The sequence below is a fragment of the Candidatus Leptofilum sp. genome, assembly GCF_965223525.1.
Classification (GTDB): Bacteria; Chloroflexota; Anaerolineae; order Promineifilales; family Promineifilaceae; genus Leptofilum.
Genome location: NZ_CBDCWX010000004.1, coordinates 863,815 through 921,485, shown reverse-complemented (window position 1 = coordinate 921,485; position 57,671 = coordinate 863,815). Strand labels below are relative to the sequence as shown.

At 53.1% G+C, this 57,671-nt stretch carries 47 protein-coding genes (2 of these 47 only partly in view); 29 read left to right on the top strand and 18 right to left on the bottom strand.

Translation table 11 applies throughout. The annotated features are described in order from the left end of the window. A protein-coding gene (locus tag ACOQPM_RS04105) for an LLM class flavin-dependent oxidoreductase (protein ID WP_420627957.1) crosses the window boundary here: on the top strand, positions 1 to 398 show its 3' portion. It extends 661 nt beyond the left edge of the window; only the last 398 of its 1,059 coding nucleotides appear in the window; its start codon lies off the left edge, out of view; its stop codon occupies positions 396 to 398. Between the two features lie 93 nt (positions 399 to 491). On the opposite strand, the gene ACOQPM_RS04100 is transcribed toward ACOQPM_RS04105, so the two are convergent. The 4 genes from ACOQPM_RS04100 to ACOQPM_RS04085 form a co-directional block, all read right to left on the bottom strand. Then, positions 492 to 1,367, bottom strand: a complete 876-nt coding sequence (locus ACOQPM_RS04100) for an ABC transporter permease (RefSeq protein WP_420627956.1) — start codon at positions 1,365 to 1,367, stop codon at positions 492 to 494. Further along, positions 1,339 to 2,481 carry an ABC transporter permease gene (locus tag ACOQPM_RS04095; RefSeq protein ID WP_420627955.1) on the bottom strand — a complete coding sequence of 381 codons (1,143 nt, stop codon included), beginning with the start codon at positions 2,479 to 2,481 and terminating at the stop codon, positions 1,339 to 1,341. Before ACOQPM_RS04095 ends, ACOQPM_RS04100 begins: the two co-directional genes overlap by 29 nt. Further along, positions 2,478 to 4,025 carry an ABC transporter ATP-binding protein gene (locus ACOQPM_RS04090; protein ID WP_420627954.1) on the bottom strand — a complete coding sequence of 516 codons (1,548 nt, stop codon included), beginning with the start codon at positions 4,023 to 4,025 and terminating at the stop codon, positions 2,478 to 2,480. The genes ACOQPM_RS04095 and ACOQPM_RS04090 overlap by 4 nt, the downstream gene beginning before the upstream one ends. A 107-nt stretch (positions 4,026 to 4,132) precedes the next feature. Next, positions 4,133 to 5,482: a BMP family ABC transporter substrate-binding protein gene (locus ACOQPM_RS04085; RefSeq protein WP_420627953.1), complete on the bottom strand. Its 1,350-nt coding sequence runs from the start codon at positions 5,480 to 5,482 to the stop codon at positions 4,133 to 4,135. 234 nt (positions 5,483 to 5,716) lie between these two features. Here ACOQPM_RS04085 and ACOQPM_RS04080 point away from each other — a divergent pair, with 234 nt between their 5' ends. From ACOQPM_RS04080 to ACOQPM_RS04065, 4 genes are all read left to right on the top strand, one after another. After that, on the top strand, positions 5,717 to 7,594 hold the full coding sequence (locus tag ACOQPM_RS04080; protein WP_420627952.1) for a LysM peptidoglycan-binding domain-containing protein: 1,878 nt from the start codon (positions 5,717 to 5,719) through the stop codon (positions 7,592 to 7,594). Positions 7,595 to 7,623: 29 nt separating this feature from the next. After that, a complete protein-coding gene (locus tag ACOQPM_RS04075; protein WP_420627951.1) occupies positions 7,624 to 7,902 on the top strand; it encodes a hypothetical protein in 279 nt (92 codons plus the stop codon). Positions 7,903 to 8,083: 181 nt separating this feature from the next. Next, positions 8,084 to 8,539: a copper chaperone PCu(A)C gene (locus tag ACOQPM_RS04070; protein WP_420627950.1), complete on the top strand. Its 456-nt coding sequence runs from the start codon at positions 8,084 to 8,086 to the stop codon at positions 8,537 to 8,539. Positions 8,540 to 8,792: 253 nt separating this feature from the next. Further along, positions 8,793 to 9,638: a helix-turn-helix domain-containing protein gene (locus ACOQPM_RS04065; RefSeq protein ID WP_420627949.1), complete on the top strand. Its 846-nt coding sequence runs from the start codon at positions 8,793 to 8,795 to the stop codon at positions 9,636 to 9,638. Between the two features lie 130 nt (positions 9,639 to 9,768). Here ACOQPM_RS04065 and ACOQPM_RS04060 read toward each other — a convergent pair whose 3' ends face one another. Both ACOQPM_RS04060 and radA read right to left on the bottom strand, forming a co-directional pair. Beyond that, positions 9,769 to 10,308 carry a hypothetical protein gene (locus tag ACOQPM_RS04060; protein ID WP_420627948.1) on the bottom strand — a complete coding sequence of 180 codons (540 nt, stop codon included), beginning with the start codon at positions 10,306 to 10,308 and terminating at the stop codon, positions 9,769 to 9,771. A 152-nt stretch (positions 10,309 to 10,460) separates the two neighbouring features. Further along, complete coding sequence (gene radA, locus ACOQPM_RS04055; protein ID WP_420627947.1) at positions 10,461 to 11,843, bottom strand: DNA repair protein RadA; 1,383 nt, start codon at positions 11,841 to 11,843, stop codon at positions 10,461 to 10,463. A 123-nt stretch (positions 11,844 to 11,966) separates the two neighbouring features. On the opposite strand from radA, the gene ACOQPM_RS04050 reads away from it, so the two are divergent. The 20 genes from ACOQPM_RS04050 to ACOQPM_RS03955 all read left to right on the top strand — a co-directional run bounded on the left by ACOQPM_RS04050 (position 11,967) and on the right by ACOQPM_RS03955 (position 36,478). Beyond that, entirely contained in the window at positions 11,967 to 12,269 is a 303-nt protein-coding gene (locus tag ACOQPM_RS04050) for a hypothetical protein (protein ID WP_420627946.1), read from the top strand. Beyond that, positions 12,266 to 12,685 carry a hypothetical protein gene (locus tag ACOQPM_RS04045; protein WP_420627945.1) on the top strand — a complete coding sequence of 140 codons (420 nt, stop codon included), beginning with the start codon at positions 12,266 to 12,268 and terminating at the stop codon, positions 12,683 to 12,685. The genes ACOQPM_RS04050 and ACOQPM_RS04045 overlap by 4 nt, the downstream gene beginning before the upstream one ends. Positions 12,686 to 12,805: 120 nt before the next feature. Next, positions 12,806 to 13,822, top strand: coding sequence for a lysylphosphatidylglycerol synthase transmembrane domain-containing protein (locus ACOQPM_RS04040; RefSeq protein WP_420627944.1), 1,017 nt, complete (start codon positions 12,806 to 12,808; stop codon positions 13,820 to 13,822). An 83-nt stretch (positions 13,823 to 13,905) separates the two neighbouring features. Further along, positions 13,906 to 14,874: a glycosyltransferase gene (locus ACOQPM_RS04035; RefSeq protein WP_420627943.1), complete on the top strand. Its 969-nt coding sequence runs from the start codon at positions 13,906 to 13,908 to the stop codon at positions 14,872 to 14,874. 28 nt (positions 14,875 to 14,902) lie between these two features. After that, the gene (locus tag ACOQPM_RS04030) at positions 14,903 to 16,291 is read left to right on the top strand and encodes a DUF2723 domain-containing protein (protein WP_420627942.1); all 1,389 of its coding nucleotides are present in this window, start codon (positions 14,903 to 14,905) and stop codon (positions 16,289 to 16,291) included. Continuing rightward, entirely contained in the window at positions 16,288 to 18,318 is a 2,031-nt protein-coding gene (locus ACOQPM_RS04025; protein ID WP_420627941.1) for a DUF4012 domain-containing protein, read from the top strand. Before ACOQPM_RS04030 ends, ACOQPM_RS04025 begins: the two co-directional genes overlap by 4 nt. Positions 18,319 to 18,322: 4 nt before the next feature. Beyond that, on the top strand, positions 18,323 to 19,222 hold the full coding sequence (locus tag ACOQPM_RS04020; RefSeq protein ID WP_420627940.1) for an SH3 domain-containing protein: 900 nt from the start codon (positions 18,323 to 18,325) through the stop codon (positions 19,220 to 19,222). Positions 19,223 to 19,431: 209 nt separating this feature from the next. Then, positions 19,432 to 20,127, top strand: a complete 696-nt coding sequence (locus ACOQPM_RS04015; RefSeq protein ID WP_420627939.1) for a GntR family transcriptional regulator — start codon at positions 19,432 to 19,434, stop codon at positions 20,125 to 20,127. Between the two features lie 24 nt (positions 20,128 to 20,151). Then, positions 20,152 to 21,684: a trimethylamine methyltransferase family protein gene (locus ACOQPM_RS04010; RefSeq protein WP_420627938.1), complete on the top strand. Its 1,533-nt coding sequence runs from the start codon at positions 20,152 to 20,154 to the stop codon at positions 21,682 to 21,684. Between the two features lie 54 nt (positions 21,685 to 21,738). After that, positions 21,739 to 24,255 (top strand): GcvT family protein, encoded by a 2,517-nt coding sequence (locus ACOQPM_RS04005; RefSeq protein ID WP_420627937.1) that lies wholly within the window; start codon positions 21,739 to 21,741, stop codon positions 24,253 to 24,255. A gap of 81 nt (positions 24,256 to 24,336) precedes the next feature. Next, positions 24,337 to 25,095 (top strand): electron transfer flavoprotein subunit beta/FixA family protein, encoded by a 759-nt coding sequence (locus ACOQPM_RS04000; RefSeq protein ID WP_420627936.1) that lies wholly within the window; start codon positions 24,337 to 24,339, stop codon positions 25,093 to 25,095. Positions 25,096 to 25,172: 77 nt separating this feature from the next. Next, on the top strand, positions 25,173 to 26,132 hold the full coding sequence (locus ACOQPM_RS03995) for an electron transfer flavoprotein subunit alpha/FixB family protein (RefSeq protein ID WP_420627935.1): 960 nt from the start codon (positions 25,173 to 25,175) through the stop codon (positions 26,130 to 26,132). A 12-nt stretch (positions 26,133 to 26,144) separates the two neighbouring features. Beyond that, positions 26,145 to 26,987 (top strand): restriction endonuclease, encoded by an 843-nt coding sequence (locus ACOQPM_RS03990; RefSeq protein ID WP_420627934.1) that lies wholly within the window; start codon positions 26,145 to 26,147, stop codon positions 26,985 to 26,987. A 315-nt stretch (positions 26,988 to 27,302) separates the two neighbouring features. Next, positions 27,303 to 29,363, top strand: coding sequence for an ASKHA domain-containing protein (locus tag ACOQPM_RS03985; protein WP_420627933.1), 2,061 nt, complete (start codon positions 27,303 to 27,305; stop codon positions 29,361 to 29,363). A gap of 189 nt (positions 29,364 to 29,552) precedes the next feature. Further along, entirely contained in the window at positions 29,553 to 30,251 is a 699-nt protein-coding gene (locus ACOQPM_RS03980) for a corrinoid protein (protein WP_420627932.1), read from the top strand. 98 nt (positions 30,252 to 30,349) lie between these two features. After that, positions 30,350 to 30,850: a methylenetetrahydrofolate reductase C-terminal domain-containing protein gene (locus ACOQPM_RS03975; protein ID WP_420627931.1), complete on the top strand. Its 501-nt coding sequence runs from the start codon at positions 30,350 to 30,352 to the stop codon at positions 30,848 to 30,850. Between the two features lie 39 nt (positions 30,851 to 30,889). Then, the gene (locus ACOQPM_RS03970) at positions 30,890 to 31,879 is read left to right on the top strand and encodes a methylenetetrahydrofolate reductase (protein ID WP_420627930.1); all 990 of its coding nucleotides are present in this window, start codon (positions 30,890 to 30,892) and stop codon (positions 31,877 to 31,879) included. 84 nt (positions 31,880 to 31,963) lie between these two features. Beyond that, positions 31,964 to 32,872, top strand: a complete 909-nt coding sequence (locus ACOQPM_RS03965) for a dihydropteroate synthase (RefSeq protein WP_420627929.1) — start codon at positions 31,964 to 31,966, stop codon at positions 32,870 to 32,872. 131 nt (positions 32,873 to 33,003) lie between these two features. After that, on the top strand, positions 33,004 to 34,899 hold the full coding sequence (locus ACOQPM_RS03960) for a formate--tetrahydrofolate ligase (RefSeq protein WP_420627928.1): 1,896 nt from the start codon (positions 33,004 to 33,006) through the stop codon (positions 34,897 to 34,899). 193 nt (positions 34,900 to 35,092) lie between these two features. After that, the gene (locus ACOQPM_RS03955) at positions 35,093 to 36,478 is read left to right on the top strand and encodes a hypothetical protein (protein ID WP_420627927.1); all 1,386 of its coding nucleotides are present in this window, start codon (positions 35,093 to 35,095) and stop codon (positions 36,476 to 36,478) included. A gap of 64 nt (positions 36,479 to 36,542) precedes the next feature. Here the strand turns inward: ACOQPM_RS03955 and ACOQPM_RS03950 are convergent, their stop codons facing one another. Further along, positions 36,543 to 36,740, bottom strand: coding sequence for a hypothetical protein (locus ACOQPM_RS03950; protein WP_420627926.1), 198 nt, complete (start codon positions 36,738 to 36,740; stop codon positions 36,543 to 36,545). Positions 36,741 to 37,521: 781 nt separating this feature from the next. Here ACOQPM_RS03950 and ACOQPM_RS03945 point away from each other — a divergent pair. Continuing rightward, entirely contained in the window at positions 37,522 to 39,984 is a 2,463-nt protein-coding gene (locus ACOQPM_RS03945) for a valine--tRNA ligase (RefSeq protein WP_420627925.1), read from the top strand. A gap of 48 nt (positions 39,985 to 40,032) precedes the next feature. Here the strand turns inward: ACOQPM_RS03945 and ACOQPM_RS03940 are convergent, their stop codons facing one another. The 6 genes from ACOQPM_RS03940 to ACOQPM_RS03915 form a co-directional block, all read right to left on the bottom strand. Continuing rightward, positions 40,033 to 40,698, bottom strand: coding sequence for a cytochrome c biogenesis CcdA family protein (locus ACOQPM_RS03940; RefSeq protein WP_420627924.1), 666 nt, complete (start codon positions 40,696 to 40,698; stop codon positions 40,033 to 40,035). Positions 40,699 to 40,940: 242 nt separating this feature from the next. Then, the gene (locus ACOQPM_RS03935) at positions 40,941 to 41,693 is read right to left on the bottom strand and encodes a TlpA family protein disulfide reductase (protein ID WP_420627923.1); all 753 of its coding nucleotides are present in this window, start codon (positions 41,691 to 41,693) and stop codon (positions 40,941 to 40,943) included. Positions 41,694 to 41,861: 168 nt separating this feature from the next. Further along, the gene (locus ACOQPM_RS03930; protein WP_420627922.1) at positions 41,862 to 42,374 is read right to left on the bottom strand and encodes a dihydrofolate reductase; all 513 of its coding nucleotides are present in this window, start codon (positions 42,372 to 42,374) and stop codon (positions 41,862 to 41,864) included. A 49-nt stretch (positions 42,375 to 42,423) separates the two neighbouring features. Further along, positions 42,424 to 43,293, bottom strand: a complete 870-nt coding sequence (locus tag ACOQPM_RS03925) for an NUDIX hydrolase N-terminal domain-containing protein (RefSeq protein ID WP_420627921.1) — start codon at positions 43,291 to 43,293, stop codon at positions 42,424 to 42,426. Between the two features lie 7 nt (positions 43,294 to 43,300). After that, entirely contained in the window at positions 43,301 to 44,095 is a 795-nt protein-coding gene (locus tag ACOQPM_RS03920) for a thymidylate synthase (protein WP_420627920.1), read from the bottom strand. Positions 44,096 to 44,098: 3 nt separating this feature from the next. Then, positions 44,099 to 44,587 (bottom strand): DinB family protein, encoded by a 489-nt coding sequence (locus tag ACOQPM_RS03915; RefSeq protein ID WP_420627919.1) that lies wholly within the window; start codon positions 44,585 to 44,587, stop codon positions 44,099 to 44,101. A 122-nt stretch (positions 44,588 to 44,709) separates the two neighbouring features. Between ACOQPM_RS03915 and ACOQPM_RS03910 the strand changes: the two genes are divergently transcribed. After that, positions 44,710 to 47,856: a hypothetical protein gene (locus ACOQPM_RS03910; RefSeq protein WP_420627918.1), complete on the top strand. Its 3,147-nt coding sequence runs from the start codon at positions 44,710 to 44,712 to the stop codon at positions 47,854 to 47,856. A gap of 10 nt (positions 47,857 to 47,866) precedes the next feature. Then, a complete protein-coding gene (locus ACOQPM_RS03905; protein ID WP_420627917.1) occupies positions 47,867 to 48,295 on the top strand; it encodes a SufE family protein in 429 nt (142 codons plus the stop codon). A 47-nt stretch (positions 48,296 to 48,342) separates the two neighbouring features. On the opposite strand, the gene ACOQPM_RS03900 is transcribed toward ACOQPM_RS03905, so the two are convergent. Then, on the bottom strand, positions 48,343 to 49,386 hold the full coding sequence (locus tag ACOQPM_RS03900; RefSeq protein WP_420627916.1) for a LiaI-LiaF-like domain-containing protein: 1,044 nt from the start codon (positions 49,384 to 49,386) through the stop codon (positions 48,343 to 48,345). Between the two features lie 420 nt (positions 49,387 to 49,806). On the opposite strand from ACOQPM_RS03900, the gene fusA reads away from it, so the two are divergent. Then, a complete protein-coding gene (fusA, locus tag ACOQPM_RS03895) occupies positions 49,807 to 51,873 on the top strand; it encodes an elongation factor G (RefSeq protein WP_420627915.1) in 2,067 nt (688 codons plus the stop codon). A gap of 53 nt (positions 51,874 to 51,926) precedes the next feature. Here fusA and ACOQPM_RS03890 read toward each other — a convergent pair whose 3' ends face one another. The 4 genes from ACOQPM_RS03890 to guaA form a co-directional block, all read right to left on the bottom strand. After that, positions 51,927 to 54,077 (bottom strand): hydantoinase/oxoprolinase family protein, encoded by a 2,151-nt coding sequence (locus tag ACOQPM_RS03890; RefSeq protein ID WP_420627914.1) that lies wholly within the window; start codon positions 54,075 to 54,077, stop codon positions 51,927 to 51,929. A gap of 88 nt (positions 54,078 to 54,165) precedes the next feature. Further along, complete coding sequence (locus ACOQPM_RS03885) at positions 54,166 to 55,116, bottom strand: hypothetical protein (RefSeq protein ID WP_420627913.1); 951 nt, start codon at positions 55,114 to 55,116, stop codon at positions 54,166 to 54,168. A 98-nt stretch (positions 55,117 to 55,214) separates the two neighbouring features. Next, a complete protein-coding gene (locus ACOQPM_RS03880) occupies positions 55,215 to 56,192 on the bottom strand; it encodes a DUF7544 domain-containing protein (RefSeq protein WP_420627912.1) in 978 nt (325 codons plus the stop codon). Positions 56,193 to 56,303: 111 nt separating this feature from the next. Beyond that, positions 56,304 to 57,671 carry the 3' portion of a glutamine-hydrolyzing GMP synthase gene (gene guaA / locus ACOQPM_RS03875; RefSeq protein ID WP_420627911.1) on the bottom strand. Its footprint extends 222 nt past the window's final position, so 1,368 of the gene's 1,590 nt are visible here — the last part of the coding sequence; its start codon lies off the right edge, out of view — the gene reads right to left on this strand; its stop codon occupies positions 56,304 to 56,306.

The following is a 57,671-nucleotide window of genomic DNA, read 5'->3' as shown; positions in this document are numbered from 1 at the left end:
GTGCCGTGGCGCAGGCCGGGCATAGTCGCACAGAACTCAGTCTCAGCATCAACTCCCACGGTTTCATTGCCGACGATGCCCAGGAAGCCCACGATACTGCCTACCCGCCCTTTGCCCAAGTGATGAACAAAATCGGCCGTGAGCGCGGCTGGCCACCCATGAACCGCCAGCAATTCGATGCTTCTTGCACCTTACGCGGCGCAAATTTTGTGGGCAATCCAGATGAAATAATTGAGAAGATTTTGTTCCAGCACGAGATGTTCAATCACAACCGCTTTTTGCTGCAAATGAGCGTCGGCACCCTGCCCCACAACAAGATGATGCACGCCATTGAATTATTAGGCACCAAAGTTGCGCCCGTGGTTCGTAAAGAAATCGGCCGTCGCCGACCCACGTAGGGGCTAGGCAGGTGGCCTCAATCTAAGAAAAAATGGCGAGACATTCTCTCCACCTGCCTCGCCCATTGACTCCAAAAAATTTTCGGAGCGAAATCATTCCTTCAAATAAGGCTGCCCCAACGCCTCCGGCCTGGCTGCCCCCCACCGGGTTCTAAATCGCTTGGTAGACATGAAAAGCAGCACAATTACCGTAATGCCGAATGGAATCATCCGCCAAACGTAGCGCGACAAAACACCCGGCAGCACCAATTCTGGGCTGAGTGAAAGCTGCCACATCGTGCCAAATAGCAAAGAGCCAGCCAGCAAAAACAGCGAATTCCACATGGAGAAAAAAACAAGCGCCAGGGCGATGAAGCCCCATCCCAGCAAAAAGTTGTAGCTCCACACAGGATTATAATCGAGTGCGTAAACGGCCCCGGCAAAGCCCATCAGCATCCCTCCAACCGTGACGCACAGGTAGCGGGTTTTGCTGACGCTAATTCCCGAAACCTCCGCAACGGCCGGATTTTCACCCACCGAGCGAATTCTTAACCCCAAACTCGTTCGTGTCAAAACAAAATAGATGATGGCTGCCAAAATAATCCCAACGTAGAAAAAGGGAGACAATCCAAAAATGGTGGGAATCCGCTCCATGCCTAAAGGCCCAGTGAATGGAGAACCCAAATAGGTGGTGAGGCCAAAGCCAAGAATCCAGATGCCCATGCCGCTGACAACTTGGTCGCCACCTAGCGAAATTGAAAAGACGCCGTGCAGAAAACCCAGCAAGCCCCCAATGGCAATGCCCACCACAAAGCCCAGCATATAGCTACCCGTCATTTGCGCGGTAATGAAGCCCAGCGTGGCACCAAACAGCATCACACCCTCAACACCCACGTTAAGAATGCCGGAACGTTGACCAAAAAGCTCGCCCAAGCCAGCAATTAAGAAGATTGTTGACGCATCAAGACTTCGTACCCAAAACTCCCACATCGGCTTTCTCCATGTTTATATTAACCACCACAATTTTGTAGCGGTAGAAAAATTGGAAGGCGACCAGGGTGATCATCAGCACGCCCAGCAGCGCATAATCCACGCCAAAGCTCATACCTAATGCGCCTTGTACAAAACGGCCGCCTACCGACAACCCGCCAAACAAAAACGCCACCGGCACAGCACCTAGCGGGTTTCCTTGCGAAATGAGACCACAAATGATGCCGTAGAAGGCCATATCCCCAAAAAAGGCGTAGTTACGGGCAATTTTGTACACGCCAGGCACCGCGCCAAAGTAATGGTACCCGGCCAAGCCAGCCAAAATGCCGCCTAAAACAAACACCAAAATTGGCACCCGAAAGCGACTAATGCCGGCATAAGCGGCCGCATTTGGGTTTTGCCCATACGCTCTAATTTCAAAACCGAGCCGCATTCGTGAAAATAGGTAATGCAAAAAAATGCCTGCAATCAAAGCAAAAAAGATAGTAATGGGTACATCAAGCAGTAGGGGCATGTGCAGCGCATCTGGCAACTCAAAACTTTCCCCGCGCCCCCCAGCGTTCATAAAAATGCCGCCATCCTTGATCATAAAAGAGACAAACCAGAAGGCCATAAAATTGAGCATCATTGTGACGACAATTTCGTTAGTGTTGTATTTGCCTTTGAGGTAGCCAGCAATTGCCCCAACGAATGCACCGCCAACGGCCGCTCCCAGCACAGCTAGCGGCAACAAAATAATGGCAGGCGGATGCGGCGTGTTAAACTGATTAACGCCAAAAGCATAGAACACCCCATATGCCGCCAATGCACCAACATACAGTTGCCCCGTCATGCCAATGTTCCAAAGCCCTGCCCGGAAGGGGATAATGAAGGCGTAGGTGCAAAGCAGCAGAAAAACAAAGCGATTCAGCGTGAGCGGCAGGCCGAACTGATTAAAAAAAGCGTAAGAAAAAATCCGCTGATAAGCATCTATTGGGTTTAAACCGGCCAAAATGAAGATAAAGCCGAACAAAACCAGCGCTGCAACTATCGCCATCACCGCATTCAACATGGCCTGCCACGGCCGTAACACTCTGCGTTTTTTAAGCTCCAGCCGATAGTTTCCAACTTTCATGCCGCCCCTCCCGCCAGCTCAATACCAGCCATCATAGCACCAACATCTTCACGCTTTGCTTCTTCTGCCGGAATAATGCCCATAAAGCGACCCTCGTAAATGGGCGCAATCCAGTCGCTTAACGAGAAAATCTCATCCAAATCTTCTGAAATAAGCAGAACGGCCGCTTTCTTAAACTTAGCCTCATTCAACTTATTCCGTACAAACTCAATGGCACCAATATCCAGCCCCTGCGTTGGCAACTCAGCAATCACCAACCGAGGATTGCGCGAAAGCACCCGCGCCAAAATGAGCTTCTGCAAGTTCCCCCCAGATAAATTTTTTGCCTTCACGTCTGCATTTGGCGTTTTAACAGCATATTCAGCAATGATCTCTTCCGTAAGCTGCCGAATTCTATGGTAATCCAAACTTCCTCGATGCAGGAACGATTCATCAAAGTAATAATTCATCGTCGTATTTTCAACCAATGAAAAATCACCAATTGACCCCAAGTAGTTCCGATCTGCCGGAATGTACCCCATGCCTAGCTTCCACCTAGCATAGCTGGAAGCTGTGGTGATGTCATTGCCGTCCAGCACAATTTTCCCGGCTTCAACGGGGCGCATACCCGCCAGGCACTCCACTAGCTCTCGCTGACCATTGCCAGAAACCCCCGCAACCCCAAAGATCTCCCCTTCCCGAATGGAAAACGAAATATCATCTAAGGCGCGAACCCCTTTGTCGCTCATAGCAGAAAGATTTTTTGCTTCAAGGATAGTTGCGCCTCTTTCTGCCTTCTGTCGTTTAACGTTAAAAATAACTTCACGACCAACCAGTTCGGTTGCCAAACTTTTTTCTGTCGCCTTTTCCGTCTCAATGGAAGATACAACCTTCCCGCGGCGCAAAACGGTAATGCGGTGGCTAATGCGAAGCACAATGGGCAACTTATGCGTAATGAATGGAACAATGGCAACATTATCCCTCGCCATTGCTTCAATAGAAGTTAGCAATTTTTCGATTTCGATGGGGGTTAAAGCGGCTGTCGGCTCATCCATGATGAGCAACTCTGCCCCACGATAAAGTGCCTTCAAAATCTCGACGACCTGCTTCTCACCCTCAGAAAGCTGCCACACTTTAGCTTTTACATCAATCGAGAAGCCAAACTTGTCACACAAATCGTGAATCTCGCGCTCCGTTCGCCTGTAATTGAGAATCCGCCCAGCCTTTGGATGACCCAATACAATATTTTCCACAACGGTGTGCGCTGGAACCAATTTGCGGTGCTGGTGCACCATACCAATACCCCGCTCAATGGCATCTAGCGGTGAGCTAAAATTCACCTTCTCACCAGCCAGAAAAATCTCACCTTCATCTGGCTGGTACTGGCCAAACAAAACTTTCATCAGGGTGGATTTACCCGCCCCATTTTCGCCCAAAATAGCGTGAATCTCACCCGCTTTGATGGCAAAATCAACATTGTCGTTGGCAACAACGCCAGGGAACCGCTTCGTGATTCCTTTGGCTTCCAAAACAGTTTCACCCGGTTTGATTGTTTGCAGTAGCACAGCAACCCTTCTTGTGATTTGATAAGCAGATGAGGCTCCCAGAAGAACCGTTCGGGAGCCTCATCTTATTTTAGGAATTCATAACTCTGGAGCAGCAGAAGAAGCTGTTACTCTAGAATTGTGACCCCTTGTAAATCGAAGTTGAAGCTAGAGAGTAGCCATTCGGCCGTTGGTTCTTCACCAGCGGGTTTCACTTCTTCCCCTGCTGCGGGAACAGGCAGCCCTTCAAGCTCTAGACCCGTGCCATTGCTCACAAAAGCGTGCGCCGTGAAGGGATCCCACTCACCAGCAATCATCTCGTTGCGGCGTTGCTCAACCAAGTCCAAAATTTCCTGCGGAATAGAATCCAATGCTGCCGGGCTAATTGCCTCAATGCCTACCTTGCCATCGTTCATGATGTCCACAGTCGGAACTTCGGTGCCATCGGCCAGGGTAATTGAGCTATCCATGCCCAAATACAGAACTGTTTCTGGGTTTTCCTCATCGGACATGTAATCATTGATCATCTGATCGTACAAAACTTCCCAGCGGGTATCAAAGGACACAGCTACCGTGTCGGTGTCTGACCAACCGTAGAAGCCAACGATGTCCATATCCTTCCCCACAAACCAGATGTCTTGCTCCACAGCCACATCCAGGGGTGAACCGGAGTCAGTTTGATGGGTGAGTACATCTACATTGAATTCGCTCACGAGCGTTTCAGCAATGCCCCGTTCCTCCGGTGGCAAGAACCAGTCGCCAGCATATTTCACGTAAATATTTATATCCTTACCCAGCAGTTCGGCGGCATCCTGCACGCCCAAGACAAAGCCGTTGGTGCGGCGAATGACCTGCACCGAGGGGAATGCCGAAACGATGCCAATGTTTCCCGTCTCAGTAAGCGCACCAGCAATCAGCCCTTCCAGGTAAAGCGCCTGGTATTGGCGGGGGAAGAGGCGGATGAAGTTGCGCTCGGTAGCCAGGTCACTGGCAATGATAGAGCCAAAGTAAACGTCGGGGTACTCTTCGGTGATGTCTTGCAGAGGCAAACCCATAAACTCAGCATTGCCAATCACAATGTTTGCGCCGCTGGAAATCAATTCCTCGGCGTAGGGCACGGTGAGGTCGGGGCCTACTTCTTCGCGGAAAACGTACTCGACATTGTCATATTTTTCAGCCAGCCGCTCGCCAGCGCGGTTATGTGCGCCAGACCAGGTGGTGCCTTCGATGACGCTGAAGTGCTGGATTGCCAGCGTAATGGTGTCAGCAGTATCGCCACTATCAGCACTGTCGCCGCTATCGCCAGAATCGGCTTCATCGGCAGCGTCAGAACTACCTCCCGAATCTACAGCCTCATCGTCTTCGCCGCCGGAGCCGGTGCATTGTGTCATGGCTAATGCCAACACCAGCAGCAAAAGCAACAGCAGTACGCGGGGGATTCTGCGGTCTTCGTTCTTGGACAAAAGTTTGTTGAACATTTCCTTCCTCCTAAATATTTAGTTGAACAAAAAAAGATAATGGGTTGCTACTTACAAAATAAGATAAGCAAATTACGGCCGTCTTCTTCACAATTGGGCGTTTTTGAAGCGCAGAGATTGTAGGGAATATGAGAAATATCGTCAACTAATTGTGGATGGGTTTTTGATGAAAAAGCACGGCCGTAGTCCACCCCAAGCTGGCAGGGAACAGAAGCAAAGCTATAATCCTCGTCTATGATTTCTACCAAACAACCACGCACACGCCGCTCACAGTTAGGGCTACTTTTGCTGGTTATCCTGCTCGCCTTTGGGTTAACGGGCAAAAAACAACCGCTTGAAACGGTCGTTGCTCAAGGACAAACACGGCTGGTGCTCGCCTTTTACTACGCCTGGTATAGTCCCAGCAGCTTTGGCCCAGGGCTCACCCCCTTTAACCCCGTCACACCCTACTTTTCAACCGACACTGGCACCATCCAGCGCCAGGTCAACGAAGCCCAGTCCGCTGGCATTGATGGCTTTGTGCAAAGCTGGTACGGGCCAGAAACAGTCAACAACCAAACCGAAACCAACTTCCAAGCGTTGCTCAACATTGCTTCGGCGACGGGGTTTAAAGCGGCCGTAGATTTTGAAACCGCCAGCCCCTTCTTTGCCAGCAACGATGACCGCATCAATGCTCTGCGCGCCTTGTTAACCACCCACGCCCAGCACCCAGCCTACCTACGGGTGGACGGCAAGCCCGTCGTTTTTTTCTGGGCTAACTGGATTTTGCCCCCCGCCGACTGGGTGGTCATCCGCAATACGGTAGACCCAGACCGCAACAGCATCTGGATTGCGGAGGGGGGCGATACCACCTACCTGGACGCTTTCGACGGATTGCATTTGTACAACATTGCCTGGTCAGGAAATCCGGCAGGAACGGCCGCAACCTGGGCGGCTAACACCCGTGCCGCCGCCCAAACTTACGGTGGCTACAAATATTGGGTAGGAACCGCCATGCCCGGCTGGGATGCCAGCCTAATTGGCTCCAGCACCGCCCCGCGTGACCGCGCCAACGGCGATTTTTACCGCTCTACCTTTGGCGGCGCAGCCGCCAGTGCCCCCGACATGCTCATCATCACCTCTTTTAATGAGTGGGTGGAAGGCAGCCAGATCGAACCAAGCGTGGAGTACGGCAACTTTTATTTGCAGCTAACGGCCGAACTGAGCGCAGCCTACAAAAGCGGCAGCATCGCTGCCCCCCCACCGCCCACGCAGCCCCCGCCACCTCCGACAGTTGATCCCAATGCCACGCCGACAGCCACCCAGCCACCACCCCCAACCTTCACGCCAGGGCCATCCCCTACGCCATTACCGCCCACGCTCACGCCAACACCCTTGCCTAGCCCTACCCCGCTAGCCTCACCCACGGCGCAGCCAGACGGCCGTATCCTCTACACCGTCCAAGCTGGCGACACATTGATTACGTTAGCCGACCAATACGACGTCTCGCTGGATAATCTTTACGCCTGGAACAATTTGCTGCCCGCCAGCTTACTCTCGGTGGGGCAACAGCTTATCATTGGCTACACGGTGCTGCCCGATGGCTCGACCCCCCTAGCGGGCTTCCCCGATGCCCGCGTAAAGCCAGACGGCACCATTGTGCATGTGGTAGGCAGTGGCGATACGCTCCTGCTCATTGCTGCCACCTACGATCTAACGCTCGATGAACTATACGAAGTTAGCAGTTTGGAAGAAAATGCCCTGCTGCAATTGGGGCAAGAGGTGGTAGTGGGCCACCGCCCCCAACCCGCCACCATCGGCGGCTCGTCAGAAGACCCGGAACTGGGCCTGAGCGTGATTGAAGTGACGGTGATTGCTTCGCCCACAACCGAACCAGAACCGACGGTAACGCCCACACCCACCGTCACCAGTTCGCCGCAGGCAACGGCCGTACCCACTCAGGCAGTAGCGGCCGTTGAAGCAGAAAGCGTGTTGGAAACGGCCGTACCTTCCACCCCTGAACCAACCACGCCCGCACAGCAAACCAGCAACCTACTCTGGCTACTCATCGGGGCAGTGGCCGTTTTGCTAGTCGCCAGTGGGTTTTTGGTTCTGGTAGCCCGGCGTGGGTAGTATTATAATCCCCCGCGATGCGCGACGTGATGAAAACGATTGACACTTTTTGGGTAATTCTGCTGCTCATCGTCATGCTGGTGGGGTCGCCACTGTCTGGCTTTGGCTGCCAAACCATCGTCCCCGACCAGTTTGAATTGCCCTGCGAGACTGATTTCGGAGGAACGGCCGTACAGTCCAACTTTGTCCAGCCCGTCACTACAGCCATTGCCTTCTTCGCTACGTTTGCCATTGTTTGCTGGTTACGGCCTCGGCATCAAGCTCCACAAGAATTCTTCCTGCAAACACCCTATCCACCGCCTAAATAATCGACTTAGTCACTGATGTTACGCACTCACTCTAGAACAAGAATACAAAAGTCTTTTGAAGATGGCTGGAAATCTAGAGGTCGCGTAGACTTTTGTATTCTGCACCGCGTACAGGTTTTTAGAAACCAGTCAGGTCTTTCTTCTAAAATCGTATTTCTAAAACACAAACCTGGAGAAAAAAATGAAAAGAGCAACCTTTTTGCTCACACTTTTACTATTAACTGCTGTTGGCTTTACGGCCGTTGCCTGCAGCAATAATGAAGAAGAACCCATCACCGTCGCCGACCCCTGGGGGCGCACCTCGCCCAGCGCGGCCGCCAATGGCGCCTTTTACATGATGCTCACCAACAACAGCAACGCCGACGACACACTGCTTACCGTCAGCACCGATGCCTGCGGTGTTGTTGAGCTACACGAAATGTACGACAAAGGGGATGGTGTCATGGGGATGCGCCCAATTGAAGGTAGCGCAATCCCAGTTCCTGCTGGCGAAAGTGCCGAGCTAAAGCCCGGTGGTATGCACGTCATGTGCATGATGAAGCAAATACAGTTTGAGGAAGGCAGCGAAATCCCGATAACCCTAACATTTGAAAACGCAGGGGAGATGGAGATTACGGCCGTTATCCGCGATAATTAGCCTAAATCAAACGAGCCTAACCAGGAATGCGATTTCTCCAAGAAATCGCATTTCTTCTACCTCACCAACTATTGACTAGACGACCCCGCCATCTCGCACAAGGTGTGGGATGGGTACAGCGGCTTCAACAGCCTACTGGATGTTTAAGGCAAGATAAGAAAGCTGACCCCTAACTGCCACTCGCTTGACACCAATATACCCGTTTTATATCCTGTAATAAACCCTTCCACCCTATCGCTTGCGGGAATTGGCTATGGCACCAACTCAATCTATTTCTATCAATCAGGGCAGTGCCCAACTTCACACGCTAGAGGTTGGCGGCTTCCGCATAACAGATGCCATATTTCCGCCATCACTCACACTGCCTTCACACTATCATCAGTGGGCTTGTTTTGCCGTCGTCCTGGCTGGCTCCGTTGACAAAAAGTTCCCCAAAAAAGAGTATGCCTCGCCCCACTCCACAATTGTTACAATGCCGCCACTAGAAAGACACCTGGATCAGTTTGAGCAAGCAGGTGCCCATATGCTTGTGGTAGAACCTACCCAAACCGATGATGCGCTTTTAGCCCCTTGTTTGAATTTATTTAATCAGGTTAATCATTTCCGCGACGCGACCATGACTAATATTGCCCGGCGAATTTCGCAGGAATTGCAAACTCCTGATGTGGCCTCTGCGCTGGCAGTCAATGGATTAGTCTTGGAGCTTTTGTCTGAGGCGGTGCGGAAAGCCAGTCCAGCAAGCCAAACCGCAGCTTACAAACAGCCACCCATCTGGCTAAACCAGGCTAAAGAGTTGATACATGAACGGTTCCGTGATTCTTTGACAGTAGCCATGTTGGCAACGGCCGTGAATGTCCATCCCGTCCATTTAGCCCGCACTTTCCGCACCTGCTATGGGGTAACAATTGGCTCATACGTACGCCAGCTTCGCTTAAATTGGGCCATCACCCAAATCACCCATTCGCAAAAACCCTTAGCCATGATTGCTGCCCAGGCTGGCTTTTCAGATCAAAGCCACCTAACGCGCGTTTTCACCCAGCATAAAGGTATTACTCCCGGGCAATATCGGCAGCAAATACAAATCAAAAAACTCCTGTAGACCTACGGTAAAATCTGCTGATTTTCATCCATGGTAGTCGGTGAAGTCTCCTGAAAAACAAAAACTCTGAGGGTTTCATTCCAGAACACCCTCAGAGTTTGATCGACAGTTGTATCAATATGAATGAATATTAATGATCCAGGCTGTTAACGCGAATATTGCCTCGTTGAACATCAAAAATGAAATTCGGGTCTGGCCCCTCACAATAATCAATTGTCTCTTCTAACGTGCCAAAACCAACAAAGGTGCTGCGCGAGGCGCTGCTGTTATCTTGATTGTCCTTCACTTGCCACCAGGAATAAGTCCCCAAGCGGTCTGGGTTTGTACTTTCATCAACAGTAGCCCCAACCCAGGCGCGATCCCCTTCTACTTTCAAACAGACAACCTCACCGCTGTAGCTATTCGTTGTTCCAAGAAAGCTCACCTGGTAAAAGTAATGCCCGGAGAGTGAGCCGTCGCCGCGTCGGCGTATTGCATAACTTAATTCATCCATATCAGCATTGCCTTCTAGATCGAGACCAAATTCAGTTAGCGGGATTGACATACTTGTCACACCCACAACTGTTGCTGGCACTGCTGCCCGACCATTGGCCATTACGGTTGAAACCATTGTTAACGTAACCAACAACAAAACAACCAAAGCTACAATTCCCTTCTTTCTTTTTGCCATGTTCTCACCTCTTTCTAAGTCTGTAAGGCATTGATAAAGTTCTAGACATGATAGAGGGAAAACGGCCGTTTATTTTGTACCAGACCAACCATTATTGGAACCAAACAAACATAGTTGTGCAACGTTTAAAACCTGAAGAAGAAAATAAGCGATCAGGCCTGTATCAGGGCCACATCAATCGCCTCGGCCAAATTGCGGCAGCCCAGCAAATCCAAACCCTTCGGCGGCTCCGTGAGGCGACGCTGCGCCGTTTTGGGGATGACACAGCGCTTAAAGCCCAACTTCTTAGCCTCTTTCAGACGGGCTTCTAGCTGGCTCACCGCCCGCAGCTCCCCACTTAAGCCCACTTCCCCCACAAAGGCCATGTCGGCATGAACCGCCCGGTCTTTCACGCTGCTGCCAATGGCCACGGCAATGGCCAAGTCAGCCGCGGGTTCATCAATTTGCAAGCCGCCAATCACGTTGACAAACACGTCTTTATCATGCAGTTTAACGCGAACACGGCGGGTGAGAACGGCCGTAATCAACAACAGCCGATTGTAATCCACCCCGTTGGCCGTGCGGCGCGGATTGGAAAAGGTGGTGGAACTGGCTAACGCTTGCACCTCCACCAGCAACGGCCGTGTTCCCTCCATCGTCACTGCAATCGTAGAGCCGGGGGCATTCACCTGCCGCTCCGCCAAAAACGCCTCCGACGGATTTGGCACTTCCACCATGCCCTTCTCCACCATCTCAAACACACCCACCTCGCTGGTGGCGCCAAAGCGATTTTTTACGCTCCGCAGCAGCCGGTAGCGATGAAACGGATCACCTTCCAAATACAAAACGGTGTCCACAATATGCTCCAGCACGCGCGGCCCGGCAATCGTTCCCTCTTTGGTGACATGCCCTACCAAAAAAACGCTAACGCCCGACGTTTTGGCCAATTCCTGAAAGCGGCTGGCGCATTCCCGCACCTGGCTCACGCTGCCTGCCGCCGAGGTTAAATCTTCGGCAAAGGTGGTTTGGATGCTGTCTACAATCACCAACGTAGGCTGAAGCTGCTCCACATGGTTCAGGATGGCTTGCAGCTTCGTTTCCGTCACCAAGTACAAGTCGTTAGCGGTGATGCCCAAGCGGTCGGCGCGCATCTTGATTTGGCGGCTGCTCTCTTCGCCAGAAACGTACAAAGTAGTGCCGTGCGCGTTGGCCGTCAGTGCCGACACGTCTAGCAGCAGAGTGGATTTGCCAATGCCGGGATCGCCCCCCACCAGCACCAGCGAACCTGGCACAATGCCGCCGCCCAGCACGCGACCAAATTCTGGCAGCGGCAGGGGCAGCCGCTCAAAGCCGTCGGCGGTGACTTCGCCCAGGCGTTGTGGTTTGCTGTCGCTTTGCCCGGTGGCGCGGCGGTTACGCTTACTGGGCGGCGCCTCAGCAACCAGCACTTCTTCTTCCATCGTGTTGAATTCACCACATTTGGGGCAACGGCCTACGTAAGCGGCCGTTACGCGGTTACAGTTGCTGCACACATAGCGGGATCGGGTTTTGGCCATACAATTTCTCCGAAGTGGTTGGTAGTTAGTGGCTGGTTGCTGGTGCATGATTTGTCAACCAACCACTAACAAACTATCAACCAACAAACTAGCCACTCCTATTTTTTGTGGCGATTTTAACATATGCTATACTTTTTCGCCGTGATTGATTGGCACTCTGTCTGGACAAATGGGCTTTGGATTTTGGGAACGGCCGTCCTCATTGGCACGTTCAGCTATAGCTATTGGCTTACCCAAAGTGGCTCCCAATCAATTTCAGAAATTTACCAAAAATCACCTTATGCCCAGCTTTATTGGATTGGCTTTTTGCTAGTTTTGCTGGGACTCATTTTTACATCAACCCGCTGGTGGGAAACGGCCGTTTGGCTGCTGTTCACCGGTTGGGCAATCTTTAATCTAGCTACCTCACTGCGAAGTGCCAAATGAAACGTCTCTTGAAACCATCGCTACTTTTTTTGCCGCTGCTGTGGCTGGCAGGCTTGCTGCTTTTTTCTGCCAAACCAGCCATCGCCCAAACAGATGCCACCGCCACGCCAGGAGGTTATCCGCCACCCGCCACACCTGCCCAACCAGAAGAGGGTTATCCGGCGGGTCGCCCAGCCCATAACAGCTCAGAAGCCGAGGAAGGGTATATTCCGCCAACCGCGCCCCCGGCAACCAATCCCCCCACAATCATTGGCAACAACGACACGGAGGTAACGGCCGTTGTCACGCCACCCATCAGCCGAAGCACGCTAGCACGCAATCGCGTGGTGCTGTGGGCGGGCTTTTTGGTGACGCTGTTCATCTTTGGGCTGGCCGTGTACGGCGCCATGCTAATGTACACGCGCGCTCGGAGCTAATTTTGCCCAATCCCGTGTTTCCTCTGAAATTATTGCGTGTTGCGTTTGCGTATTGCGTAGAAGCTAACGGAATAAGTAATACGCAATACGAGTCTCATTCACAATGGTGCCACACATAACATGGACAAATCTGGGCGCAGCAGGTGGCTTTGGCTCAATTGGGGCATTACGGCCGTTCTGCTCATCGGTGGCGTTTATTATTTGGCGCAAACAGTTGAATTTGCCGACATTGGTGCTGCGTTGCGGGCGGCAGACGGCCGTTTCATCGCCCTCGGCTTGCTCATCTTTATTACCAACGGCAGCCTGAAGGCGTGGCGCTGGCGGGTGCTGCTCTCGCCAGATGAACCAGGGCAGATTCGGTATACGGCCGTCTTTTGGGCAATTTGGCTAGGGCAATTTGTAAACAGCGTGCTTCCCTTCATGCGCCTAGGTGAACTGGGACGCGCCTACGCTATCAACCAGCAAATCGACATCAGCAAAACGCAGGCCGTCAGCACCATGCTCATCGAAAAAAGTATAGAACTGATCATGCTGGGTCTGACGGTTTTGCTGCTAATTCCTTTTGCTGTGCTCCCCCCCCATACCGAACAGATTGGGCTGCTGCTGGCGATGGTTGCGGCCGTATTTCTGGTAGGGATGAGCTTCGTCACCAGCCAAACTGAGCGCGTCATTGCCTTGCTAAAAAAGATCACGGTGAGGCTGCCTGAAAAAATGCAGCAATGGATCAATCGCCGCCTCATTTTGGGGCTAGATGGCCTGGCTGCGCTGCGCCATCGTCGCAGTTTGCAGGCAATTGGGCTATCCTCTGTGCTTATCGTTTGCTTGGATATCGCGCTACCGTACACGCTCTTTCTTGCCTTTGCCCTGCCGCTCGGTTTGGGCACGGCGGTTTTAATCAACGTGGCGGTAGCATTAGTCACCACGCCACCGACCGCGCCAGGTGAACTGGGCATTTTTGAAGCGGCCGTGTTTTTTGTACTGGCGCAGGTGGGGCAAACAGAGGTTTTGGGAACGGCCGTTATCGTCAGTTACGCCCTCGTTTTTCATCTTTGCACGCTGCTGCCCAAATTTGTGCTAGGTGGGCTGGCGGCAGTGCAAACCAACTGGTCTTGGCGGCAGATTGGCGGCCAGGCATAATTTTTTTAGCCGCGGATTTCGCGGATTATTTGGATCAATATTTCCGCGAAAATCCGCGAAATCCGTGGCAAAATTGAAATATTATGCAGATCTCTATCATCATTCCCGCATTAAACGCCCGCAGCACCTTGCCAGCTTGCTTGGCAGCTTGCAAGGCGCAGACGCTGCCTGCAGGCGTCACCAGCGAAATCATCGTGGTGGATGATGGCTCCGACGACGGCACGCAGGCCGTTGCCGAAGCTGCTGGCGTGCAGCTCATCCAACACGCCGAGCGGCGGGGTGCAGGCGCGGCGCGGAATAGCGGGCTGGCCGTTGCCATGGGCGAAATCATCCTCTTCACCGATGCTGACTGTGTGCCAGAGCCAAATTGGGTGGCAGAAATGATACGGCCGTTTCAAGACTCCACCGTGCAAGGCTGCAAGGGCATCTACGCCACTCACCAGCCAGAATTGGTGGCCCGCTTCGTGCAAATTGAGTACGAAGACAAGTACGATTTGCTGCGTCCCCAGCCCGCAATTGATTTCATTGACACCTATTCGGCCGGGTACCGCACGGCCGTTTTGCAAGCAACAGGCGGCTTCGATGAAACCATTCATTACGTGGAAGACCAGGAGCTGTCGTTCCGGCTAGCAGCGGCGGGGCATAAGATGGTGTTTATGGAAACGGCCGTTGTGTGGCACCAACACAGCGATAGCCTGCGCCGCTACTTCCGCAAAAAAGTGATGATTGGCTATTGGAAAGCCCAAATCATGCGCCGCTATCCAGAGCGCATTGTTAAAGATTCGCACACGCCTCAGGTACTCAAATTGCAAATGGGTCTGGTAGCACTCTTTTTGGCAGTGCTGGTTGCGAGCGTTCTTTTTCCTTTTGCCCTTATTGCGGCTGTTTTTTTGCTGGGCATTTTCATGCTCACCACGCTGCCTTTTTTGCAAAAGGCTTGGCGCAAAGACCACGCTGTCTGCCTGGCGGCACCAGGGCTGCTCTTTTGCCGCGCTCTGGCTTTGGGGATTGGCTACGCCTGGGGGCTGGCGCGTCCGCTGCTCAAGAAGTGATTGGTTTTTCTTGTAGGGAGCAAGTTTAGTGGAGAAATGGTTTGAGCGGTGGGTTGGTTTGGAAACGGCCGTATTCACTTTCCTCTTCTACTGGCTCACCATGCCCCGCGACTTCACCTGGCAGTTCGGCAGCGGCGACGGGGGTGAGCTGATTACGGCCGCCGTTACGCTGGGTATTCCCCACCCACCCGGCTACCCTACCTACGTTTTACTGGGCAAGCTGTGGAGCTTCTTGCCCATTGAGCCAGCCGCTTACCGTTTTCACCTATTTTCTGCCATCTGCGCCGCAACTGCGGTCGGATTGGTTACCGTCATCGTAAAAAACCAGCTTGCCCAAACCGAAACCAACACTTCACCATTGCTAGCCATCGTGCCGGGGCTGCTGTTTGCTTTTTCGCCATTGGTATGGCAGCAAGCGGTGGTGGCCGAGGTGTACGCCCTCAATTTGCTGCTGGTGGCGGCTTTTTTGTGGGCGTTGTTGGGGGAACGGCCGTCTTTCCTCACTGGCCTCCTGCTCGGTCTTAGCCTGACAACTCATCTAACCTCCCTCTTTTTGCTGCCGCTGGCACTTCTGCTAACCCCCACTAAAGCGTGGGGGCGATTGGCGGTGGGCATGGCGGCTGGCGCGTTGCCTTATTTGCTGCTGCCGCTGCTGGCGCGGCTGGGCAGCCCGGTCATCTGGGGCGATCCCACCACGCTGGCGGGCTGGTGGTGGCTGGTGAGTGGGCAAATCTACCAGCCAAACCAGTCTGCGCTGCCACTCTCGGAATTTTGGCCACGACTGTCTATCTGGCTACCACAGTTTGGCTTGCAGTTGGGCATTTTGGGCTGGGGTTTGTTGCTGTGGCACGGCCGTTCGCTCTGGCAAAAAAAGTGGCTGGGGTTGCTGGGAACGGCCGTTTGTTACCTCATCTACGCCTTGTTTTACAACACCCAGGATGCCATCGTGCTTACCCTGCCCGCCTGGCTCATTTTTAGCCTTTGCTTAACAGTTACCCTGCCACGAGTTGGCCGCTGGGTATTGATCTTGCCCGGTCTGGCGGTTTTGCTACACTTGTTTGGTCAAACTGGTGCAAATATTCACAATGTTCGCGGACAAGCAGAAGCTATTTTGGACGCTGCGCCGCCAAATGCCATTTTAATGTCATCTGGCGACCCGGATATTTTTACCCTGTGGTATTTTCACCATGTAGAAGAAAATAGAGAAGATATAATACTGGTTGACAATATGCTGTTTGCCTTCGACTGGTATCGTCAAGCAGTGCAACATCGGCATCCTACCTTGCGTGCTCTGGAAGAAGATAATTTAACACACTTTGAAGCAAGCAATGCGGCAGAGCGACCCATTTGCCAGGTGCAGTTTTCGCCAGAAGCTATGGCAGAACCTAACCTGGACTGTAGGGCAGTAACGGAGTGACTACAAAAACGGAAAACGTCGTACAAAAATCACAACTTTTCCCGGCGCGGCCATTTCGCTGGCGGACGGTTTTGCTGCTGCTGGGGCTGGTTTTGCTGCTGTGGTTGGGGCTGAAGGCGTGGCGCATTGGCCGAGCTGCCCAATCGTTGCTGGCGCAGCAAACAGCCGCAGAAACGCTACTGGCTAACGGTCTCACCAACATCAACCCCGATGATGCCGAGGCGATAGTTCGCACCGTGCGGGCAGATTTTGTGACGCTACGCGACGAGACTGCCTTCCTAATGCCGCTGATGCCGCACCTAGGCTGGGTGCCAGAGGTGGGGCCGCTGCTGGTGGCTGCACCTCATCTGGTGGAAATGGGGGATGCGGGGACGGAAACGGCCGTTCACGCCGTAACCAGCCTCAAACCCATGCTAGCAATTTTGCAGGCGGATTCCGGTGACAATCAGCTACCCCAACTGATTGCAGCTCTGGCAGAGGCGCGGCCTGGGTTGGCAGAAGCGGCCGTTTCGCTGGATCGCATGGCAGCGGCTTATTCCCAAATCGAAAATGTGGAACAGTTCCCAGACAGGCTCCAGCCCCTATTTGCTCAAGCAGACGAATGGCTACCGATTGCTCAAGACAGTCTGACGGTTGTGCAGATTTTGCCGGATATTATGGGGGTAAACGGCCGTCGCACCTACTTGCTATTGGCCCAAAACGAAGATGAGCTACGGGCCACTGGCGGCTACATTTCTGGCGTTGGGACGCTTACGCTAGAAAACGGTGATATTTTGAGCCTCGACTTCCAAAATGCCGATCAATTTGATGTACAAAACCTGATCGCCAACTCGGCCCTGTACGACTTTCCGCCCCAACCGCTTTATGACATTATGGGTTCAGAATATTTGCTGCTGCGGGACGCCAACTATTGGCCCGATTTTCCGTATTCGGCGCAGCAAGTCATCAGCTTGTACCAGCGCGTGGAATCAACCAGATCCATTGATGGCGTGATTGCCATTGATCAGGAGTTCATCCGCCTGCTGGTAGCTGCTACTGGCCCAGTCACTGTGCCAGATTCAGGGCAAGTCATCAACGCTCAGAACACAATCCAAAGCTTCCGTGACTCGTTTAATATCAAGGAAGGGCAAAGCGTTGGTGAATGGTTCCGGAACCGGAAAGCGTTCCTGACGACGTTTTCTGCTGCCGTTTTAGAAAAAGTTCAAGGCAATTTTGGTGCAGTCGATCCGGTGGCGTTTCTCAAAAACATTCACCAGGCGCTGAACGGCCGTCATTTGCAACTTTACATGGTAAGTGGGCGAGAAGCGGCCGTACTGAACCAGCTTAATTGGGACGGCCGTTTAGAAAACCCCGCTGCCCAAGACTTTCTGCTGGTGCTAGACAGTAACATGGGCTTCAACAAAACCAATATGCACATCCAGCGCAGCATCAATTACCAAATTGTGCTTAATGCAGATGGCACAGCCCAAGCAAAACTGGTGATTGATTACAGCCACACAAACCCGCCACAAAACGGGGATGGCTGTGTGCAAGGAATTTCTTACGACAATGCGCCGACCTATCAAGAAATTGCTGATCGCTGCTACTTCAACTTTTTGCGCGTGTACAGTCCGCCCAGGGCAACATTGCATGATGCCACCCACCATTCTATTCCAGCGGGCATTTTACTGGGAGATGCAGCTTGGGAGCAGCCGGCCAACGCCATACAGGAATTTGCCAACTTCATGACGTTTAGCAATTTCATGATGGTGCCGCGTGGGGAATCGCTGACGACGCAGTTTGCATATGATTTACCGTCAACCGTTTTGCAGCAGCAAGACGGCCGTACCGTCTACCAACTGTGGCTGCACAAGCAGGCAGGCACGCCAGACCAACCTTACACAATCATTGTAGAATTGCCTGCGGGCAGCTCGGTCGCCCAGGTCACAGCTTCCAGCGAAGCCAATATCATCAACGAAGAAAATCGCGTCCAAATCAATTTGGATTTGCAAGAAGATACATTAATAACAGTCGCGTTTGAAGATTAAGCAAATGAAAAAACATATCTTGCCAGGCCTCATATTTTTACTGTTGGTGGCAACCATTTGGGGTAGCGCCAGTTTGCCAGTTGTGTACGGCTCCAATACAAGCCAAACAATACCAACCCGTACACCAACCCCGCCACCTCCCACGGCAACTTCCTCTGGTGGTGGTAATAACGGGGGCAACAATGATCCCACGCCTACCACACCCGCCGACGATTCTGACCCTACACCTACGTCTACTTTGCTGTCAGTGAATATAGCGCCCACGCCGGTGGGTGGCTTTTTGCCAACGGCCGTACCCTGCGGCAGCAGCCCCACCATCCAAACCTTAGACGCAACCAACGTGCGTAGCGGCCCTGGCCTGGAATATGAGGTTATTGGCGGATTGGTTTTTCTGGAAGTACGCAATATTGTTGGCCGTGCCGCCACGGCTGAATGGTGGCTCATCCAATTCAACAATGGCGACCTGGGCTGGGTGGCTGACGCTGTGGTGACTGTGCAGGGATACACTGACATCGTGCCCATAGTCGAGGCACCGCCGCTGAACGGCAGCACCCCCACGCCTGGCGCACCCTGGAACCCCACGCCGCCGCCGTTTTGCACCGTCACGCCGCCCCCTACAGACACGCCAACGGCCGTTCCTACTGAATCCGCTGAGGCAACAGGAGCCGTGGCTACCGAAACCATGCCACCAACCGAGCCACCGCCACCGACCGAGGCTCGCCCCACCAGTACGCCCATTGTGCAGGCAACGGCCGTACCGCTCAATCCAACCGCCACACCCACCACAGCAGACCCACCACCGCCAGATGGCTCATCTGGCAATCTAGGGTTGATTTTGCTAGGCGTAGCTGTGACGCTTGGCGCAGGCATCTTCCTTTTTGCCCGTAACCGTTCAAGCCAATGACCCTTTAAATTTTTTGCAATGGGTAGGGGCAGACCTCCGTGTCTGCCCGCGCCAAGTACGCACAGAGGCGCGCCCTTACCAAATACCCTTGCACGCCGCGCAGGCAAGTTAAACACGGCAATTTCTTGCATCCCCTTAATCGTGTGTTAACATTGCAGCCAAGCTCAGATATATCACAGATATATCAAACCAATTGAGGGTCACACATTATGAGCGTTAATCCAACTGCCCACCGCTCACTCAGCGAACAAGCGTATGAGCTAATTCGGCAAAAGATTGTCACCCTGGCCTTGCCCCCAAGCTCTGTTGTAGATGAAGGACAATTACAAGAAGAGCTGAATTTAGGGCGAACCCCCATCCGCGAAGCACTCAAACGGCTAGAGCTAGAGCGCCTCGTCAACATCATTCCCCGGCGCGGCATCTTTGTGACCCCCATCAACCTGACCGATTTACAGCGGCTGTATGAAATGCGGCTGGAACTGGAATGTATGGCCACCAAATTAGCCACAACACGCGGAACGGCCAACCATTGGCAAGAGATGGAATACGTGCTTAAACAGGCGTATCCCCCCGGCAATATCTCCCCAGAACAACTCATCGCCATTGACGACCAGTGCCACCGCATCATTTACAAAGCTGCCGACAACCAATTTTTAGAGCAAACCCTGATGGCACTCTACCCACTTAGCCTGAGAATGTGGAATGTGGCGTTAGACAAACTGGGCGACAATAAAGAAAAGGTCGTTAAACACGAACATATTGTGGAACATGAGCAAATAATGGCTGCCTTGCGAGAAGGTGCAGCAACGGAAGCCGTTGCCTTAATGCACGGTCATATTGCGGCGTACCAACAATACATAGAAAACGCCATTTTAGGCAAATCGGCGCAGCTTCTGCCCACATGATTTGCCGCTCAGGAGGAACCGTCTATGAGCCGCGATAGGCGTAAGCGTCGCGTTAGCCGTCGCAAGCGACAACAGACCGATTCAAAATCCCCCGACATTGCCAAAATCACACAGCCTGTTCACAAGCTGCCGACGTTTGAGCTGCTTAATGAAGAAGGATTGGAGCAAATTCACAACGCCTCACTAGAGATTTTGTCCGATGTTGGCATTGACTTTTACGACGACGAGGCTCAAACAATCCTGAAGCAGCATGGCGTGCGCCTGGAAGGGGATACGGCCTTCTTCGACCGGGAAATGATTGCCGACTATGTGGCGAAGGCTCCCAGTCAGTTCACTCAAATTGCCCGCAACTCAGACAGACATGTGCTCATCGGCGGCAACCACATCTGTTTTGCGCCTGTGTACGGCCCACCGTTTGTCTACAACATGGATCGCGGACGACGGGAAGCCACCCTGGAGGATTTTCGCAATTTCATCAAGCTCACCTACCTGAGTCCCTGGCTGCATCACTCTGGCGGCACCATTGTGGAACCAACGGATGAACCAACCCACACTCGCCACCTGGACATGGTGTACAGTCACATCAAATATAGCGACAAACCATTTATGGGCTCTGTGACCTCTGCCGAAAATGCGGCCGACAGCGTACGAATGGCTGAGATTTTGTTTGGGGCGGAACGATTGGCGGAGGAAACGGCCGTTGTCGGACTCATCAACATCAGCAGCCCCCGTCGGCTAGACGACCGGATGCTTGGCGCACTGAAAGTGTATGCCAAAGCGCGGCAGGCACTCATCATCACCCCGTTCATCTTTTCTGGGGCGATGGCGCCGGTGGGTATTGCCGGCACGCTGGTGCAGCTCAACGCAGAGGCATTGGCGGGCATTGTGTTTACCCAAATGGTCAATCCCGGTACGCCAGTTGTTTACGGCGCCTTCCAAACCAACATCGATCTGCAAAGCGGTGCCCCCGTCTTTGGCTCGCCAGAAAGCCAGCTAACGCTGTACGCCGCCGGGCAGCTAGCGCGGCGACATGGCCTACCCTACCGCAGCGGCGGCATGTTTACCAGCAGCAAAATCCCGGATGCCCAAGCGGCTTACGAATCTGTGATGGTGATGCTGCCAGCGGTTCAGGCGCGGGTGAACTTTGTACTGCACGCTGCTGGCTGGCTGGAAGGCGGCTTGGCTGCTGGCTATGAGAAATTTGTGATGGACAATGAGCTGCTGGGGATGTACCACAAATTTATACAGGGCTTGGATTTGTCTGAAAACGGTATGGCGATGGACGCGCTGCGAACTGTGCCTACAGACGGCCACCATTTGGGTACGCCGCACACCATCCAAAATTTCCGCGAGGCGTTCCATCGTTCCGACTTTTTTGATTACAACTCGTTTGAGCAGTGGCGGGATGAGGGGGGTAAAACAGCGACGGAGAAGGCAAACGGCCGTTACAAACAGCTCCTCCGCCAATACCAACCCCCTCCCCTAGACCCCGCCACCGACGAAGCCTTACAAGCCTTCATGACCAAACGCAAGGAAGAGATCAAACCAGAATATTAAATTAACCTCCCGGAGGTTTTGAACCTCCGGGAGGTTAAACGAGGAGTTTTGAACATGAGTGATTTACCTAAAAAAGCAAAAATCGTCGTCATTGGCGCGGGGATTGTGGGCAATGGCCTGGTTTACCATCTAGCCAAGCACGGCTGGAAAGATATTGTGCTGCTAGACAAAGGCCCGCTGCCCAACCCCGGCGGCTCCACCGGCCACGCTTCCAACTTCATCTTCCCCGTAGACCATTCCAAAGAGATGGCGATGACCACCCTAGACAGTATGCAGCAGTACAAAGAGCTGGGTGTTTTTACCGAAAGCGGTGGCATCGAAGTCGCCCGCACTGAAGAGCGCATGGAAGAATTGCGGCGACGCATGGCTTCGGCCAAAGCCTGGGGCATCGAGTCCCGCTTGCTCACGCCAGATGAGGTTGAAGAGCTGGTGCCGTACATTGACAAAAGCGTCATCCTGGGCGGCTTTTACACCCCCAGCGTTGGCGTGGTGGATTCGCTGCGGGCGGGCACACTGATGCGCGAATACGCCATCGAGCAAGGGGCTTTGCAGATGTTCCCCAATACCGAAATTGAAGATTTGGTGGTGAAAAAGGGCAAAATCAAAGCCGTCGTCACCAATCGGGGCAAAATTAAGGCCAAATACGTCATGATCGCCGCTGGGGTCTGGAGCCCCAAATTGGCTGAGATGGCCGGAGCCACTATTCCCCTAACTCCCGCCGTCCACCAAATGATTAGCGTGGGGCCGCTGGCACTGATGGAGCAAACCTCCAGCGAAATTGAGTATCCCATCGTGCGCGACATGGACACTTTTTGCTATGAGCGGCAAAACGGCAACGACATGGAAGTCGGCTCCTACGCCCATCGCCCCATTTTGATGGACGCCAAAGAGATTCCCTCCATTGAAGAGTCGGCCATGTCGCCCACCGAGCTACCTTTTACCGAAGATGATTTTGAACCACAGCTAGAGCAGGCGCTGGAACTGATGCCCGAAATTTTGGGCGACGAAAAGGCTGGCATTCGTCACGCCATCAACGGCCTGCTTTCGCTCACGCCAGACGGTGCGCCGCTGATTGGTGAGACAATCGAAGTGAAAAATCTGTGGTCGGTGGCGGCTATTTGGATTAAGGAAGCCCCCGGTTTTGCCCGAGCGGCCGTTGAGTGGTTCACGCACGGGGCATCAGAGATTGATATTCATGCTTCGGACATTTCGCGTTTTTATGGATACGGCCGTACCAAACACCACATCAACGCCCGCACCTCCGAAGCGTTCAACAAAACCTACGGTATTGTCCATCCCCGTGAACAGTGGGCCTCCAACCGCAACGTGCGCGTCAGCCCCTTTTACATTCGTGAAGTCGAGCTAGGTGCTGAATTTTTTGAGACGGCGGGCTGGGAACGGCCGCAATGGTACAACAGCAACGAAACATTACTGGATGAGTATGGCGATCAGGTTAATAAACGGCCGCATGAGTGGGACGCCCGCTGGTGGTCGCCCATCATCAACGCCGAACACCTCGCCATGCGCGAGCGGGTGGCGATGGTTGATCTCACCGCCTTTGCCTTTTTTGATGTCGAAGGCCCCGGCGTGGTGGATTACATCGAGAAGATGGCCGTCAACAAGATGGACGTGGCCGTCGGGCGCGGCGTGTACACCCCCATTTTGAACCCACACGGCGGCTTCAAATCTGATCTCACCATTTTGCGGTTAGCAAAAGAGAAATACCGCGTCGTCACGGGCGGTGGCGACGGAGCGCGGGACAAGAAGTGGTTCATGGACAATCTGCCCAAAGATGACTCCGTCACCTTCACCGACAAAACATCGGCACTTTGCACCATTGGCCTGTGGGGGCCACACGCCCGCGACGTGCTGCAATCGATCACGGCCGATGATGTTTCCAACGAAGCCTTTCCCTACAGCACCGTCAAAAATCTCATCATCAACGGCATCCCCGCCACCGCCTTCCGCATCTCTTACGTGGGCGAACTGGGCTGGGAAATCACCACGGACATGGAATATGGCCTGAAATTATGGGACACGCTCTGGGCAGCGGGGCAACAGTACCGCCTCGTGCCCGTCGGGATCGGCGTGTACGGCACGACGGGACGGCTGGAAAAAGGGTACCGGCTGATGGGGCATGAACTGGAAGGCGAATACAGTCCCGTTGAGGCGGGGTTAGACCGCCGCCTGGTGAAACGTGCCGACTTCATTGGCAAAGAAGCCTATCTCAAAGCCAGAGAAGAGGAACCAGCGGCCATTTTGTGTACGCTCACGGTGGATGATCACACGTCGGCCAGCGGCGTGAAACGCTACATGAACGGTGGCGAACCCATCGTCACCCCCGACGGTGAGCGCATTGTTGATTCACACGGCCGTCCTTCATACGTCACCACCGCCGGGGCTGGGCCATCGGTGGGCAAGCTGCTGCTGCTGGCCTACTTGCCCCCCCAATACGCCAAAGAAGGCACAAAATTAGCCGTGGAATATATGACAGAGCTGTATCCGGTCACCGTTGCCGTCGCTGGCAGTCGGCCGTTGTTTGACCCGGAAAATGAGCGGATGAAAAAGTAATTGGGTAATTGAGTAATTAGGTAATTTTGTTCAATTACTCAATTACCTAATTACCCAATTACCTTCATTCGAAGGTGCCTTATGGAAATATTAGTTTGCGTCAAGCGCGTCCCGGCGACTGGGGCAAAAATTGTGCTGACGGAAGATGCACGAGCCATTGAGACGCGCAATTTGGGCTTTACCGTTAGCCCCCATGAAGAGTGCGCCGTGGAAGAGGCGGTGCAGTTGGTAGAAAAGCACGGCGGCAGCGTGACGGTGCTAACGCTGGGCGAAGAAGCCGCCACGCAGCAGCTGCGGGACGCGCTAGCCGTCGGGGCAGACAAGGGCATCCTGCTGCAAACAGACGGCAGCGACTGGAACCCAATGGCGACGGCCAACGCGATTGTGTCAGCGACTCAAACCGCCGACGATGCTTTTGACCTGCTGCTGTTCGGCAACGAAGCGGCCGACAGCGGCGGCTATCAGGTGGGCGTCCGCGTCGCCCATGCGCTGGATTTGCCCTGCGTAACGGGCGTGAAGGCGTTGGAGATTGCTGGGGAAACGGTAACGGCCAAGCGTGAAGCTGGCGGCGGCTTTGAAATTTATGAAGTGGCTCTTCCGGCGGTGATGACCGTGAAGGAAGGCATCAACTTACCCCGCTACCCCTCGGTGCCGGGGCGACTACGGGCTAAAAAGAAGCCGCTGCAGGTCAGCGAACCGCAAAAGCTGCCCGGCGGCCTGGAAATGGTGAAATTTGTTACGCCGCCAGAGCAGGGCAGCGCAACGGAGATTTTAGGGGATGGGGTTACGGCCGTTCCCAGAATTGCAGAGATTTTGCGGGAGCTGAAGTTTTTGGAGTAAAAGAAGTGAAAAGTGATAAGTGAAAAGTAAAAAGAGAGACCCCACTTTTCACTTATAGGAACAAAGTGAGAAAGTAAATGATCATAGGCATCATAGAACACGACCGGGGCAAACTAAACAGCCAATCTTTGGAGATGCTCACGCTGGCGCGGGAGGTGGCGGCGAGTGAGGGTGTGGCGGTTACGGCCGTCCTTATCGGCCAAAACGCAGCATCCCTAGCAGACAGTTTAGCCACATACGGCGTGAATCGCGCCATTGTGGTGACCCACGACCAGCTAGACGACTACGCTCCGGAAGCATGGGCAGAAGCGGTGGTGCAAGTTGCCGCCGCCGAATCGCCCAAAGCCATCATGGCAACCGGTACAGAGCGAGGCAATGAAGTCATGGCGCACGTCGCCGCCCGGCTCGATTTACCAATGGCGGCCAACGTCACCCGCGTCGCCACGGGCGACCTGTACGAAGTGACCCGCGTGCGCTGGGGCGGCAGCCTGCTTGAAGAAGCCCGCCTGCCGGGTGAACTCAAGCTGCTCACCGTCGCCCCGCTCACCCTGCCCGTAAGCGAAGCACCTGTACCCGACATGACCGTGACAACTTTTGCCGCCGAACTAAGCAACAAGGCGTTCCGGGTGCGGGTGACGGGGCGTGAACTGCCAGAAAGCGACAAAGTCTCGCTGGCGGAAGCGCGGCTAGTAGTCGGCGGCGGACGCGGCGTGGGCAGTGCCGAAGGGTTTACTGTGCTGGAAGAGCTGGCCGATCTACTGGGCGGCGCAGTGGGTGGTTCTCGCGTCGTCACCAACCTGGGCTGGCGACCCCATGCCGACCAGGTGGGGCAAACCGGTACGCGTATTGCCCCCGATTTGTATATCGCCTGCGGCATCAGCGGGGCGATTCAGCATTGGGTGGGCTGCAAAGGTGCCAAGAAAATCCTGGCAATCAACACCGATCCTGAAGCCCCCATGATGACCAAAGCCGACTACGCCGTCATCGGCGATTTGCACGAGGTTTTACCAGCCTTGATTGCTGAGTTGAAGGGATAATAGACTAATCCAATGAGCAAAATACCAACTTATGACCAGATGATGAACCCCTTGCTTCAAGCCCTTAAAAAACTAGGTGGCTCTGGGACAGTTGAGGAAATTTATGCAAAAGTTTCTGAGGAATTACAGCTTTCCGATGAACAATTGGAAGTTTTGCAAAATCCTGAAAAAAGTAGCCAAACGAAAGTTGAATACCGATTAGCTTGGACTCGCACATACCTGAAGAAATATGGATTATTGGAGAATTCATCCAGAGGCGTTTGGGCACTTACCAGTCAGGGTAGACAAACTGAAAAAGTGAATCCGGCTAAAGTTAAGCGATTCGTTCGCAGCCTTGACAAGAAAGAGCGCAATTCCTCTGAAGAATCCGAAACCCTTGAAGATGAACTCTCTTGGAAAGAAGAGTTATTGGAAACGCTACTCAAAATGGATCCAAGTGCGTTTGAGAGACTTACCCAAAGGTTGTTAAGAGAGTCTGGTTTCATTCAGGTTGAGGTAACGGGAAAAAGTGGAGACGGTGGCATTGACGGCAAAGGCATTATGCGACTAGGCGGCTTACTCAGCTTCCATGTCATTTTTCAATGCAAACGTTACAAAGGCTCGGTGTCCGTCAGCCATATTCGGGACTTTCGCGGAGCAATGGTTGGGCGTGCTGATAAAGGTCTGTTTATTACAACTGGTAACTTCACACGAGATGCTGAAAAAGAAGCAACTAGAGACGGTGCGCCTGCAATCGATCTTATTGATGGCGATCTATTGGCAGAAAAGCTAAAAGAACTTAATCTCGGAATCCAAACAAAATTGGTGTCTGTTGAGAAAGTGGATATTGATCACGATTGGTTTTTGAGCATGTAAAGTTGACAGCTTGTTACTTTTCGGCAAAGTGCATGGCGGTTGATACAATTCCGGCTTTTGCGCCTTGTCCCATTTGTGCAGGTAGGGGCGAGGCAATTGGGATACACCTTGTCACAACGAATGACCGCTTCACCAATTGCCTCGCCCATGTTTGCCCACATTTGCGCCGGGCAAAATAAAAGGGCTAGGCAGGTGGAGAAATCGTTAGGGGAAATGGCACAAGTGTTACCCACCTGCCTAGCCCCTACAAGAGGATCAACATTGATTGATGAGAACCCAATCGAAAATCGTCAGTCAAAAATCGTAAATTGAAACATGGCTGAACAGAGTACACCTGAACATCTCGTTATTTTTATGCCTTCCGGGCGTAGAGGTCGTGTGCCTGCTGGCACGTTGGTGTTGAAGGCTGCGCGGCAGTTGGGGGTGGAGATTGAGAGCATTTGCGGCGGCCGTTTAACGTGTAACAAATGCCGCGTTCAGGTGGAAGAAGGCCATTTTGCCAAGCATGGCATCATTTCGGCCAAGCATCACCTCTCCCCAGCCACCGAAGAAGAAATCCGCCTGCTAGACAAATTGGGCAGCCCTGAGTGTCGGCTCTCTTGCAATGCCCGCATTTGTGACGATGCCCTTATTTTTGTGCCGGAAGAGAGCTGGGCGCATAAGCAGGTGGTGCGTAAAGCCGCTACGGAGCGCATTATCGAACTGTTCCCCGCCGTGCGCCAGGTTTATGTGGAGGTGGATCATGCTGAACTGGGTGAACATCGCGGCGACTGGGGGCGTTTGCAGGAAGCGCTGGCTACTCATTGGCATTTGACCAATCTCACCATTGATTTGCCCGTTTTGCGTGTGCTGCAGGCCAATTTACGCCAGAAAAATTGGTGCGTCACCGTTACCCTGTGGCAAGACAAAGAGGTGATTGATGTGCAGCCAGGTTACCAGGAAGGGGTGTACGGGCTGGCGGTAGACATTGGCTCAACGACGATTGCCGGCTTTTTGTGTGATTTACGCACGGGCGACATTTTGGCCACCGAGTCGATGATGAACCCGCAAGTAACCTACGGCGAGGATTTGATGAGCCGCGTCTCGTATGCCATGATGCACAGGGATGGGCTGGAGAAGATGAATACGGCCGTCCTCGAAGCCCTCAATCGCTTAGCCGCCAGCACCGCCCGTGAAGCTGGCATTCGCCAACGTGATGTTCAGGAAGCGGTCTTTGTGGGCAACACCACGATGATCCATATTTTGCTGGGAATTAGCCCGATTGAACTGGGCGGCGCACCCTTCGCCTTAGCCAATCGGGACGGCATGGACGTGAAGGCGCGAGAGCTGGGCTTGCGGCTGCACCGCAGTGCCAACGTCCACGTTTTGCCTGCCGAGGCTGGACACGTGGGCGCAGACAACGTAGCCGCACTCATCGCCGAAGAGCCTTACACTGGCGACGCGGTGACCCTGCTGGTGGACGTGGGCACAAACGCAGAAATTGTGCTGGGGAACAAAAGGTGGATGCTAAGTGCCTCTAGCCCGACGGGGCCAGCCTTTGAGGGCGCACAAATTCGGTTTGGGATGCGGGCTGCGCCGGGGGCGATTGAGCGGGTTCGCATTGACCCAGAAACCAAAGTGGCGCGGTTCCGCGTCATCGGCGAGGAAAGATGGTCAAATGAATGGCAAATCGGATCAGAGTTTCCGGCTGAGGCACAACCCCAACATTTGGCGGCTGGGATTTGTGGTTCAGGCATCATCGAGGTGGTGGCGGAGATGTTTTTGGCGGGAATTTTGCAGCCAGACGGCCGTTTCAACCCCAACCTCCACCATGAGCGCATTCAGTGGGACGGCCGTCGCGGGGAATATGTTTTAGCCACGGCCGAACAGACGACTACGGGCAGCCCCATTGTCGTGACGCAAGACGATGTGCGGAACATCCAGTTAGCCAAAGCGGCTCTATACGCTGGTGTCAAGCTGCTGATGAACCAGGCGGGGCTTACCCGCGTAGGCCGCATCGTCCTGGCGGGGGCGTTTGGCAGCTACATTGACCCCAAATACGCCATGATTTTGGGCTTGATCCCCGATTGTGATTTGGCGCAGGTGACGGCCGTTGGCAATGCTGCAGGTGACGGGGCAAGAATCGCTCTGCTAAACAAGCACAAACGCCAAGAAGCCCAACACATTTCTGAGTGGGTGACGTATGTAGAAACGGCCGTTCACCCCGATTTTCAGCAAGAATTTGTGGGCGCGATTCACCTGCCCCACGCCAGCGATGCCTTTCCGCACCTGAACCACATCCTGCCGGAAGCTGCCCCCGTTGTGGAATTGAATGGAAACGGCCGTGGCAAGCGTAAGCGGCGCAAAAAGAAGAGAGTAGATGTTTCAAGAAATTAGCTGCGTAAAACAAAAAACCTTTACTTGTCATTTCGACCAAAGGGAGAAATCCCTAGAGCCTTCAAATAGCTAGGAATCTCCCTAATTTAAAAAGATTTCTCGCCAAAAAGCGGCTCGAAATGACAATTCCAGGTGCTTCGCAAAAATAACCTGATCATTATTTGGAATTTTTATCACGAGGAACAAACCATGAGCGATCACGACGAAGAAGAAATCATCCTTGAAGAGCTGTCCACCGATGAACTATATGAATTGATGCACGAGGATTTGTACGATGGCTATGCCGAGGAAATTGAGGAAGAGGTGCATGAAGCCCTGGGACGTGGCATCGAACCATATGTCATTTTGACCAAGGGTTTGGTGGCCGGGATGGACATTGTGGGGGTAGACTTCCGCGATGGGATTTTGTTTGTGCCCGAAGTGCTGATGGCGGCAAAGGCGATGAAGGCGGGGATGGCGATTTTACGGCCGCTTCTGGCCGAGACCGGCGCACCAAAAGTGGGTACAATGGTCATCGGCACCGTCAAGGGTGATATTCACGACATCGGCAAAAATTTGGTGGGCATGATGATGGAAGGTGCCGGCTTCGAGGTGATTGACATTGGCATCAACAACTCTGTTGAAGACTACTTTGCCGCCATCGAAGCGCATAATCCCGACCTGCTGGGCATGAGCGCCCTGCTTACCACCACCATGCCCTACATGCGCGTCGTCATCAACGCCATGAAGGATGCAGGCATCCGCGACCAAATCACGGTGCTGGTCGGCGGCGCACCGCTCAACGAAGCCTTTGCCGAAGATATTGAAGCCGATGCCTATTGCCGGGATGCAGCCGTTGCGGTGGATACGGCGAAGAAATTCATGCAAATCCGCCAAGCAAAAGGCTAGCCACAAAAATTGGACACTGATTTTCACAGATAAACACAGATTTTCTCAAAAATCTCTTCATTCTCTGTGAACTCTGTGGCAAATTAAGGATAAAACTCATGGGACTCCTCCGCCGCTTACAAAACCATCCCGCGTTTTTAGAGAAAGTGTATGATCTGACGCATACGGCCGTTGCCAAACTCCAGCCCCTCATCGCCAAAATTGGGTACGAACGCACTAATCGGCTCATCAAAGGGGGCGAGGAATGGGGCAAAGGAGCCATCTTCGACTGCCAAATGTGCGGCCAATGTATTTTGCACTCCACCGGCATGACCTGCCCTATGACCTGCCCCAAAAATCTGCGTAACGGTCCCTGCGGCGGCGTCCGCGCCAACGGCCATTGCGAAGTGAAACCCGAGATGAAATGCGTTTGGGTTGAAGCCTTTGAACGCTCCCGTGTAATGCCAACTTATGGCGACGAAATCCTGCACATCCAGCCCCCCGTCAACCGCCAGCTAGAAGGCGAATCCGCCTGGGTAACGATGCTCACGGGCGCAGACAAGACCGTGCCAAAGGGCTGGGTTGGCACGTCAACAATTACAGTAATCGGCAAACAGTAAACAGACCACCGATGACCGATTACCGATAACGGATTACCAATGACTGACTTCAAATCCGGCAGCCGCCTCGAACGTGTCCTTCGCTCTGGCCGCTTTGCCGTAACCGCTGAACTAAATCCACCTGATAGCGCCGACCCGCAAGAGGTGTACGAGGCGGCATTGGTGCTGTCTGAAGTGTGCGACGGCATTAACGCCACCGACGCTTCCGGGGCGCATTGCCACATGAGCAGCGTCGCCATCTGCGCCCTGCTCACCCGAGCAGGCTACGAACCCGTCTTTCAGGTCTCCTGCCGCGACCGCAACCGCATCGCCATTCAGGGCGATCTGCTGGGCGCAGCGGCGATGGGCGTGAAAAACGTGCTTTGCCTCACAGGGGATGACGTGACGGCCGGGGATCAACCGCAGGCAAAGCGCGTCTTTGACTTTGATTCGATTCAGCTTCTGCGAACGGCTAAAATTATGCGGGATGAGGGGATGTTTTTAAGCGGCCGTAAGCTCAAAGTACCGCCCCGCCTCTTTTTAGGAGCGGCCTCCAACCCCTTTGTGCAGCCATTTGATTGGCGGCCGCTGCGTCTGGCTAAAAAAATCGAAGCCGGGGCCGATTTCATCCAGTCGCAATATTGCTTCGACGTGCCGCGCTTCAAAACATTTATGCAGCGGGTACGGGACATGGGTCTACACGAAAAAGCCTTCTTTTTGGTTGGGGTTGGTCCATTGCGCTCTGACAAAGCCGCCAACTTCATGCGAACCAAAGTGCCTGGCGTTCACATCCCAGATGAAATTGTGGAGCGTTTGCGTAAAATGCCAAAGGGTAAAAAGCGCGAAGAGGGTAAAAAAATCTGTGTGGAGATCATCCAGCAAGTGCGTGAAATTGAAGGCGTTTCTGGCGTGCATGTGATGGCCTATCGCCAGGAAGAGCTGGTTGCCGAAATTATTGAGGATGCAGGTCTGCTGCCCCGACCTATGCAAACAGGCTTTGATGGTGGGCAAGAGAAGACGCGAATGTGGAAAAGGAAAAGTGAGCAGTAATCGAATCGGTACTCAGTGGTCAGTAATCCGTAACAGATAACTGACCATTGAGTACCGATAACCACGATAACCAAAGGAAAAAGCATGGAGACAGTAATCAGTTCAAAGACAAAAACCGTCATTATTGGACCGGAACGGCCGTTCACAATAATCGGTGAGCGCATAAACCCTACGGGGCGGAAGCTGCTGGCGCGTGAAATGGCCGCCGACAATTACGATCGCGTGGTGAAAGATGCGGTGGCACAGGTGGAAGCAGGCGCACACATGCTGGACGTAAACGCGGGCATCCCCCTGGCCGACGAACCCGCCATCCTCGCCAAAGCCATCCAAATTGTGCAGTCTGTCACCGATGTGCCCATCTCGATAGATTCCTCAATTGTAGCCGCCTTGGAGCGCGGGCTGGAAGTGTACGAAGGCAAGCCGCTAGTCAACTCTGTAACAGGCGAGGAAGAGCGGCTGGAAACCGTGCTGCCATTGATTAAAAAGTATGGTGCGGCCGTTATCGGCATCTCCAACGACGAAACCGGCATCTCAGAAGACCCAGACGTGCGCTTCGCCGTTGCCAAAAAGATTGTGGAACGGGCGATGGATCACGGCATCCCCCGCGAAGATGTGATTATTGATCCGCTGGTGATGCCCATTGGGGCGATGCGCTGGGCAGGACGCCAGGTGTTTCACATCGTAGGGCGCTGCCTCAACGAACTGAAAGTTAACACGAGCTGCGGCGCTAGCAATGTATCGTTTGGCCTGCCCAACCGCCCGCCGCTCAACGGCAACTTCTTGGCAATGGCTATCTCTCATGGCCTCACTTCAGCCATCACCAATCCCATAGAAGCAGAAATTAAGCACAGTATCATGGTGGCGGATGTGATGATGGGCAACGACGAAAATTGCATGGCTTGGATCAAAGCCAGCCGACCTAAAGCCAAAGAAAGTGCCAAAGAAGAACGGCCGCGTCGGGAACGCCGCCGTCGTCGCCGGAACAGTGACTAACCAATGACGTTTGTTACTTGCTACATCTGCCAATCTTCCCGACAATATAGCCTTCGCGCACCTTGCAAATTGATTTATCTAACACTATCCAAAAAACATCAAATCCCAACAGGTTTAAGGAGAAAACCGCTATGCCCCATAAGTTACAAAATTTGAAAACGGCCGTTCCCAGCGACATCGAAATTGCCCAGGAAGCCACCCCGCTACCTATTACCCAAATTGCCGAAGAAGTGGGCCTGCTGCCCGAAGAGCTCGTTCCCTACGGCGTGGACAAAGCCAAAGTCAAGCTCTCTGTGCGGGAGCGTCTGGCTGATCGACCCAACGGCAAATATATTGACGTAACGGCCATCACCCCCACCCCACTAGGCGAAGGCAAAACCACAACCACCGTTGGGCTTAGCCAGGCGTTGGGTGCCCATTTAGATCAAAAAGTAGTCACCTGCATTCGCCAACCAAGCCAGGGGCCTACCTTTGGCATTAAGGGTGGCGCAGCGGGAGGCGGCTACAGCCAGATCATTCCCATGGAAGATTTTAACCTGCACCTGACGGGCGACATTCACGCCATTACCGCTGCCAACAACCTGCTGGCCGCCGCCATTGACGTACGGATGCACCACGAATCTTACCAGGACAATATGCGGCTCTTCAATGCCCTTTGCCCCAAACAAAAAGACGGCAGTCGTAAAATTGCTCCCGTGCAAATCAAGCGGCTCAAAAAGTTGGGCATCAACAAGACTGACCCCAATGAGCTAACTGAAGCAGAAATCAGCCGCTTTGTTCGCCTGGATATTGATATGGAGACCATCACCTGGAGGCGCGTGGTGGATACCAATGACCGCTTCCTGCGCGGCATCACCATCGGGCGCGGTGCTAAAGAGAAGTTTGAGCGCGAAACCGGCTTCGACATCACCGTGGCCAGCGAAATTATGGCCATTTTGGCATTGACCACTGATTTGGCCGACATGCGTGAGCGGCTGGGCAACATGGTCATCGGCCAAAGCAAGGCGGGTGATGCAATTACGGCCGATGATTTGGGCGTGGGCGGCGCACTGACCGTCCTCATGAAAGACGCTATCATGCCTACGCTGATGCAAACACTGGAAGGCACGCCCGCGCTGATTCATGCGGGGCCATTTGCCAACATTGCTCACGGCAACAGCTCCATCGTCGCTGACCAAATCGCCCTCAAGCTGGTGGGGCCCGATGGCTTCGTGCTGACGGAATCTGGCTTTGGTGCTGACATCGGCATGGAGAAGTTTTTTAACATTAAATGCCGCTACAGTGGCTTGATTCCCAACGTGGTGGTGCTGGTGGCCACGATTCGCGCCCTGAAGATGCACGGCGGTGGCCCAAGAGTGGTGGCGGGACGGCCGTTAGACCCTGCCTACACCGAAGAAAATCTGGAACTGCTGGAGAAGGGCTGTGTCAACATGGTGGCCCACATCCAAAATGCGCTGCGCTTTGGCATTCCGGTCGTCGTTGCCATCAACAAGTTCAAGGATGACACCGACAACGAGGTGGCATTGGTACGTAAAATCGCCCTGGAAGCGGGTGCCGAAGATGCAGTGATGAGCAACCATTGGGCGGAAGGCGGCAAAGGCTCGGTTGAGTTGGGCAAGGCGGTCATCGCGGCCAGCAACAAACCCAGCAACTTCAAGTTCCTCTACGATTTGGACGCTTCCATCAAGGAAAAGATTGAAACGATTGCCAAAGAGATTTACGGGGCTGACGGCGTGGAATACTCGGAAAAGGCAGAAGAACAGATTGCCGACTACAACAGACTGGGCTTTGACAAACTGCCGATGTGCATGGCAAAAACGCACCTCAGCCTGAGCCACGATCCGAACCTGAAGGGACGACCCACCGGATTCACCTTGCCCATTCGGGAGATTCGCGCCAGCGTGGGTGCGGGCTTCCTCTACCCGCTGGTGGGCACGATGAGCACGATGCCCGGTTTACCCACACGGCCGTCTTTCTACGATGTTGATCTCGATTTGGAGACGGGCAAGGTGGTTGGTTTGTTCTAGCAATTGCCTAAGTTGACAGTCACCTTACAGGTGACTGTCAACTGATAGTAGCAGCTCCATTTGCAAAACGTAGAGCAAAGCTAAATTTTCAAGTTAAAATGGAAGGAGAAGGCCACAACCCGCCTTCTCCTTTTTTCTTATGCGTACCAGATTCTTTCTCTTGTTCATCTGTTTTGTTGGGTTAGTGGGATGCTTGCCTGCACACGACCAAGTAACGATAACCCGCCCGGTGGTGGTTACTGAATTGCCTACGCAGGCGGTTACGGCCGTTCCCCACACCCCAACACCAATTGCCACGGCAACAAAAACCGCTACGGCCGTTACAACTGCACAGCCTACGCCCTTCCCTACCAGCACACCAGAACCTACTTGGCCTACAACCCCCGTATTATTTGTGCGGGACGGCGCTTTGCAGCGCTGGCTACCGAAAACTAACGAGATTGAGCTGCTGGTTGAAGGTGTCAATTTCAATCTAAGATATCATGGTGAATTTGCTACATTTTTGCGAGAAACTGAAGATAACCACGTTTATGAATTCGTGTTACATCATGTACCAACACAAACAGAGATCATCGCAACTCAGATTGCAGCACAGGAGTTATTTACCGAAGCTGGTCCAATTTATTCAATACCATTTGGCACAGTTTCGGTTTCACCAATGGGTGAATGGGTAGTCTTCATATCAGAGGCACCAGATTCTAATTATCTTACACTCTCAATTAATAAGTTGACTATTGAAAATTCAATTATCAATTTACAGCCAGCCTTTAATGTAGCGACAGACGTTCAGAGGGAATTTGCTATCCGCTTTTCACTCTCGTGGGAGAATGAAAATCAGCTTTTTTGGTTAGCTAGTTCTGGGATCTGGGGATTAAACCTCATCGATAGTCTTCCTAAACCTGAATTCCTAATTCAACCAAGCACAAATACCTACGAGCACCCAGGAGTAGTGGATGCAAATGGCAATTATCTACCTGTAACCAAAGCTATCATACCTTCAATCTGGTCACCAGACGGCCGTTACTTAATTGCACGGGAGGAAGGCTTTGAAGGTGGCACTTTTTTGATAATCGAACGCGAAACAAATCGAACATCGATCATTCCTGATGCATCTTACGGAGCTTACAGCGACGCTCTTATCTGGATAACCAACGACAGCTTCTTGCATTTCAATTTGAGCGGAAAAATCACACACTGGCAGGTTCAGGCGGAAGATCCATTTGCCCTAGCTGAGATAAAATCCTTTCAATTTGAGCATGGATTCTTTGATAATTTAAGCCAAATTTCTGACAATCACATCCGATTTAGCTACTCGCTACTGGCTGGCCCAGCCACAAGCTGGATTTACGATTTAAACTTTGAGACTGGTGAGTTTTCGAAGCTAAGTTCGGATTTGGAATCAAGAGAAATTGTTGTTTACTGGACCTCCAAAAATGAGGAAATATTGTGGCAACCTATCAGCGGATCATCCTCATCAATTTTCTATGATTCTCTTGATGGGCAGACCTCCGTAAATTTGGATGTAGTTTTTGGCACAGGTTCCTGCTGCTGGTATTGGGAACGCGCCGATTCAGAGTAGCTTTACTCACCTACAACGGTTAGTGGCACAGGAAGCGAGACTGCGTCACGGCCGTCTGGCAGCGTCAGTGCGCTTGCCAATACAGCGTCAGCGGGATGGGCTGGCCTGCAGGCACCTGCGTGGGCGGCGGATCAACACCCACCAGCCGCGCCACGTCACCAAAGGAGGAGATTATCTCTGGTTTGTCAAAGACAACCAGCCGACGCTCCTCTTTGATGTGCAGCAGTTTTTTCGACCGCCGCGCAAAGCCAAAGGATGGCATATTCCAGAGCCTACCTACAAGGAAACCACCTCCTTTGACAAAGGGCATGGCAGAGTTGAACGCAGGCGGATTCAAGTCGCTGCTGACACAACAAACTTTCTCAGTTGAATGCAGAACTGGCTTGTCTGACCTTATTTTCTTAACTTTGGAAAAACCGTGATCATAGGTGACAGTAACGCGAGAGGATATTATCAACACTTTTGGTCACCAAACGGCCAATATGCGGGAAGACCCCTGATGAAATATGCTTTGCTGGACTTTCATATGATTAATCAACCAATCTAGATGGGTTGGATAATTGTTCATCTTGCCAGCAACGGCCGTTTCCATTTATAATTCCCTCTACAACAAAATAAACCATCATCTCCGGGAGGAGTAGCTGGTAACGAAGCTGACAGGAAAGATGAGGCCGCCAGACTGAAAGCCCCCACAGCAAACGCCCAACGAAAGTCGCCCGGATTGATTACCGAAGAAATGGACGGTAAGCGGTTAACGGTGAACAGTAATCGATAAAAACCGATTACGGATTACCAATAACCGTTCACCGAAAAGAGTAGACCGGTACGGGTAAGCCCGTTACAGCGAAACCCTGATGTTGGTCGGGGTAAAGTGTGCAGCACAACTTGTGCAGTAAAAAGAGGTGGTACCGCGGAATCAAGCCCATTTCGTCCTCAACGGATGATTTGGGCTTTTTGATTTCAGCCACAGAGGACACAGAGATTTAAGAGGTTTTTCTCTTTTTCCTCTGTGAACTCTGTGGCAAAATTGGAGGTTTTTTATCATGTCTTTACCCAAGCGGTACAATCCAAAAACGGCCGAACCTGCCCTGCTTGATCAGTGGCAGGCAGACGGCACCTATCATTTTGACCCCAATTCAGATACGCCCGTGTTCAGCATAGACACGCCGCCCCCGTCGGTGTCTGGACATTTGCATTTGGGGCATGTGTACTCTTACAGCCAGACCGACTTCATTGCTCGCTATTTTCGGATGAACGGCCGTAATCTGTTCTACCCCATGGGCTTCGATGACAACGGCCTGCCCACCGAAAAGCTCATCGAGCGGCAGGAAAATGTGCGCGCCACCGATATTGGCCGTCAGGCATTCATTGATCTTTGCCTGAAGGTAAGCGAGGAAACAGAAGAGAAATATCGTGAGCTTTGGCAGCGGCTGGGGCTGTCGGTAGATTGGCGCTACACGTATCGCACCATTGACAATAACTCGCGGCGGCTGGCCCAGTGGTCGTTCCTCGATTTGTACAAAAAGGGGTTGGCCTATCGCCAAAAATCGCCTGCTATCTGGTGCCCAGAATGCCAAACCGCCATTGCCCAAGCAGAACTAAACGATCTGGAACGGGACAGCACCTTTTACACGCTGGCTTTCACATTGGAAGATGGCCGTCCGCTGCCCATCGCCACCACACGACCAGAACTGCTGCCTGCTTGCGTTGCCGTGTTTGTGCATCCTGAAGACGGCCGTTTCACACCTTATCTCGGCCAAAAAATCACCACACCGTACACCAACCAGCAAGTGCCGCTGCTGGCCGATCTCGCGGCCGAGCCAGAAAAAGGCACCGGCGCAGTGATGTGCTGTACCTTTGGCGACCAAGCCGATGTAGCCTGGTGGCGTAGCCACAATTTGCCCCTCATAGAAGCGATTGGTGGAGACGGCCGTCTCACCCCAGAAGCCGGTTCCGATTTAGCCAGACACACCACCGCCGAAGCGCGACAAATCATCATCGGCAAGCTGCGCGAAGCGGGCGAACTAATTGGCGGAGAGAAAATTAACCAGCATGTACGCACGCATGAGCGGTGCGATACGGCCGTTGAGTATCGTGTGGTGTCCCAATGGTTCATCCGCCTACTCGATTTTAAGGAGGAACTGCTGGCACAGGGCGAAAAGATCAATTGGCAGCCCGCCCACATGAAGCTGCGCTACCGCCAATGGGTAGAAAATCTAGCGTGGGATTGGTGCATCTCGCGGCAGCGTTATTTTGGCGTGCCCTTCCCCGTTTGGACATGCCAAAATTGTGGTGAAACGATTTTAGCCGATGAAGCCGATTTGCCCGTTGACCCCCTGGCAGATAGCCCGTCCCAGCCCTGCCCAACCTGCCAAGCCAGCAACTTTATCCCAGATGAAGACGTGATGGACACCTGGGCGACCTCGTCGCTGACGCCGCAAATTGTGGGTCAGTGGCAGGAATCAGATTCGCTATACGAACAAGCCTTCCCATTCTCGCTACGGCCGCAGGCGCATGAGATTATTCGCACCTGGGCATTCTATACCATCGCCAAATCGTGGCTGCATTTTGGCACGCTACCCTTTGATTCCGTAGCAATTTCCGGCTGGGGGTTGGCTCCGACTGGCGCAGGCAAAATCAGCAAGAGCAAAAAGAGCAGCGTGGCCGCTCCGCTAGAAATGATCCAGCAATATTCTGCCGATGCAGTGCGCTACTGGGCGGCCAGCACGGGCTTGGGCAAAGATGCCATCATCAGCGAAGAGAAAATACAGGCGGGGGCGAAGTTGGTGAACAAATTGTGGAATGTAGCGCGTTTCAGTGCAAGATTTTTAGAAAATGAGGAGTCGGCGTCGGTAAACAGTTATCAGTTATCAGCTATCAGCACCTTAGCTGACAGGTGGTTGTTGGCACACACGCAGCAGTTGATTGAGCGGACGACTAAATTGTACGAGCAGTATGATTACGCCACGGCGAAGAGCGAAATTGAGCACTTTTTCTGGCAAATTTTGGCGGATAACTATCTGGAAATGGCCAAGCTGCGGCTGTATGAAGGTGGCGCGGCTAGCGATGGGGCGCGGTATGCGCTGCATCATGCCGTGCTAACCACTATCAAGCTGCTGGCTCCCATTTTGCCCTTCGTGACGGAGCGCATTTACCAGGGGATGTTTGCTCCCAGTGAGAAGGCGGATTCGATTCACACGTCTGGCTGGCCGACAGGAAATGAGGCGTGGTGGGATGAAACGGCCGTTACCCACGGTAACCAGCTTGTTGAAATCGCAACGGCCGTGCGCCGCTACAAAAGTGAACACAATCTATCGCTGGGGGCAGAGCTAGCCAGCCTGCACCTGCACACCAACGACGCGGAACTCGCCGCGCACCTGCAAGACGCTATCACTGATCTCACCAGCATCACGCGGGCAAAGAAGATTGTGTTAGATCGGGAAATTGAGGATGTGTTGGTGGGAAACGGCCGTTGGCAGCTCAACATCCAGGCCAAAGAGAAGTAGCCACCAGATGACAGGCACTTTAAAAGTGCCTGTCACCTTTTTACGCTTTTATAAATTCGGAATCACATCTACCCACAGGCCAAAAATGCCAATAGCCACCAGCAACACGCCAGAGATGCGCGTGAGCAGCTTGTAATTTTGCCCCAGCCAGCGGGTGAATCTGCGCTGGAATGGCATGGCGATGAATGGTAGCAACACCAACGGCCAACCAAACCCAATGCCAAAAAACAAAAAGTAAGCCAAACTGCTAGACAAATTCGCCACGCTGCCCGCACCCAGCAAAAAGGCACTCACAATCAGCGGGCCAGTGCAGGGCAACGTCATTGGTCCCAGCATAAGGCCGTACACATATGCCCCGGCGTATGGATTGCTCAAGACCGGCGTTTGCGCCACAGAAATTCGGTTGAAGGGATTGCGCCCAGTGAGCATCAGCAGTCCCAGCAAAATCACCACAATGTAGATAATCGGCAGCAAAATGGTAAGAACGCTGCCAAAACTTTGCTGCAACAGGTACAAAATCAGCCCAATCAGCAACATCATGCTAAGCACGCCACCTAAAACAAGCAAACCCAACCATTTTGTGGCTGATTGCGCTCGCTCATTTTGGGCATTACCTGCTAAATAAGCAATCAGGCCAGGGTAAAGCGGCAAGATACAAACATTGGTGAGGATGGCACTATTGCCCAAAATAAACGCTTCAATTAATTGACTCATCTCGGAAAACTCTCTTTGGCATGGTTCACTTTGAGTAAAATCACCCTTACAATTCTGTCAAGCGCAGCCACAGTCCGGGGCGTCGCCTCGGCGCTTTGCGCCTGGTGACACTAAAAGAAGGGGGTTTATCAGTTTTGGGGGTAGCTACCCCCAAAACTGATAAACCCCAAAATATTCCCCGCACGGGGTGCGAAGCACCCTCGTGCGGGCGATCTATCGCAGCCAGGAGGACTTGCAATAATTTAGCTTTGGGATGCCGCTTCGATGCGTTGCAGAAGCTGGTCTGGCTCTTCAAAGCCGGTTTCTAAATCTGTTGTGGTGCCATCTGGACGAATTAAGAAGCTGGGCGTTGAGGGTGGGTTCGTCACTGTTTGCCCGAAGGTATCTGCCAAAGAAACAAGTGCTTCTGGCGTTAAAACGGCAAATGTCCAGTGGAAGCCAGTTTCATCAGTGTAACTTGCCAAATTCTCGTTGCTTAGTCTGGTTTCCACACTAAGGCTGATAAAAATCACATCTTCGGTGTCGCCCAACGTAGCGCGGGCCACAGAAACATTCCCCAATTGGCGACGGCAGTTAGTACACCAGGTGGCCATCGGCTCAACAAAGACGGTTTTGCCAGCAAAATCGGCAAAGGTAAATGTTTCGCCTGTACGCACGTCAGTAAATACAGTTGTCATCCAAAGAGGCAAATCGCCCATGGCAGCTTCGTCGGCCATCTCTTCGTCCATTGCCTCAGTTTCTTCCATCGTCTCTTCTAGCTCGGCCATGCCTTCATCGTGGTCGGTCATCGCCATGTCGTCATCCATGGACTCATCTTCCATCATTTCTTCATCGTCCATGGAATCATCCATCATCTCTTCGGACTCATCGGTCATTTCTTCGGTTGTGGTTGTTTCAGAGGTGCTGGGTTCAACGGCCGTTTCTTCCGCAGCTCCCCCACAAGCCACGAGCAGTAAAGCCAGCAAAAGCGAAAAATATAGTTTCCAACTCTTCATTATGTGTTCTCCTCAAAATACTTGTTGTGATTTACATAATCCATCTTGACTGGCAGCTTAAGCGATACTGCCAAACTAAAAAATAGCCCGCAACAATTAACGCCAGCTTTTCAAATGATTACAGATTGCTTACAAAGTGGTGTAGGGAAAGTTACAAAAGCAAAAGAGCTACTCATTCCGCTCTAAAATGAACCAGGTGAAGGCAAAGTCGTGCCGCTCGTCCGCGGGATGATGTTGCATAAATATTTTGCGCCAAGCAAGTGCTTGGATTCTTGGAAAATATGCGTCGCCATCCAGCTCTGCCTCAACGATGGTAAGGTACAGTCTGGAGGTTTGAGGCAGCAACTGGGCATACAAATTCGCGCCGCCACCAATGATAATTTCTTCAACATCGCCTACCGCTGCCAGCGCAGCTTCAATAGAATGTACGACGGTGGCTCCGGGTGCTTCGTAGTCGGGGTCGCGCGTCAGGACGATGTTGTGCCGCCCCTTGAGCGGCCGAAATTTGGCCGGAATTGATTCATACGTTTTTCGCCCCATAATTACTGGTTTGCCCATCGTCCGCTGTACAAACCATTGCATATCATCGGGCAAGCGCCAGGGCAGGCCGTTGTCCACCCCAATCAGGCCATTTCTGTCCATCGCCACAATCATTGCCAGGTTTGGTTTGGGTGGGTTCATGTTCTCATCCAGGGAGATTGGAAAGTGAAGATTAGAGATTGATCACAGCCTAATCTGATATGGCGGGCAGCAACGTCTCTGATTGCCACATTTTATGAGCAGCATGGGCATATTTGTCGTGGTTGGGATGCCAATGCTCTACTTCATCCAGAGGCCAATAGCGCAAATCACTGCCTTCATGGGAAAGCTGGAGTTCACCCCCTACGATTTTGCAAAGATGGACAACGGCAACCATCGTATGTGGCCCGTTTTTGGCACTGGCCTTGCGGGTAAAGACGCCAACAAATTGCGTTACTTCAACCTCTAAGCCAGTTTCTTCACGAACTTCTCGGATTGCGGCATCAATCGGCCGTTCATTTGCTTCTACCCAGCCACAGGGTAAGCACCAGCCGCTACCATCTGCCCGCTCCATCAGCAAAATCTCGCCTTTCTCATTAAAAATCGCCGCATCTGCTCCAACTTTTGGGGTGATGTAGCCAGCCTCCTCAGCAAAACGTAGCTTCATTGTGTCATCGAGTGGCTTAATGAATTTGCTATAGTGGTGCACAGAAAGCTGCAAAAGTCGCTCGTACCGCTCCCGATCATACTGCCCTGATGTGAAATTCAAGCCCGTTCTAGCAATCGCCTGAATTTCATCCAGCATTGTAAATACATCGGGGTCAGGATACGGAGCATGAAGAGCATCAAACAACTGTTCTAGCCTGTCCAAAATCAATATTAGCTGGTCAATCCACTTTGTTGGCCCCTGGCCTTCGGGTAAGTTTGGTAAACTTTTGCCCTCTAAATTCATTTTGATCAAGTCAGCATAACCGCGACACGCCGTCATTGAAGTTAGCGCTTCCGCGCGGAAAATTGCAAGCCTTGTTTCAGGTGGCACATCAAATAATTTCTTTAAATCATCAGGGTCAAATTTGGTCATAAAATCCTCAGACGGCGATAGGAGCTTTGATGGTTGGGTGGGATTGGTAGTTGACCAGCTCAAAGTCTTCGTAGCGGAAGGCGAATAGGTCGGTGATGTTTGGGTTGAAGTGCATTTGGGGCAGCGGGAAGGGATCGCGGGAAAGTTGCAACGTGGCCTGCTCCAAATGATTCAGGTAAAGGTGGGCGTCACCGAGCGTGTGAACAAATTCGCCAGGTTCATAGTCCAGCACCTGCGCCACCATGAGCGTCAGCAAGGCGTAGGAGGCGATGTTGAAGGGGACACCCAAGAAAATGTCGGCGCTGCGCTGGTAGAGCTGGCAAGAGAGCTTGCCGTCGGCCACGTAAAATTGGAATAGGCAGTGACAAGGGGGCAGCGACATCTGGTCAATATCGGCTACGTTCCAGGCGGAGACGATGTGGCGGCGGGAGTCGGGGTTGTGTTTGAGGCTGTGCAGCACCTGGGAGATTTGGTCAATGGTACGGTCGTTTCCACCCGCCCAAGATCGCCACTGAGACCCGTATACTGGCCCCAACTCGCCATCTTCGTCGGCCCACTCATCCCAAATGGTAACCTTGTTTTCGTTTAAGTAGCGGATATTGGTGTCACCCTGCAAAAACCAGAGCAGTTCATGAATGATTGAGCGGAAGTGGAGCTTTTTGGTAGTCACGGCCGGGAAGCCTGCCGCCAGATCAAAGCGCATCTGGTAGCCAAAGACGCTCATCGTCCCCACGCCTGTCCGGTCTTCCCGACGCACGCCATTTTCTTTGACGTACCGCATTAATTCCAGATATTGTTCCATGTTTTAACCTCGAAAAAATAGCAAATCTATGTTGCCCGGCGACTGCCCTTTGTTGGTAAGTAACTGCGCCAGCTCGGCATGATGCTGCATTCCGTGAAAGACAACGTGCTGCAAAATATGCCACAAGGGGAAGGTCATCTTGTCGCCGCGCCAGTTGATGAGATCAATGTTACCTTCAATTTGAACGGCCGTATACCCATCCAAAACAGCTTGCCAAGCGACTGCCTCTGCCGCAAAACCGTCTTCAATAGCTGCCAAATCGGGATATTGCCCCTTCTCCACACCTGACTGCTGCTTGCCACTTTCCAAACCTTTACGCCAGGCAATATCCGTTTGCAGCAGGTGAAAAAACAGATCAAAGATCGAGCCGTGTGCGTAGCCTGGATTATCGTGCAAATCGGCTTCACTGAGATTTTTAGCCTTGTCCAGAAGCTGCTGGGTGATGTGCCAATGGTAGGCAAATAGGGTGTTGAATTGAGTTTTATTAAACATTTCTTCTGTCCTTTTTGCAGTCTTTGCCGAGTATAGCACAGAGGAAACGGCCGTCCGTAAAAAAGCGGTGCAGAAAATTGCCTGTTGCGATGTTTCCCCCCCCTCGCGTACAATGCGTGCCAATGACCGCTGAAACCCTCAATCAACGAAAACTACGCCAAGCAATGGTAGACGCTTTTAATGAAAGTGAGCTGCGAACACTTTGTTTTGACCTGAATCTGGATTACGAAGCGTTGCCGCCCGGCAGCAAGCTGGACAAAACGCGAGAGTTGGTTTCGCTCTGCGTGCGTGAACAGCGGATTGCCGAACTAATTTCGCTATGCGAAGGAATACGACCCAGAGTGAATTGGCGGAAGATGATGGCAACGGCCGTTTCCGACGATGATCCCCCGTTCATGGGTCTGAAATATTTCGACGCTGACCACGCCGACCTCTTTTTTGGCCGCGAAACACTCACGGCTAAACTGACTGACCACCTGCAACAGAGCAACTTTTTAGCCGTCGTTGGCGCATCCGGCAGCGGCAAATCGTCGTTGGTGCGGGCAGGGTTGGTGCCTGCCTTGCAAAAAGTGCAGCCCAGCCTCAAAATCCACATTTTCACGCCCACACACCACCCGCTGGAAGCATTAGCCACTACCTTAACCCGCCATACCGATTCTGTGGGCGTGACGGCTAAATTTATTGACGCGATGGCCAGCGATCCACGCAGCTTGCATCTGGCAGCGCGGCGGCTGGTAAAAGAAGATGAGCAGTTACTGCTGGTCATTGACCAGTTTGAAGAGTTGTTTACCCTGTGCCGGTCAGAAAGAGAGCGGCAAGCCTTTGTGGATAATTTGGTAACGGCCGTTTCCAATCCCAATGACGCTGCCAGCAACCGCCCCACCCGCGCCATCATCGCCCTGCGTGCCGACTTTTACCACCACTGCGCCCAATATGAACCCCTGCGCCACCTGCTAGAAACGCAACAGCGGTACATCGGTGCCATGAACCCCACCGAGCTGCGCCGCGCCATTGAGCAACCGGCCCAGCAGCATGGCCTCACCTTCGAGGAGGGTCTGGTTGATTTGCTGTTGCGCGACGTGGGCGCAACGGGCGAACAAACGCCAGAGCCCGGTGCGCTGCCCCTGCTTTCCCACGCTCTGCTAGAAACGTGGCAGCGGCGCGAAGGCATCACGCTTACCTTTAGCGGCTACACCGATGCAGGTGGCGTGCAGGGCGCCATAGCCAAAACGGCCGAATCCGTCTACGCCCAAAAGCTCACGCCAGACCAGCAAACAATCGCCCGCAGCATCTTCCTGCGGCTCACAGAGCTGGGCGAAGGCACCCAAGACACGCGCCGCCGCGCCCTCATTAGCGAATTACTGCCCGCTAGCGATGCTGCGGAAGAAACCCAGGCTGTCCTCAATCTGCTATCTGCGGCGCGATTGGTCACCACAGATGAAGAATCTGCCGAAGTGGCCCACGAGGCCCTCATCCGCGAATGGCCGACGCTACGCCGCTGGCTGGATGAAAACCGAGACGGCCTGCGTCTGCACCGCCACCTGACGGAATCTGCCCAAGCATGGCAGCAGCTTAACCGCGATTCCGGCGAACTGTATCGCGGCGCACGGCTGGAGCAAGCGCAGGTGTGGGCCTCCCAGCACGATGATGAACTCAACGATTTGGAACGGGGATTTTTGGCCGAGAGCGTTCATACCGTTGAACATCGCGCCCGCAGTGAACGTTTAATCCAGATTTTGGGCATCAGCGCCTTAGTGATCATTTTAGTGGGCTCAATTGTGGCCAGCATCGTTTTTAGTCGGCAGGCTGAGGATAACCGTGAACTGGCAGAAACGGCCGTTGCTGCCCAATCCACCTCTGAGGCCAATGCCTTGAATGCCTCTAATAACGAAGCAACAGCCGTTGCTGCCGTCAATGCCGCCCGCGCTGCCAATGAAGAAATAAATAATTTGATTGAATTACAAGGCACGCTTGATACTCAACTAGCAGAGCTAAACGATGACAGTGAAGAAGCGCAAGCCATACGCGCTACGGCAACGGCTGCTGCGATCCTGGCTCAAGATGTAGATGTGGATGCCGATGGACTGACACTAGCCCAGGAAACGGCCGCTGGTACGAATCCCAACAACCCTGATACCGACGAAGACGGCCTGCAAGACGGCGATGAAGTGATGCTAGGCACGGATCCGTTAGACCCAGATACCGACGATGATCGTCGCTTGGATGATGTTGATGAAGACCCACTACGGCCGTTTGTGACCGCAAACGATCTCGAAGAGGCAAATCTTGTCAAAATCATCACCCTTACCGGGGGAGATGATGAACAGTTTTTTCCACTAAGCCTCGCCATTGGCCCCGCCTCTACCTTTGCCCCACGCTACATTGCCGCAGGGCGTTACGACGGACACGAGCTCACGCCGCCTGCCACCATCTACCTTTGGCGGCTGTCAGATGGACAATTGATGTTACCGCCTCAAGAAACGACCTTTGGGGCAGTTCGGGCGATTGGTTTTACGTCTGATCACATTGAAATGTACGCTATAACAGGCAGCACAGCAACTGCTTGGGCATTAGATTTAGGCGAGCAAATTTGGCAGCAAAACAGCCTCTCTGCGTATGGCTTAAGCAACCCATGCAGTGCCGCTTTTACCCCAAATGGCAACGCCGTTCTGATAGGTGGACGTGCTAAATGGGGCTACTTTTTAGTCACAGAAGACGGCCTGGAAGAAATTGATAGCGAATCGCAAAATTACAACACCAATGCCTGCTATCGGGACGCTATATTTTCTTATGATGGGACGTTTTTTGGGCTCCTTGAGGATGAAGGGCAAGATGAGTCCGTTTTTGTGGGGGAAGAAATAAACCGGAGCTTTGGACGGCCGTTTAACAAAAACGTCTCTGGTACGATTGACATGGCTCTATCACCAGACAACACAATTTTAGCACTGGGTTTTGCAAACGGCCGTGTCGAACTGTACGATTATGCCGCTCAAAACAACAGCCCACCTTTGATCTATGGCTTAGAAGGTATTCACTCTGGCAATGCGCACGCCGAATTCTCGCCAGATGGCACCATTTTAGCCACCAGCAGCCCGGAAGATGGCACGGTGCGGCTATGGCACACCGAGGACGGCGAAATGCTGCTTGAGCTAGATGCTGAAGCCGACGGCGTCACCTCGCTTATCTTCTCGCCGGATGGCCATTACCTACTTTTTGGCACCACCGCTGGCGAAATCCACGTTTACGGTATGCGAGAAGTTGAGAGATAAAATAGACAGTATGAACGACTTACCAGAAAAATTAGAAGAAATTGTTGAAGATTTTGCCATCTGTGAAGGGCAAGAAAAGCTGGAATATTTGCTGGAGTTTGCCGAAAAGCTGCCGCCCGTGCCAGACCACATTGACACCAGCGACGCCAATAAAGACGAGGTACACGAGTGCATGTCCCCCGTCTTCATCTTCCCGGAATGGCAAGATGGCAAAATCTTTTACCACTTCGACATTCCCGAAGAAGCTCCCACCGTGCGCGGCTACGCCTCGCTGCTGCAAGAAGGCATCGGCTGGACAACGCCAGAAGACATCCAAAAGATTCCCCTGGAGTTTTATCTGGGCATGGGCTTGCAGCAAGTGCTTACGGGGCAACGACTGAATGGTATTACGGCCGTTCTCGCCCACATGCAGCAGCTTGCTGCTAACGGTAATCAGTAAACGGTATTCGGTAATCCGACCACTGATTACTGAATACTGATTATCGATTACCGCCCTGTCTGCGGGCGGATGGCAATGGAGCCAGAGCCGCCCTCAATAATGATGAGCAAACGGTTGTTGCTGTCGGCTTCATAGTTAAGGGTTTGCCAGATACCATCCCTGTCGTCACCTGAGATGCGCTCAAAGCGGTCATCTAACGAGACGCGCCCAGAGCCGCTGTCTAGCTCCACCCGTGCTTCCATATTCGGCGGCAAAAAGAGGTCCATTGCGCCAGACCCACCATCAATATCTATGCGGTGACGGCCGTCTGGCGGCAGCGTCATCACCAGTTTGCCGGACCCACCTTCAATATTAATTTCAAAGGCCCCACCGGGTAGCTGCACATTGGCCGCCCCAGACCCCATATCAAGTGCAAAATCTTCGAGGTTCAAGCTACCAAGCTTCAAATCAGAAGCCCCCGAACCCATTTCCACGTTCAAATCTATGGGCACGGTGCGGCTCAAGCCAATTTGCCACGGTGGTTCCTGGCCGCCAAATGCAAAGCCGCCGTTCCAAAAGTTCAGGTTACGTTCACCTAATGAAATATTGGCTTTAGACCCTTGTAGCGACTCCTGAAACTGGAGTTCGCCCACCAGGCTTAAGTTCCCTTCCAGCAAATTTTGGTCGCTCTCCAGGTCAGTGACATCTGCCCCCAGCGCACCTAAATCCAGGAAGATTTCGGCACTTCGGGCACCCTCGGCAGAAACCGTTACCGTTTCTTGCCGATAGTTGGCTGCAGACTGCAAATTAAACCGAGACAGCAACGGCAGCTCCACGCCAAACAGCAGCACGGCACCAAAGACGCCCACGGCTGCTAAACTCACAATGCCGCTCAAGAAAGTGCCAAACGGCCGTCTTACCTGCTGCACAATAATATTCAACCCCAAAAAGATAAGCAGCAACGGCCAAAGCTGGAAGGCCAACCCCCAGTTGAGGTCAGACACAACGCCCATATTCCGCAACAAAAAGTAAGCACCTACACCAATTAAAAAAATCGGCCCAAACAAGGAACGGCCGCTTTTCCGTCTACGACGACTCTGTAAATCATCCATCTGCAATGCCTCCAAGTAACAAATCTCCAGCGTTTTTACGCCAACTATCACCTATTACGCAACAGGCAAACGGCCGTTGCACCATTTTGACAACTCCCCTGTTTTCCAATAAAATCGCCCCCGTTCACTTCTGTTCCGGCAATCAAATTTCTTCCAAGAAAACAGGCTCTGAACAGATGAACTGAAGCAAAAGGTGTGTACAAATTCATCTAAAATCAGTCGCTTCAGTAAAAGAACCAAATCAAGAAAGGAACCACCCACTTGATTTCCCCGATCAGGTGGCGGCTACCAAAACCATCATTGATACACTTTCGCACCAACCATCCCAATCCCCAAACACATCAATCCAGTGGTCTCGTCACCTGCACAAAATTATCTATAAATAATACCTTATACACAATTCCAAGAGGTTTTTAACGAATGAAAGAGTTTAAGACAGGACAAATCCGAAACATTGCCCTCATCTCGCACAACGGTGCGGGCAAAACAACCCTGGTCGAGCGAATGCTTTTCAACACGGGCGTCACCACCCGCATGGGGGATGTGCAAAGCGGTACAGCCGTAATGGACTTTGAAGAAGAAGAAATCAGCCGCAATAGCTCAATTGCCACTGCCCTGGCACCTATTGAATGGAAAGAGAAGAAAATTAACGTGCTAGACACGCCTGGCTACGCCGACTTCATCGGCGAGGTGAACGCCGCTTTGGCCGTTGCCGAGGGTGCCGTGGTGCTGGTAGAAGCCGTCTCTGGTGTAGAAGTGGGTACCGAAATTGTTTGGGGCGAAGCCGAAAAGCGCAGCTTGCCCCGCATGATCGTCATCAACAAGATGGATCGTGAAAATGTGCGCGCGGCTCGTGCCTTCCAGAGTATTCGGGACAATCTGAGCGGCAACTTTATTCCGCTGCAACTCCCCATCGGTGAAGGCACCAACTTCAAAGGCGTGGTGGATTTGCTCTCGATGGAAGTCCGCCTGGGTGAAAAGGACGAACGCGGCCCCATCCCCGACGACCTGGCCGATGCCGCCGAAGAAGCTCATCTTGCCATTGTTGAGGCCGCTGCCGAGGGTGACGACGAGCTGATGGAAAAATATTTTGAGGATGACGGCTTGTCGGATGAAGATATTATTCGTGGTCTCAAGCTGGCCATGCAGCAAGGGTCGGCCATTCCGGTCATCTACAGCGCCCCGCAAGCCAATGTTGCCGTAGTGCCGCTGATGAATGCCCTGGTGCGCCTTTTCCCTGCCCCTAACGAAAACGATGGGTTTACGGCTACCAACGCCGCTGGCGAAGAAGTGATCCACAAAGTGGACGACAGTTCCCCGCTGGCAGCCTTCATTTTCAAGACGCGGGAAGACCCATACGGCCGTATGAGCTATATTCGCGTCTACGGTGGCATTCTGGAGTCCGACAGCCGCATTTGGGATGCCATGAGTGATAGCGAAGTCCGGGTAGGTACGCTACAAATATTGACGGGTAAAGACCAAACGGCCGTACCCAAGCTACACAGCGGCGACATCGGTGCCGTTGTAAAATTGGGCGATGCCCACACCAACGCCACCCTATGCGACAAAGGCAACAAGCTGCAAATTGCTGCCATCGAGCAACCAAACCCCATTGCCCAGGTTGCCATTCACCCTGTCTCCCAATCAGACGTGGCCAAACTTAGCCAAGCGCTCAACCGCCTTACCACCGAAGACCCAACGCTGAAATGGCATACAGAAACCGCCACGCATGAAACAATTCTTGCCGGCATGGGCAACACCCACCTGGATATTGCCGTCAAAAAAGCGGAATCCAAATTTGGTGTGCATTTCAACACCACCATCCCCAAAGTACCCTACCGCGAAACAATCACCCAAACCAACTCAGCCGAATACACGCACAAAAAGCAGTCTGGCGGTGCTGGGCAGTATGCCCGCGTCTTCCTGCGGGTAGAGTCGCTGGACGATGATGCTGAATTTGAGTTTGGCTCCGAAATTTTTGGTGGTGCTATCTCCCAACCATTTGTTGCCGCCACCGAAAAAGGCTGCCGTCAGGCACTTGAATCTGGCCCGGTGGCTGGCTATCCAGTGGTTGGCGTCAAAGCCATTGTTTACGACGGTAAGGAACATCCGGTAGACTCGAAGGAAATTGCTTTCCAGACGGCCGGGCGTGAAGGGTTTAAGAAAGCCATGCTGGGCGCAGGCCCTGTGTTGCTAGAGCCGATCTATGAAGTTTCTGTTACCGTGCCATCAGACAACATGGGCGATATTTTAGGCGATATGAACACCCGCCGCGCCCGCGTATTGGGCATGGACCAGGAAGGCACCAAGAGCATCGTAAACGCAGAGGTGCCGCTGGCTGAAATGCAAACCTACACCGCCGATCTGCGCTCGATGACGCAGGGACGTGGTGTGTTTGGCATGAAATATTTGCGCTACGGCCGTGTGCCCAACCACATGCAGGCAGACGTTATTGCCAAAGCCAAAGCCGCAGACGAAGAAAGCTAAAATTTTGTTAGAGATTGGAGACTGGAGATTAGAGATTAGCCAGTCTCCAATCTCTAATCTCCAGTCTCTTCCCCTTTAGTCAAAATCAGATTGTGAAATTGATCTACGGCCGTTTCCCAACTGGGCGGAATCACAATCGTCGTATCATATTGGAACACAATGGCGGGGCCGCTAAACTGGTGGCCTGGGCGTAATTTTTCTCGATTGTACAGGTTCGTTTGGTATGCCTGCACTGAGCCATGCCGAAGCGGCCGTTCCCCAAACCAAACCATCTTCTCATCAATAATTGCTGTGCTGGCATCTGGCTCGCCCAATGATTCATGTTGATTAGCGAGGGAATCAACGGGGGCAACGCCTGCGCTAAGAGCGGACTCTGCGTCCGCCGCCGAAGTGGCCGTTACCCGCAGCGTAACCACCTCCAACAATTCGTCATCGGGCAAACGGTAGCCGTATCGCTGCTCATGCGCGGCGTGGAACAGATCGCTCACGGCCAAATCGCCTGCTTGCCAGGGAACCGTTAGCTCATGTGACTGTCCCTTGTACCGCACGTCCAGCCGATAGCGTAACGTGACGCTCGATTCTTCATGCCCCTCGGCCACCATATCCGCGATAGCGCGGGCAGCGATTGGCTCGGCTTGCGCGGCCAGCCACGCCTCATCTGCCTGCGACCACTGCTGCACGGTACGCATCACCGTTTGTGAGTAATCTTTGGTAGGCGCAGCCACCAGCATCCCCAACGCCGAGAGCACACCCGGCACGGGCGGCACCAGCACGCGCGGAATTTGCAAACTCTCAGCCAATTCGCAGGCGTGCAGCGGCCCGGCTCCGCCAAAGGGCATCAGGGTAAAGCGGCGCGGGTCGTAGCCACGCTCCACCGAAATGCGGCGGATGGCACGCTCCATGTTGGCATTAGCAACCTGGATGACGCCCCAAGCGGCCGTTTCCGCATCATCTACCTTCATTTTCTCAGCCAAATTAGATAACGCCTCGCGTGCTGCCGTTTCGTCCAAACGCATCGTGCCGCCCAAAAAATGATCCGCGTCCAGTCGGCCTAGAACTAAATTTGCATCGGTAACGGTTGCTAACAGAGACCGGAGACCTGAGACTTGAGATTTTTGTTCAGTCTCTAGTCTCCAATCTCTAATCTCCTTTTCGGTACGGCCGTAACAAGCAGGCCCCGGAAACGCCCCCGCGCTTTCTGGCCCCACCTGCAACGCACCGCCAGCATCCACGCCGGCCATGCTGCCGCCCCCTGCGCCCACCGTGTGAATATCAATGATGGGCAAACGCAGCGGCAAGCCAGCAATCTCGCCGCTGGCAGTGGTGGGCAAGCGGCCAGGGCAAAGCGCCACATCGGTACTCGTGCCGCCCATGTCGAAGGTGATGATTTCAGGAAAACCAGCCTGCCCCGCCACAAACCGCGCCCCAACCACACCCCCTGCCGGGCCAGACAGTGCCGTCCGTGCCGCCTGTGCCCCGGCGGTAGCGGCAGAAATAATGCCGCCGTTGCTCTGCATCACCGAGAGGCGACGCGGCTGAACGCCAGCCGCCAAACGCCGCAGGTAGCGCGTCATCAGGGGAACCACGTAAGCGTTAATCACCGTTGTCGCCGTGCGCTCGTACTCACGGTACTCTGGCAAAATGTCGGAAGAAAGAGAAATGTGCAGCGCGTCTCCCGCCTGTTCTTGCAAAAATTGGCGAATTTGCTGCTCATGCTGAAGGTGCAAAAAGGAAAAGAGCAGGCACACGGCCACCGATTCAATCTGCTCCGCCTGCAGCCTTTGCCAAATGGCGGGTAGCTTATTCAGGTTTAGAGGATGCAGCACCTCGCCACTGGCGGTGACGCGCTCTGCCACTTCCAGCCGCCAGTTAGCAGGCACTAGCGGCGGCGGCTTTTGCGGCACCAGGGCGTAAATATCGGGACGGTTTTGCCGCCCGATGGCCAGCACATCGGCAAACCCTTTGGTGGTAATGAGGGCCGTCCGTGCCCCTTTGCGCTCTAGCAAGGCATTGGTGGCCACCGTACTGCCGTGAACGACAACGGCCGTTTCTGGCACCATCATCGTCTCTATTCCTGACAAAATCGCTTCTGAGGGATCATGCGGGGTACTGAGCTGCTTGTGGATTTGGGTACGGCCGTCTGCCCCCAGCCACACAAAATCGGTAAACGTCCCCCCCGTATCCACGCCGAGTCTTTGATCCATACGCTTTCCATCCGCAGATTCGCGCAGATTACGCTTGCAAATTTTTCTTTGCTCTAAAAAAAATCCTTCTAATCTGCGTAATCCGCGGCTAATTCTCTACTTTGCTCAAATTTTGATACGCAAGCGTCCAGGCGATAGCCACAAATGCGGTCAGGCTGCCGCGCACAAACCAAACCAAAAGCGTGACAAGCAGCAGTGCCAGCCAGGACGTGGCTTGCAGCGCGATTGTATCTGAATTAGTGAGGGGCGTCAGCCAGGTAAGCAGCGGAGAGGTGACGAGGCTGACCGCGCCCAAAAGCAGCGTTTGCCCACCCCACAAAATCACAATTAGCACAAACAGATCGCCAAAATTTTGCCGGATGCGCTGCCACGTTTGGCGAACGGCCGTTCGCCCCGCCACCCCATGCAAAATCGCCTGCCGAAAGGTGAGCAGCCGGTACCAGAACGACAGCAACCCCACCGGCATGAGCAATGCCGCCAACCCAATGATACAAAAAAGCCCCATTCCTGTTGTGGCAAATACGGTGCCTGCACTCGGCTCGCTGACGGCAAAACTGGCCAGCACCAACGCCAAAACCAGCAAAATGAGCAGCATCAGCAGCGCGATGAGAAACCAGGGGAAGAACACCAGCAAATCAATCGCCAAAAAGCGGCCCAGCCAGGCACGCCCCTGACGTAGCGACTGCCACAGGTTGATTGGTTGACGAGATTCGGTGGTGGAAACGGCCGTAATAATCCCCGCCTCTGCCAAAAGTGCAACCAACCAAACCAATACAAACTGCCCAAATGCAAGCAGCAGCCCCCGCCAAAGGAGCTGCTGCATTGGCGCAATTGCGCTCGCAATTTCAGTGCTAAACAACAGCGATTCAATCGTTTGAATGTTGGTTAGTTGGGCAAAGTCCAGTGTAATCAACTGCCCTAGCCACAGTCGCCAGCCCGTGCCAAATAAGCTGCTCAGGCTCATTCCCAGCCCCAGCCAAAGCAGGAAGGGATTCTGCCGCAGCAGCTTCCAGGAATGCGAGAGTAAGTCTGGGGTCATAACGCTTACCGGTATTCGGTAAACAGTAACCGGTAATCAGTGAACAGTCATCCGTCCTAAATACCGATTACTGATCACGAATTGCCGTTCACGGGTACCTACACATCTTTTTGGAACCCATCTTTCTGGATAAATTGCTGGTAAGCCAGGGTTACTGTCGCAGAGCGATAAGCCGTCAGAATGGAGTTTATAGCTGCACCGGCTAGCCCCAAACAGATGCCACCGAACGCCAGCAGAACAATATCTGACATGCCAAAGTCAATTTGGTTGCCTTGAAACAGGTCAAAAAGCACTGGCCCGGCGGCTAAAAAGGCCAGCGGAACCATCACAAAGAGGGACACAAAACCGACGAGGATGCCAAGCACAAAGAAAGCAATCCCTAGTAACAAGATATCGCCCAGGTTTTGGCGCAGCACATCCCAGCCATGCCGAATACTATCCATCACGCCTAGCTGTTTAATCACCAAACCGCGTTGGGCAAATGGCTGTAAAAAGGTCACGATAAGGCCTAAGGGAACAAGTAAACAGGCAAGAAGCCCCCCACAAATTGCCAAGATGCTAATAGTACCGGCCATGGCTTCTGTCATGTTCCCGCCTTCTTGAAAAAGGGAAAAACCAACAAAGGCGAAGCCACCACCAATTACCAAACCGAAGAGGATAAAAGGAAGATTGAGAAGCAAATTAAGGCCGACCAGTCCGCCAATGCGAGCTACGCCTGCTGAAAAAGCAGAGCCGAAGCTCATCTTTTCGCCAGCCTCAATACGATCGACTGCTTCAATGAGCCCACCTTGTGCGGCCAGGCGAATCAGCCAAAATACAATGCCCAAAATGAATAAGAAACAACCCAGGCCAAGAACCAGGCCGCCAAAATCCGCCCAAAATGAGTTGAACTGATCAATAATTTCCGGGGGAAATGGCTCAGTAGAGGTGCTGCTAGACGGTATATTGTAGTTGAAGTTACCGCCGCTACTGCCGCCACCGCTACCGCCTAGCGCTGCCAAAAAGCCTAAAATAAAAAGGAATTTATTTTGCCAAACAACTTCCCAACCACGTCGGAAAAGCTTTCCAAAATCCATTAGTTACTCTCCTGTAAACAGCAAAATTGGCGCAGAATTGCCCAATTTTGTCATGAAATAATCGCCAAAATGTTCATGCTGCTTTACGCAAAATACGGCCGTTCCGTTGCATTACTCCCACTCAATCGTCCCTGGTGGCTTAGAGGTGACGTCCAAGACCACACGGTTCACACCAGCCACTTCATTGACGATGCGGCGACTCACCGTCGCCAACAGATCGTAGGGCAATCTGGCCCAGTCGGCGGTCATGAAATCCTCGGTGGTGACGGCGCGGAGGGCGATCACTTCCTGGTAAGTACGGCCGTCACCCATCACCCCCACACTCTTCACCGGCAGCAGCACCGCAAACGACTGCTGCGTTCCCGTGCGTAACATCTCTGCCTGACGCAGCTCCTCCACAAAGATGGCGTCTGCCAGCCGCAGCCGCTCCAGCCGCTCCCACGTAATCTCGCCCAGGCAGCGAATGGCCAGCCCCGGCCCCGGAAACGGCTGTCGCCAAACGATGCTGTCTGGCAAGCCAAGCGCAGTGCCAATCGTCCGCACCTCGTCCTTAAACAACTCCCGCAGCGGTTCCACCAGTTCAAAGGCAATATCATCCGGCAAGCCGCCCACGTTGTGGTGCGTTTTGATAACGTGGGCATCTTTTTTGCCCTTGTCCGCACTTTCGATAACGTCAGGGTAAATGGTACCCTGCGCCAAAAAACCAATCTGCCCTAGCTTGTTGGCCTCCCGCTCAAAAATCCGCACGAACTTTTCGCCAATGATGCGCCGCTTCTGCTCAGGCTCGGTGACGCCTGCCAACGCTTCCAAATATTCCTCAACTGCATTCACGGCAATCAGGTTCATTCCCTGCTCGCGTTGGAACGTCTCCACTACCTGACCAGCTTCATTTTGCCGCAGCAGGCCGTGATCCACAAAAATGCAGGTGAGCTGCTCGCCAATGGCTTTATGAATGAGGGCAGCCGCTACGGCCGAATCTACCCCGCCGCTAAGACCGAGGACAACACGGCCGTTTCCCACCTGTGCCCGAATCAACCCCACCTGCTCCTCAATAAAGTTAGCAGGTGTCCAATCTGCCCCACAACGGCAAATGTGGTGTACAAAGTTACTGAGTAGCTGCGCCCCCTGCGTCGTATGCACGACCTCTGGATGAAACTGCACCGCGTAATACCCCCGCTCCACGTCAGCCGCCGCCGCAAACGGTGAATTATCTGAATGTGCCAATGGCTGGAACCCGTTGGGCAATGCTTCGACTTTGTCACCGTGGCTCATCCACACTTGTTGAAGATTGGAGACTGGAAACTGGAGATTAGACATCTTGGTCTCCAGTCTCCAATCTCTAAATAACGGACTGTCTGTCTTATCAACACACAAAGTCGCGGGGCCGTACTCCCGCTGCTGGCTGTGTCTCACCTTGCCACCAAAACGGCGCGCCAGCAGCTGCATTCCATAGCAGATGCCCAACACGGGCAAACCGCT

Coding starts and splice junctions, on each gene's coding strand:
- radA (WP_420627947.1), bottom strand. CDS start 11,843: ATGGCCAAAACCCGATCCCGCTATGTGTGCAGCAACTGTAACCGCGTA.
- ACOQPM_RS03960 (WP_420627928.1), top strand. CDS start 33,004: ATGCCCCATAAGTTACAAAATTTGAAAACGGCCGTTCCCAGCGACATC.
- ACOQPM_RS03930 (WP_420627922.1), bottom strand. CDS start 42,374: ATGAACCCACCCAAACCAAACCTGGCAATGATTGTGGCGATGGACAGA.
- ACOQPM_RS03905 (WP_420627917.1), top strand. CDS start 47,867: ATGAACGACTTACCAGAAAAATTAGAAGAAATTGTTGAAGATTTTGCC.
- ACOQPM_RS03915 (WP_420627919.1), bottom strand. CDS start 44,587: ATGTTTAATAAAACTCAATTCAACACCCTATTTGCCTACCATTGGCAC.
- ACOQPM_RS03995 (WP_420627935.1), top strand. CDS start 25,173: ATGATCATAGGCATCATAGAACACGACCGGGGCAAACTAAACAGCCAA.
- ACOQPM_RS04010 (WP_420627938.1), top strand. CDS start 20,152: ATGAGCCGCGATAGGCGTAAGCGTCGCGTTAGCCGTCGCAAGCGACAA.
- ACOQPM_RS03950 (WP_420627926.1), bottom strand. CDS start 36,740: ATGCCATCCTTTGGCTTTGCGCGGCGGTCGAAAAAACTGCTGCACATC.
- ACOQPM_RS04020 (WP_420627940.1), top strand. CDS start 18,323: ATGAAAAAACATATCTTGCCAGGCCTCATATTTTTACTGTTGGTGGCA.
- ACOQPM_RS03990 (WP_420627934.1), top strand. CDS start 26,145: ATGAGCAAAATACCAACTTATGACCAGATGATGAACCCCTTGCTTCAA.
- ACOQPM_RS03920 (WP_420627920.1), bottom strand. CDS start 44,095: ATGGAACAATATCTGGAATTAATGCGGTACGTCAAAGAAAATGGCGTG.
- ACOQPM_RS04095 (WP_420627955.1), bottom strand. CDS start 2,481: ATGAAAGTTGGAAACTATCGGCTGGAGCTTAAAAAACGCAGAGTGTTA.
- ACOQPM_RS04085 (WP_420627953.1), bottom strand. CDS start 5,482: ATGTTCAACAAACTTTTGTCCAAGAACGAAGACCGCAGAATCCCCCGC.
- ACOQPM_RS04070 (WP_420627950.1), top strand. CDS start 8,084: ATGAAAAGAGCAACCTTTTTGCTCACACTTTTACTATTAACTGCTGTT.
- fusA (WP_420627915.1), top strand. CDS start 49,807: ATGAAAGAGTTTAAGACAGGACAAATCCGAAACATTGCCCTCATCTCG.
- ACOQPM_RS03890 (WP_420627914.1), bottom strand. CDS start 54,077: ATGGATCAAAGACTCGGCGTGGATACGGGGGGGACGTTTACCGATTTT.
- ACOQPM_RS04080 (WP_420627952.1), top strand. CDS start 5,717: ATGATTTCTACCAAACAACCACGCACACGCCGCTCACAGTTAGGGCTA.
- ACOQPM_RS03970 (WP_420627930.1), top strand. CDS start 30,890: ATGACTGACTTCAAATCCGGCAGCCGCCTCGAACGTGTCCTTCGCTCT.
- ACOQPM_RS03880 (WP_420627912.1), bottom strand. CDS start 56,192: ATGGATTTTGGAAAGCTTTTCCGACGTGGTTGGGAAGTTGTTTGGCAA.
- ACOQPM_RS03900 (WP_420627916.1), bottom strand. CDS start 49,386: ATGGATGATTTACAGAGTCGTCGTAGACGGAAAAGCGGCCGTTCCTTG.
- ACOQPM_RS04015 (WP_420627939.1), top strand. CDS start 19,432: ATGAGCGTTAATCCAACTGCCCACCGCTCACTCAGCGAACAAGCGTAT.
- ACOQPM_RS04045 (WP_420627945.1), top strand. CDS start 12,266: ATGAAACGTCTCTTGAAACCATCGCTACTTTTTTTGCCGCTGCTGTGG.
- ACOQPM_RS03935 (WP_420627923.1), bottom strand. CDS start 41,693: ATGAAGAGTTGGAAACTATATTTTTCGCTTTTGCTGGCTTTACTGCTC.
- ACOQPM_RS04050 (WP_420627946.1), top strand. CDS start 11,967: ATGCTATACTTTTTCGCCGTGATTGATTGGCACTCTGTCTGGACAAAT.
- ACOQPM_RS04060 (WP_420627948.1), bottom strand. CDS start 10,308: ATGGCAAAAAGAAAGAAGGGAATTGTAGCTTTGGTTGTTTTGTTGTTG.
- ACOQPM_RS04000 (WP_420627936.1), top strand. CDS start 24,337: ATGGAAATATTAGTTTGCGTCAAGCGCGTCCCGGCGACTGGGGCAAAA.
- ACOQPM_RS04035 (WP_420627943.1), top strand. CDS start 13,906: ATGCAGATCTCTATCATCATTCCCGCATTAAACGCCCGCAGCACCTTG.
- ACOQPM_RS03975 (WP_420627931.1), top strand. CDS start 30,350: ATGGGACTCCTCCGCCGCTTACAAAACCATCCCGCGTTTTTAGAGAAA.
- ACOQPM_RS04040 (WP_420627944.1), top strand. CDS start 12,806: ATGGACAAATCTGGGCGCAGCAGGTGGCTTTGGCTCAATTGGGGCATT.
- ACOQPM_RS04065 (WP_420627949.1), top strand. CDS start 8,793: ATGGCACCAACTCAATCTATTTCTATCAATCAGGGCAGTGCCCAACTT.
- ACOQPM_RS04100 (WP_420627956.1), bottom strand. CDS start 1,367: ATGTGGGAGTTTTGGGTACGAAGTCTTGATGCGTCAACAATCTTCTTA.
- ACOQPM_RS03980 (WP_420627932.1), top strand. CDS start 29,553: ATGAGCGATCACGACGAAGAAGAAATCATCCTTGAAGAGCTGTCCACC.
- ACOQPM_RS03945 (WP_420627925.1), top strand. CDS start 37,522: ATGTCTTTACCCAAGCGGTACAATCCAAAAACGGCCGAACCTGCCCTG.
- ACOQPM_RS03885 (WP_420627913.1), bottom strand. CDS start 55,116: ATGACCCCAGACTTACTCTCGCATTCCTGGAAGCTGCTGCGGCAGAAT.
- ACOQPM_RS03925 (WP_420627921.1), bottom strand. CDS start 43,293: ATGACCAAATTTGACCCTGATGATTTAAAGAAATTATTTGATGTGCCA.
- ACOQPM_RS04075 (WP_420627951.1), top strand. CDS start 7,624: ATGAAAACGATTGACACTTTTTGGGTAATTCTGCTGCTCATCGTCATG.
- ACOQPM_RS04005 (WP_420627937.1), top strand. CDS start 21,739: ATGAGTGATTTACCTAAAAAAGCAAAAATCGTCGTCATTGGCGCGGGG.
- ACOQPM_RS03985 (WP_420627933.1), top strand. CDS start 27,303: ATGGCTGAACAGAGTACACCTGAACATCTCGTTATTTTTATGCCTTCC.
- ACOQPM_RS03940 (WP_420627924.1), bottom strand. CDS start 40,698: ATGAGTCAATTAATTGAAGCGTTTATTTTGGGCAATAGTGCCATCCTC.
- ACOQPM_RS03910 (WP_420627918.1), top strand. CDS start 44,710: ATGACCGCTGAAACCCTCAATCAACGAAAACTACGCCAAGCAATGGTA.
- ACOQPM_RS03965 (WP_420627929.1), top strand. CDS start 31,964: ATGGAGACAGTAATCAGTTCAAAGACAAAAACCGTCATTATTGGACCG.